This window comes from Paenibacillus sp. N3/727 (genome assembly GCF_022637315.1).
In the GTDB taxonomy this organism is placed as follows: Bacteria; Bacillota; Bacilli; order Paenibacillales; family Paenibacillaceae; genus Paenibacillus_AQ; species Paenibacillus_AQ uliginis.
Window position 1 is genome coordinate 2,260,727 of the sequence record NZ_CP093336.1, and the last position, 57,671, is coordinate 2,318,397.

General features: G+C 45.7%; 51 protein-coding genes and 1 pseudogene (2 of these 52 running past the window's edge). 40 read left to right on the plus strand and 12 right to left on the minus strand.

The features are described 5' to 3' along the window. From MNQ98_RS09990 to MNQ98_RS10005, 4 genes are all read left to right on the plus strand, one after another. Positions 1-147, plus strand: the final stretch of a protein-coding gene (locus MNQ98_RS09990; protein ID WP_241933031.1) for a phosphoenolpyruvate synthase. The gene continues 2,517 nt to the left of window position 1, outside the view; only the last 147 of its 2,664 coding nucleotides appear in the window; its start codon lies beyond the left edge, outside the window; the stop codon is at positions 145-147. Between the two features lie 731 nt (positions 148-878). After that, a complete protein-coding gene (locus tag MNQ98_RS09995; RefSeq protein ID WP_241933032.1) occupies positions 879-2,549 on the plus strand; it encodes a hypothetical protein in 1,671 nt (556 codons plus the stop codon). A gap of 490 nt (positions 2,550-3,039) precedes the next feature. Continuing rightward, entirely contained in the window at positions 3,040-4,221 is a 1,182-nt protein-coding gene (locus MNQ98_RS10000; RefSeq protein WP_241933033.1) for a carboxylate--amine ligase, read from the plus strand. Between the two features lie 60 nt (positions 4,222-4,281). Continuing rightward, positions 4,282-4,827, plus strand: coding sequence for a GNAT family N-acetyltransferase (locus tag MNQ98_RS10005; protein WP_241933034.1), 546 nt, complete (start codon positions 4,282-4,284; stop codon positions 4,825-4,827). A 127-nt stretch (positions 4,828-4,954) separates the two neighbouring features. On the opposite strand, the gene MNQ98_RS10010 is transcribed toward MNQ98_RS10005, so the two are convergent. Further along, positions 4,955-5,503: a GNAT family N-acetyltransferase gene (locus tag MNQ98_RS10010; RefSeq protein WP_241933035.1), complete on the minus strand. Its 549-nt coding sequence runs from the start codon at positions 5,501-5,503 to the stop codon at positions 4,955-4,957. A gap of 36 nt (positions 5,504-5,539) precedes the next feature. Further along, on the minus strand, positions 5,540-5,755 hold the full coding sequence (locus tag MNQ98_RS10015; RefSeq protein WP_241933036.1) for a hypothetical protein: 216 nt from the start codon (positions 5,753-5,755) through the stop codon (positions 5,540-5,542). A 197-nt stretch (positions 5,756-5,952) separates the two neighbouring features. Between MNQ98_RS10015 and MNQ98_RS10020 the strand changes: the two genes are divergently transcribed. The 4 genes from MNQ98_RS10020 to MNQ98_RS10035 all read left to right on the plus strand — a co-directional run bounded on the left by MNQ98_RS10020 (position 5,953) and on the right by MNQ98_RS10035 (position 10,162). Further along, positions 5,953-6,957 carry a Gfo/Idh/MocA family protein gene (locus tag MNQ98_RS10020; protein WP_241933037.1) on the plus strand — a complete coding sequence of 335 codons (1,005 nt, stop codon included), beginning with the start codon at positions 5,953-5,955 and terminating at the stop codon, positions 6,955-6,957. Positions 6,958-7,003: 46 nt separating this feature from the next. After that, entirely contained in the window at positions 7,004-7,915 is a 912-nt protein-coding gene (locus MNQ98_RS10025) for an AraC family transcriptional regulator (protein WP_241933038.1), read from the plus strand. Position 7,916: 1 nt separating this feature from the next. Next, positions 7,917-9,008 (plus strand): Gfo/Idh/MocA family protein, encoded by a 1,092-nt coding sequence (locus MNQ98_RS10030; protein WP_241933039.1) that lies wholly within the window; start codon positions 7,917-7,919, stop codon positions 9,006-9,008. 83 nt (positions 9,009-9,091) lie between these two features. Next, complete coding sequence (locus tag MNQ98_RS10035) at positions 9,092-10,162, plus strand: Gfo/Idh/MocA family protein (RefSeq protein ID WP_241933040.1); 1,071 nt, start codon at positions 9,092-9,094, stop codon at positions 10,160-10,162. A 123-nt stretch (positions 10,163-10,285) separates the two neighbouring features. Here the strand turns inward: MNQ98_RS10035 and MNQ98_RS10040 are convergent, their stop codons facing one another. Together MNQ98_RS10040 and MNQ98_RS10045 are read right to left on the minus strand one after the other, a co-directional pair. Further along, positions 10,286-11,224, minus strand: a complete 939-nt coding sequence (locus MNQ98_RS10040; protein ID WP_241933041.1) for an aldo/keto reductase — start codon at positions 11,222-11,224, stop codon at positions 10,286-10,288. Positions 11,225-11,249: 25 nt separating this feature from the next. Further along, positions 11,250-12,245, minus strand: coding sequence for a Gfo/Idh/MocA family protein (locus tag MNQ98_RS10045; protein WP_241933042.1), 996 nt, complete (start codon positions 12,243-12,245; stop codon positions 11,250-11,252). Between the two features lie 119 nt (positions 12,246-12,364). Here MNQ98_RS10045 and MNQ98_RS10050 point away from each other — a divergent pair, with 119 nt between their 5' ends. Beyond that, positions 12,365-13,201 (plus strand): AraC family transcriptional regulator, encoded by an 837-nt coding sequence (locus MNQ98_RS10050; RefSeq protein WP_241933043.1) that lies wholly within the window; start codon positions 12,365-12,367, stop codon positions 13,199-13,201. A gap of 26 nt (positions 13,202-13,227) precedes the next feature. On the opposite strand, the gene MNQ98_RS10055 is transcribed toward MNQ98_RS10050, so the two are convergent. Further along, a complete protein-coding gene (locus MNQ98_RS10055; RefSeq protein ID WP_241933044.1) occupies positions 13,228-14,079 on the minus strand; it encodes an AraC family transcriptional regulator in 852 nt (283 codons plus the stop codon). A 200-nt stretch (positions 14,080-14,279) separates the two neighbouring features. Here MNQ98_RS10055 and MNQ98_RS10060 point away from each other — a divergent pair, with 200 nt between their 5' ends. The 8 genes and pseudogenes from MNQ98_RS10060 to MNQ98_RS10095 all read left to right on the plus strand — a co-directional run bounded on the left by MNQ98_RS10060 (position 14,280) and on the right by MNQ98_RS10095 (position 26,309). Beyond that, entirely contained in the window at positions 14,280-16,049 is a 1,770-nt protein-coding gene (locus MNQ98_RS10060) for a glycoside hydrolase family 35 protein (RefSeq protein WP_241933045.1), read from the plus strand. Positions 16,050-16,171: 122 nt separating this feature from the next. After that, positions 16,172-17,403, plus strand: a pseudogene (locus MNQ98_RS10065) (alpha-L-fucosidase). Between the two features lie 811 nt (positions 17,404-18,214). Next, complete coding sequence (locus tag MNQ98_RS10070) at positions 18,215-20,470, plus strand: hypothetical protein (protein WP_241933046.1); 2,256 nt, start codon at positions 18,215-18,217, stop codon at positions 20,468-20,470. 29 nt (positions 20,471-20,499) lie between these two features. Further along, positions 20,500-21,693, plus strand: a complete 1,194-nt coding sequence (locus MNQ98_RS10075; RefSeq protein WP_241933047.1) for a HEAT repeat domain-containing protein — start codon at positions 20,500-20,502, stop codon at positions 21,691-21,693. Between the two features lie 43 nt (positions 21,694-21,736). Further along, a complete protein-coding gene (locus MNQ98_RS10080; protein WP_241933048.1) occupies positions 21,737-23,104 on the plus strand; it encodes a glycosyltransferase family 2 protein in 1,368 nt (455 codons plus the stop codon). Positions 23,105-23,159: 55 nt separating this feature from the next. Then, positions 23,160-23,960, plus strand: a complete 801-nt coding sequence (locus MNQ98_RS10085; protein WP_241933049.1) for a response regulator transcription factor — start codon at positions 23,160-23,162, stop codon at positions 23,958-23,960. 62 nt (positions 23,961-24,022) lie between these two features. Then, positions 24,023-25,384 carry a nucleotide sugar dehydrogenase gene (locus MNQ98_RS10090; protein WP_241933050.1) on the plus strand — a complete coding sequence of 454 codons (1,362 nt, stop codon included), beginning with the start codon at positions 24,023-24,025 and terminating at the stop codon, positions 25,382-25,384. 19 nt (positions 25,385-25,403) lie between these two features. Further along, complete coding sequence (locus MNQ98_RS10095; RefSeq protein ID WP_241933051.1) at positions 25,404-26,309, plus strand: hypothetical protein; 906 nt, start codon at positions 25,404-25,406, stop codon at positions 26,307-26,309. Between the two features lie 129 nt (positions 26,310-26,438). Here MNQ98_RS10095 and MNQ98_RS10100 read toward each other — a convergent pair whose 3' ends face one another. Both MNQ98_RS10100 and MNQ98_RS10105 read right to left on the minus strand, forming a co-directional pair. Then, positions 26,439-28,580 carry a YhgE/Pip domain-containing protein gene (locus MNQ98_RS10100; RefSeq protein WP_481856744.1) on the minus strand — a complete coding sequence of 714 codons (2,142 nt, stop codon included), beginning with the start codon at positions 28,578-28,580 and terminating at the stop codon, positions 26,439-26,441. Positions 28,581-28,620: 40 nt separating this feature from the next. Beyond that, positions 28,621-29,004 (minus strand): YhjD family protein, encoded by a 384-nt coding sequence (locus MNQ98_RS10105; protein WP_241933052.1) that lies wholly within the window; start codon positions 29,002-29,004, stop codon positions 28,621-28,623. A gap of 191 nt (positions 29,005-29,195) precedes the next feature. Here MNQ98_RS10105 and MNQ98_RS10110 point away from each other — a divergent pair, with 191 nt between their 5' ends. Both MNQ98_RS10110 and MNQ98_RS10115 read left to right on the plus strand, forming a co-directional pair. Further along, a complete protein-coding gene (locus tag MNQ98_RS10110; RefSeq protein WP_241933053.1) occupies positions 29,196-29,696 on the plus strand; it encodes a Crp/Fnr family transcriptional regulator in 501 nt (166 codons plus the stop codon). Positions 29,697-29,718: 22 nt separating this feature from the next. Beyond that, entirely contained in the window at positions 29,719-30,111 is a 393-nt protein-coding gene (locus MNQ98_RS10115) for a VOC family protein (RefSeq protein ID WP_241933054.1), read from the plus strand. A 6-nt stretch (positions 30,112-30,117) separates the two neighbouring features. Here the strand turns inward: MNQ98_RS10115 and hmpA are convergent, their stop codons facing one another. Then, positions 30,118-31,323 (minus strand): NO-inducible flavohemoprotein, encoded by a 1,206-nt coding sequence (hmpA, locus tag MNQ98_RS10120; protein ID WP_241933055.1) that lies wholly within the window; start codon positions 31,321-31,323, stop codon positions 30,118-30,120. Positions 31,324-31,866: 543 nt separating this feature from the next. Between hmpA and MNQ98_RS10125 the strand changes: the two genes are divergently transcribed. Further along, positions 31,867-32,547 carry a YitT family protein gene (locus MNQ98_RS10125; RefSeq protein WP_241933056.1) on the plus strand — a complete coding sequence of 227 codons (681 nt, stop codon included), beginning with the start codon at positions 31,867-31,869 and terminating at the stop codon, positions 32,545-32,547. Between the two features lie 73 nt (positions 32,548-32,620). On the opposite strand, the gene msrA is transcribed toward MNQ98_RS10125, so the two are convergent. Beyond that, positions 32,621-33,589: a peptide-methionine (S)-S-oxide reductase MsrA gene (msrA, locus tag MNQ98_RS10130; RefSeq protein WP_241933057.1), complete on the minus strand. Its 969-nt coding sequence runs from the start codon at positions 33,587-33,589 to the stop codon at positions 32,621-32,623. Between the two features lie 76 nt (positions 33,590-33,665). Next, entirely contained in the window at positions 33,666-34,280 is a 615-nt protein-coding gene (locus MNQ98_RS10135; RefSeq protein ID WP_241933058.1) for a TVP38/TMEM64 family protein, read from the minus strand. 453 nt (positions 34,281-34,733) lie between these two features. On the opposite strand from MNQ98_RS10135, the gene MNQ98_RS10140 reads away from it, so the two are divergent. Together MNQ98_RS10140 and MNQ98_RS10145 are read left to right on the plus strand one after the other, a co-directional pair. Beyond that, positions 34,734-35,432: a TerC family protein gene (locus MNQ98_RS10140; protein WP_241933059.1), complete on the plus strand. Its 699-nt coding sequence runs from the start codon at positions 34,734-34,736 to the stop codon at positions 35,430-35,432. Between the two features lie 106 nt (positions 35,433-35,538). Further along, positions 35,539-35,865, plus strand: coding sequence for a hypothetical protein (locus tag MNQ98_RS10145; protein WP_241933060.1), 327 nt, complete (start codon positions 35,539-35,541; stop codon positions 35,863-35,865). Positions 35,866-35,965: 100 nt separating this feature from the next. On the opposite strand, the gene MNQ98_RS10150 is transcribed toward MNQ98_RS10145, so the two are convergent. Beyond that, on the minus strand, positions 35,966-36,778 hold the full coding sequence (locus tag MNQ98_RS10150) for an AraC family transcriptional regulator (RefSeq protein ID WP_241933061.1): 813 nt from the start codon (positions 36,776-36,778) through the stop codon (positions 35,966-35,968). A gap of 142 nt (positions 36,779-36,920) precedes the next feature. Here MNQ98_RS10150 and MNQ98_RS10155 point away from each other — a divergent pair, with 142 nt between their 5' ends. The 10 genes from MNQ98_RS10155 (at position 36,921) to MNQ98_RS10200 (ending at position 47,285) form a co-directional block, all read left to right on the plus strand. Continuing rightward, entirely contained in the window at positions 36,921-38,030 is a 1,110-nt protein-coding gene (locus MNQ98_RS10155) for a Gfo/Idh/MocA family protein (RefSeq protein ID WP_241933062.1), read from the plus strand. A gap of 39 nt (positions 38,031-38,069) precedes the next feature. Next, positions 38,070-38,840: a sugar phosphate isomerase/epimerase family protein gene (locus MNQ98_RS10160; protein WP_241933063.1), complete on the plus strand. Its 771-nt coding sequence runs from the start codon at positions 38,070-38,072 to the stop codon at positions 38,838-38,840. Continuing rightward, positions 38,833-39,918, plus strand: coding sequence for a Gfo/Idh/MocA family protein (locus MNQ98_RS10165; protein ID WP_241933064.1), 1,086 nt, complete (start codon positions 38,833-38,835; stop codon positions 39,916-39,918). Before MNQ98_RS10160 ends, MNQ98_RS10165 begins: the two co-directional genes overlap by 8 nt. 61 nt (positions 39,919-39,979) lie before the next feature. Beyond that, entirely contained in the window at positions 39,980-40,948 is a 969-nt protein-coding gene (locus MNQ98_RS10170) for a sugar phosphate isomerase/epimerase family protein (RefSeq protein WP_241933065.1), read from the plus strand. A gap of 49 nt (positions 40,949-40,997) precedes the next feature. Further along, positions 40,998-41,726 carry a ThuA domain-containing protein gene (locus MNQ98_RS10175; protein WP_208914680.1) on the plus strand — a complete coding sequence of 243 codons (729 nt, stop codon included), beginning with the start codon at positions 40,998-41,000 and terminating at the stop codon, positions 41,724-41,726. A gap of 438 nt (positions 41,727-42,164) precedes the next feature. Beyond that, positions 42,165-42,485, plus strand: coding sequence for a winged helix-turn-helix transcriptional regulator (locus MNQ98_RS10180; RefSeq protein ID WP_241933066.1), 321 nt, complete (start codon positions 42,165-42,167; stop codon positions 42,483-42,485). A 151-nt stretch (positions 42,486-42,636) separates the two neighbouring features. Beyond that, the gene (locus MNQ98_RS10185) at positions 42,637-43,380 is read left to right on the plus strand and encodes a hypothetical protein (protein WP_241933067.1); all 744 of its coding nucleotides are present in this window, start codon (positions 42,637-42,639) and stop codon (positions 43,378-43,380) included. Positions 43,381-43,622: 242 nt separating this feature from the next. Next, positions 43,623-46,061 carry a nitrite reductase large subunit NirB gene (gene nirB / locus MNQ98_RS10190; RefSeq protein ID WP_241933068.1) on the plus strand — a complete coding sequence of 813 codons (2,439 nt, stop codon included), beginning with the start codon at positions 43,623-43,625 and terminating at the stop codon, positions 46,059-46,061. Positions 46,062-46,083: 22 nt separating this feature from the next. Continuing rightward, positions 46,084-46,404, plus strand: a complete 321-nt coding sequence (gene nirD, locus MNQ98_RS10195; protein ID WP_241933069.1) for a nitrite reductase small subunit NirD — start codon at positions 46,084-46,086, stop codon at positions 46,402-46,404. 59 nt (positions 46,405-46,463) lie between these two features. Beyond that, positions 46,464-47,285: a formate/nitrite transporter family protein gene (locus MNQ98_RS10200; protein ID WP_241933070.1), complete on the plus strand. Its 822-nt coding sequence runs from the start codon at positions 46,464-46,466 to the stop codon at positions 47,283-47,285. 286 nt (positions 47,286-47,571) lie between these two features. Here MNQ98_RS10200 and MNQ98_RS10205 read toward each other — a convergent pair whose 3' ends face one another. Continuing rightward, positions 47,572-48,291 carry a Crp/Fnr family transcriptional regulator gene (locus tag MNQ98_RS10205; RefSeq protein WP_241933071.1) on the minus strand — a complete coding sequence of 240 codons (720 nt, stop codon included), beginning with the start codon at positions 48,289-48,291 and terminating at the stop codon, positions 47,572-47,574. Positions 48,292-48,607: 316 nt separating this feature from the next. Here MNQ98_RS10205 and adhE point away from each other — a divergent pair, with 316 nt between their 5' ends. The 8 genes from adhE to MNQ98_RS10245 all read left to right on the plus strand — a co-directional run. Next, a complete protein-coding gene (adhE, locus tag MNQ98_RS10210; protein ID WP_241933072.1) occupies positions 48,608-51,223 on the plus strand; it encodes a bifunctional acetaldehyde-CoA/alcohol dehydrogenase in 2,616 nt (871 codons plus the stop codon). A 269-nt stretch (positions 51,224-51,492) separates the two neighbouring features. Further along, positions 51,493-53,754, plus strand: coding sequence for a formate C-acetyltransferase (gene pflB, locus MNQ98_RS10215; RefSeq protein ID WP_241933073.1), 2,262 nt, complete (start codon positions 51,493-51,495; stop codon positions 53,752-53,754). Positions 53,755-53,828: 74 nt separating this feature from the next. Beyond that, the gene (gene pflA, locus MNQ98_RS10220; protein ID WP_241933074.1) at positions 53,829-54,566 is read left to right on the plus strand and encodes a pyruvate formate-lyase-activating protein; all 738 of its coding nucleotides are present in this window, start codon (positions 53,829-53,831) and stop codon (positions 54,564-54,566) included. Positions 54,567-54,956: 390 nt separating this feature from the next. Then, on the plus strand, positions 54,957-55,724 hold the full coding sequence (locus MNQ98_RS10225; protein ID WP_241933075.1) for a LytR/AlgR family response regulator transcription factor: 768 nt from the start codon (positions 54,957-54,959) through the stop codon (positions 55,722-55,724). 160 nt (positions 55,725-55,884) lie between these two features. Further along, positions 55,885-56,058 (plus strand): hypothetical protein, encoded by a 174-nt coding sequence (locus MNQ98_RS10230; protein ID WP_241933076.1) that lies wholly within the window; start codon positions 55,885-55,887, stop codon positions 56,056-56,058. A 5-nt stretch (positions 56,059-56,063) separates the two neighbouring features. Then, the gene (locus MNQ98_RS10235) at positions 56,064-56,594 is read left to right on the plus strand and encodes a MauE/DoxX family redox-associated membrane protein (RefSeq protein ID WP_241933077.1); all 531 of its coding nucleotides are present in this window, start codon (positions 56,064-56,066) and stop codon (positions 56,592-56,594) included. 259 nt (positions 56,595-56,853) lie between these two features. After that, positions 56,854-57,252 carry a hypothetical protein gene (locus tag MNQ98_RS10240; RefSeq protein ID WP_241933078.1) on the plus strand — a complete coding sequence of 133 codons (399 nt, stop codon included), beginning with the start codon at positions 56,854-56,856 and terminating at the stop codon, positions 57,250-57,252. 219 nt (positions 57,253-57,471) lie between these two features. Further along, on the plus strand, positions 57,472-57,671 hold the 5' portion of the coding sequence (locus MNQ98_RS10245; protein WP_241933079.1) for an ABC transporter ATP-binding protein. Its footprint extends 1,582 nt past the window's final position; only the first 200 of its 1,782 coding nucleotides appear in the window; the start codon lies at positions 57,472-57,474; the stop codon falls past the right edge of the window.

Sequence of the window (57,671 nt, forward strand, 5' to 3'; positions counted from 1 at the left end):
ACGCATGGTGCTGTTATAGCCAGAGAATACGGTATTCCCGCCGTGGTAGGCATCGATAACGCAACTGAATTAGTGAAGGATGGGGATTGGATTAGAGTTAACGGGACCGAAGGCTATATTGAGATCCTTAAAAGGAATGGAGAATAAGTAGAAGTATTGCGATCTAGGCAGGCCACTCAAGGATTTATCCTGGGGGGCCTGCTTATTTTTGTGGTTCACGGGCCGCTTTCTCCCTCAGCGGCTTGTCCTTTGGTTGTTATATTTAGCTTCTGGTTAGGTTAGACAAAGTGCATTCATTGCTTCGGTGGTGTGAGCGGGCTTACATAAATTAGTTGAGTTTGTACCTACAGAGCGATAGCTTGTCGCTTAATCGGTCTACGTCCATTATTTCGTTAACGATGACAAGGTTTTTCGATATTTTTCTTTTTGATCCACGGTATTTTGAAACTATATCTTCGTAAATTGCTTCCTAAAATTGTGACGTAACTTTAACAGTTCTACTGGTTTATGGAGGAGATATGCACAAAGTAGCGGAGAGGACGAAGCGATTCCGGAAAAACGAAGTGGTAAAAGCTTTCCAAAGGAAAGCTACTTCGGAAGCATACGCGCCTTTGTCCCCGAAATTCTTCCGTTAAGGAATAATTAAAGAAATTCGGGGGCAAGAGCGATTGTAGGAACGATTCGTACTCGTAGCGTCTCATAACAGAATAATTTCATTAACGATGAATATCGAGAGGTTCTATTTAGTTTATTTGGGTTTAATAAAACGCAAAAATAGTTTATTTAAGTTCAAAATATGGTTTATTTGATTGCCAAATGAACGAAAAACCTGCAAAATAGAAGCTAGGTATAGTATTTAAAAGAAGGGACGTGGAGACATGATACATACACAAGGCTTGAAAAGTCCTTATCAAAAGCGGCAGGCTGAAATCATCAGTCTAATCGCCCATAACGCGGAAAGCAGAACACTTCTGGAGGGCAGCTTGTGGTTTCACAACGATGTCAGAAATAACTTTTATTATGCTTCCTATTTATTTGCAGCCGCTATAGATCCGGATCTTCCTGTGGAGTTTGATAGAGAGCGGGCCAAGGGAACAGCAGAGCGAGTGTTGCTCGAAGTACTTTCTCTGCAAAATCAGCAGCTTGGAACGAAGTTGTACGGTCACTGGCCGCTCGGGCTTCATCCCGTTCCGCAAGACGCGCCTCTGAATGAACTCCCTGTTGAAATTATGGGTTCATTGATGGCTTATTTTTGCAAGGAATATGGTGCTCATTTCAGCGTACAGCTGAAAACGGCCTTCGACCACACACTAGAGCATGTTTATAACAGTGGTTTCTTCCGAAAGCCTGTGGTTTATTACAACCACCACGAAGCAAAATATACGGCGGCGAAGCTTATTTTCGGGACGTTGTTTGATGATCAGGATTTAAGAGAAGACGGCCTGAACAGCTTGAAGACAACCCTTCAATATATAAAAAGCAACGGCATGCCTGAATATGGAGCTCTCCCTTGGTTCTGGCATTGGGTGCAAGCATTCACCTGCGCACTTGAAATAACGGGCGACAGTGACGTAGAGTTGAAGGATTTGTTATGTGAAATGCTGGATTATCTGTGGAATGAGCGCGCATCGTTTTATTTGAAAGGAGCTTGGTTTGGTGCGCATTCCCGTGGTTGGCCGCATGATATTCCGGGAGATGGCAACGTACTGCATGATTATATCCAGTTCGGGGATTTTGTGCTGCCAAAGGAAATGCCGCGTACGGAATATGCCGGTTTTTTGTTCTACGAGGCTCCAGAAAGTGCACGAGCTAGTGCATTGAACAGACGAGAACCGATTGAGGTGAAAAAGCTAACGCATAAGATAGTCCCCGGCGCTTCGGATTTCCCTAAACTCCACAGCTACGCCTATGTGACAGCGGATTATGCTGCAGGAGGTATATGGGAGCGGGTAGATGAATTTGATAATGAGCAGTTAAGATGGAGCTTCTCACTTCCGGTGTCGGGAGAAGATGAGGCCAACCAATTGTTCTTTTTCCATCCGGGTGACTACTATTATGAGGGTGATCCGAGACATCAAAGTGGGCATATGGAAGTGCTATATCATCGGAATGTGATTATGGCGCTTTTTCCAGTTTCGAGTGAAGATCAAGATAACCTTGTTGGCGTGCTTCCGAAGGGAAAATGGATTATGCATGATCGGTCCTTGTTCGGACAAGCGAGTGGAGTTTATTTTGCCATATATCTTTCTGTTCCTTATGAGCTTATACAGAGAAATAAATATATCGAAGTGGCAGCTAAGGGCTTGCCGGGCGGAGTTGTAGTAGAAGCAATCCGATCTGCTGAAGCAGAGGAACAAGGGATTCTGGGGCTGGAGCAGTTTGCAGATGTGATGAAGGAACGAAGCCCTGAGTTTAATAGTTCTTCGACGGTGAAGGCTACCTATACAAGCTGGGTCGGAAATCATAAGCTCATATGTACTGCGGAAAGTGAAACAACGAGTGCAGAGGTTGACGGGGAAGCTGTTTCTTTTGAGAATTACACTGTGTAGAGTGTATATGACTAAGCAAATCTGGGTTTGATCATATCGACTTCGTGAAAAAAATCGAGATGGGATCTATTCCGTCTCGATTTTTTATATTAAGGTGCGTAAAAGCGCTCATATACCAAAGCCATGAGATTTCTTAAACTGCTCCGGGGTCATACCCTCAAATCTTTTGAATACGATGCTGCTTCGGAAGCATACGCCTTTGTCCCCGAATTTCTTCTGCCAAGGAATAATTCAAGAAATTCGGGGGCAAGAGAGATTGGAGGAACGATTCGTACACGTAGCGTCTTACAAGGTGACACTCCCGTTCTTTTGTCCCCAAGAAATCCATGTTAGCAAAAAATCATTATTATGCTATATTATTGCTTAAGACTAGAATATTCCAAATTCTCACTGAAATTGGATGTGAGACAAGTATATCTCGGTTATACATGCAGGTAACAACGAATTAATAAGTTTTGATCATTGCAAAGTGAAAGAGAGGATTCTTAGAATGAATCATAAAGCGGTTGTCCTCGGTTCGAACTTTTATATAGGACTAAGCGTCATCCGATGTCTTGGAGCTCATGGTGTGTACACGGTTGCTATGGACTATTCCAAAGAAAATACATATGGTGCAAAATCCAAATATCTGAGTGAGCAAATTATTGTTCCCCACTATAAAGAGCAGGAAGCGGAATTGGTACAATTCCTTATCGATTATTCCAAGCAGCAGGAAGGCAAGCCGGTTTTGTTTGCGACGGTTGATCCGTATGTGGAATTTGTTGACGCCCATTTGGATGAGCTGAAACCGTATTATCTCATAAACATGACGGAGCAGGGATTTTGGAGCAGCATAATGGATAAGGCATTTTTACATACTCTTGCTTCTAAGCATGGGGTGCGGCTGCCTGAGACGGTTCACCCTCTTGAAGAAGGTTTTGAAGACAAGGTAACAGCCGAGATTGGTTTTCCATGCATCGTGAAGCCGACGGACTCCCCATTGTTTGTATCCACTTTCCGGGCGAAGATTTTTATATGCAAAACTATAGATGAAGTAAGAGCAGCTGTCAAAAAAGCCAATGATGCCAATCTTGAGGTTGTTGTGCAGCGGATTATACCGGGTTTTGATGACCATGTGTATACATTTGATGCCTATCTGGATCAAAACTCCAAGGTTACCCATTGGATGACTTGCCAGAAGCAGAGGCAATTTCCGATACATTTTGGAGCCTCCACGTATACAAAGCAGAAGTATGTAGAGGAGCTGTATACGATCGGAGCACCTTTTTTGGAAGCGATAGGATATAAGGGGTTTGCCGAGATCGAGTTTAAAAAAGACGCGAAAACAGGTGAGTTTTATCTTCTGGAGATTAATGCTAGAACGACAACGTTGAACTCGCTGCTTTACAAATGCGGTATTAATTTCCCACTGTTGGCTTATAACGAGCTAACAGGAAAAGAGATTGGAAGCAAGGCGCTTCGGGAAGATACGGGGATAGCGTTTTGTTTTCTGACAGAGGATTTGATATCATCCAGGCAATACGTTAGAAACAAAGAGCTGACCAGAACCGAAATCTTGAAGTCTTATTTTAGAAAAAAAGCACCTGCAGTATGGAGCTTTAAAGATCCGGCCCCTGCTTTTTCATTCACCTATATGATGCTGAAAAAAGTGAAGAAGAAGCTTGTAGGGTAAAGTTTGGACGGAGGCTGAGCTCAGAGGCTACGGGATAATCAACAGATGTGGGGGAAAAATATGTTCTTAAAAACAGATAGAATAATCATTCGCGATTTAGAAAGAAAGGACAAGGAAAATTTATATAAAATTGTCCATCAAAAAAATTTAGTTCGTTTTATGCGAGATTGGTCAGAAGATAATTCATCACCTGAAAGTTTTAATGATTATATTGACTGGCATCAAAGTCAAAAAGAGTCAAACGATGTATATGAAAATAAAAGATATGCAGTAGTCTTAGCCGATACCGATGAACTAATTGGAATGGTAGGTATGGGAATTGAAGATACGTTAAATGAAGTAGAAATGGCATATTTTATAGATGAACATTACCAAGGTAAAGGATATGCTACAGAGGCTTTATCTACTTTAATGAAATGGTGCTTTGATGTGTCAGATATTTCATATTTGATATTAACAATAGACTGTGCAAATGAGGCGTCATGCAAAGTGGCTGAAAAGGCAGGGTTTGAATTATTTGAAAAAAGAACCCCTATTAGTCATAAGCAACCTAACATGGAAAGCGAAAGTTATTATTATTATCGTAAATACAGGGAAAAATCATAGTTACATAGGTTGAGGTTTATTATAAATTATTGTTCTATCCAGATGAGGAACCTGGAAAATGCAGGACAGAGGCTGAATCAGCTTCTGTCCTTGATTTTTTTAATTCATCCTAGGCTACTTGAGTAAGTTATGGGGAGGGGAGAATCGCACTTTGATGGATGTGATACAGTACATGCTTGTTTAGTGGACTGTCTTTCTCAACCTTCGGGTGACTGAACGTTTTAATAAATCGCATACCGATTTTAGTCATAACGTTTTTGGAAGGCTCATTAATATCGGCTGTAAAGCTATAAATATCGCGAAGCCCCAATTCGTTAAATCCGTATTGCAAGCAGGCTGCAGCACCCTCCGTTGCATATCCTTTTCCCCAAGCTTCTTTTTTCAGCCGCCACCCGATTTCTACACACGGTGTAAAATCGGCCTCAAATGTTGCCCTATGAAATCCTATACACCCAATAAATTCTTTATTATCCTTCACTTCAACGGCATATAACCCAAATCCGCATTCTTTAAGCTCGGAAACAATGGATTGATAGAATATTTGGGTTTCCTCCGTTGATAAGGATTTGGGGAAATATGTCATAACCTCTTTATCTGCATTGAGTTTACTAAATGGCTCCAAGTCTGCTTGTTCCCAGTCACGAAATATCAATCTCGCGGTTTCCAGATAGATCATGGTTCATCCTCCAAACGAAGTATATTATACGCTTTATCATACTACCAACGGCATGATCAAGAACAGAAATAACGCAAGATTTATGATGGAGCTTATCGCAATTTCATAGCTGAAGGAAAAATAATAAACGTCTGCGCTTTGGTCATTCATTGGCACATAATTGTATATTCCCGTAAATGGTGAGATAGAGAGAGTTGAAACGACAGCAGACAACAATTTCATGAAAGGTCTGTTATACAACGGTCTCCCCACGTATCTAACCTCCATTTATTGAGAATAAAGCATAATAAATCTAATTATAGTATGTCATTTATGAAACCGCTCACTATATTTTGATGTGTCGTAATTTTATATAATATTTGTCGTATAGTTCTACTAATAAAATGATTCAAGATGTGTTATTTTTATAAGTGGATGTCAGGATATTATATATTGGGAGGTATGACCAATTGAGCATTAAAATCGGCAAGATCAGCTACTGGCATGTTCACGCCTGGGATTATACGAAACAGGCTCAGGAGCATGACGATACGGAGATAGCAGCAGTCTGGGATGAGGATCCGGTACGCGGAAAAAAAGCCGCCGATCAGCTTCAAGTTCCATTTTATGAAAATCTAGATGACATGCTTGCTCAAAAGGATCTCGATGCGGTCATTGTGGATGCCCCTACGAATATGCACCGCGATGTTATGCTTGCAGTTGCCAAGGCGGGAAAACACATCTTTACCGAAAAGGTGATTGCTCCGACATTAACGGAAGTGAATGAAATTGTGTCCGAGGTTGAGAAGCAAGGCGTGAAATTGACTGTTTCTTTACCTCGTTTAAATGATGGATATACGCTGGCTGTTCAGGACATTTTGAACCAGGATCTGCTTGGAAAGATTACTTACGTCAGAGTCCGTTTGTCCCATAACGGGGCTTTAGCTGGCTGGCTTCCTGAGCATTTTTATAGTCTGGAGCAATGCTTCGGTGGTGCGCTGATTGATCTTGGCTGTCATCCGATGTATTTGACCCGGTTGTTTTTGGGAGAAGAGGTAACTGGAGTGAGCGCTAATTTCGGTTATGTGACAGGCAAAGAGGTAGAGGATAATGCAGCTGCAACACTGCATACGGCATCTGGTGCAATCGGTGTGGTGGAAGCGGGCTTTGTGAACAGCCATTCGCCATTTACAATCGAGGTTCACGGTACCGAAGGGACTTTGCTGTACGGAACACCAGAAGAGAAGCTCCTGCTGAAAACGAACCGCTCCGGAGAAGGCAACCCGGTCTGGACAGAAGTGCCTGTGCGCGATAATCGTGAAAGCGCGTTCCATCAGTGGGTTGGTCACATTCAGAATGGTACAACAGCTGATGAAAATATTAACATGGCTATAGAACTTACCCGTTTAATGGAAGCCGCTAACCTTTCCAATAAAGAAGGGCGTGTTGTCCGGCTGGAAGAGTTAAAATCTTAAGTTTATGGACGATTTAAAGCGTGGGACCACTTTTCCTTACGGAGTGATGTTTGAGAAGCAGGATATGCTCGAAAGGCTGGACATTCGGATCGCGTGGGGTCATTACGAGATTCATGTTTTGAGATTTCATCTGACCACGTTTTCCCCGGGAAAAGTGATTGATTTTCATAATCATGCTGAATTTGAGTTTCATTTTATCCCGAGAGGTAAGGGGCGGGTGATTCTCGAGGAGCAGGCTTACTCTTTATCGGAGGGGATGTTCTATTTAACGGGCCCTGGCGTCATGCATTATCAGGAGGCGGATATCCATGAAGCTATGGATGAGCTTTGTCTGCATGTCGATATTACGGAGAAACTAAGGATAGATGTGGACCCCTGGGAGGCTGCTGAGGCTGAGGAGTGTATCGAGAAGTTGAGAAAGCTACCGCTCATACCAGCCTATGATTCCCATAAAGCGATGAATTGTTTTCTCGAAGCCTATCATGTGTGTGACGGTAAGTTTGCAGGATATTACACCTCGATTAAACAATTGGTCATTAGTATTTTAATGAAGGCCGCAAGAGCTTACGATTCAGATGGAATTCGAGCAGAGGCGCCGGTTCGGGATATGCTTTCTTATCGGTATCAATATGCGATTCATTATATGGAGGCAAATTATCCAGCAAGCCTTACGCTGGAAAATGTGGCTGAGAAACTGAATATCAGCCCAAGGCAGCTGCAAAGGGTTTTTAAGCAAATGAACCCAAAAAGCTCCTTTAGTAAGGCGCTGGAAGATATCCGATTGGAAGCGGTATGCCGCAGGCTGAAAGAAAGCTCGATGCCGATTGAACAAATTGCCCAGTCTGAAGGCTTTGCGAATGCTACCTATTTACATGCGGTGTTCCGCAAGCGTTTGGGCATGACGCCAGGAGCATACCGCAAGGCAAAAACAAAAATAATGAAAAGTGATGGTGATTAGGATGAGTAAAGTATATCGTGTAGGTATTATCGGATGTGGCGGAATTGCGAACGGCAAGCATTTGCCGAGTTTAAGCAAGCTGAACAGTGTTGAGCTTGTAGCGTTTTGTGATATCGTTCAAAGCCGTGCAGAAGAAGCAGCTTCAAAATATGGTATCGACGAGGCAAAGATTTACACGGATTATCAAGAACTGTTACAGGACGGCTCGATTGATATTATTCATGTTCTTACTCCAAACGAATCCCATGCGGAAATTTCTATTGCTTCCCTTGAAGCAGGCAAACATGTTATGTGTGAAAAGCCGATGGCAAAGACCGCGGCAGAAGCACGTAGCATGGTTGAAGCAGCAAAGAGAAGTGGTAAGAAGCTGACGATCGGTTACAACAACCGCTTCAGAGAAGACAGCTTGTATCTGAAACAGCTGTGTGAAGATGGAGAGCTTGGTCATGTTTATTTTGCAAAAGCGCATGCGATCCGCAGAAGAGCGGTACCAACTTGGGGTGTATTCCTGGATGAAGAAAAGCAAGGCGGAGGCCCGTTGATCGATATCGGTACCCACGCGCTGGATCTTACCTTGTGGATGATGGACAACTACAAGCCGAAAGTAGTTCTGGGAACGAAGTATCACGAGCTTGCCAAAAAAGAGAATGCTGCGAATGCTTGGGGACCGTGGGATCCGGAGAAGTTCACGGTAGAGGATTCAGCCTTTGGTATGATCGTTATGGAGAATGGAGCTACGGTCATGCTGGAATCGAGCTGGGCACTGAACTCTCTTGAAGTGGATGAGGCGAAGTGCAGCTTGAGTGGTACAGAGGCAGGAGCGGATATGAAAGAGGGCCTTCGTATTAACGGTGAGAAATTCAGCCGCTTATACACCAACAATATTGATTTAGGGTCTGGCGGGGTCGCTTTTTATGAAGGTCGTGAGGAAAGTGCGCCGGATATTGAGATGAGAAGATGGATTGAGGCGATTGACAAGGATCTGGAGCCGGTTGTAACTCCTGAACAGGCATGTGTCGTTTCTGAAATTTTGGAAGCCTTATATGAATCGGCCCGTACCGGAAAAGCCGTTTATATGAATGAAAACAAATAATAAAGATAACGTTTATCTGCACAATATATTATAATTTATGAAGACACACGTTAATTGCTGAAGATCAAAGGAGCTGTGAATTCATGACTACTACTAAACACGCTATCGTCATCGTAGGGTATGGAGGTATGGGAAGTTACCATGCCAAGCTGATCAAGGATAACAATTATCTTGAAGTTACAGGAACGTACGACATCTTGGAAAATCGTCGGACAGCGTCTATTGAAGCAGGTTACCCTGCTTATGAAAGCTACGAAGAGGTACTGGGCGACTCTGCCGTTGATGTTGTTCTCATCGCAACACCTAATGATGTGCACAAAGAATTGGCACTACAAGCATTTAAAGCCGGCAAACATGTCATCTGCGAGAAGCCGGTTACCCTTTCTGTTCAAGACTTTAAGGAGATGGTTGCTGCCGCTGATGAAGCAGGCCGAGTGCTGATGGTTCACCAAAACCGCCGTTGGGATGAAGATTTCCTGACGATCAAGCAAATGTACAACGAGAAAACGATTGGAGACCTGTTCCGTATTGAATCAAGAGTTCACGGGGCTAACGGTATTCCAGGAGACTGGCGCCATCTCGAGCAACATGGCGGCGGCATGCTCCTCGACTGGGGCGTTCATCTGCTGGATCAAATCCTCTTTATGGTGGACAGCCGAATTACCAGCCTGAGCAGCCGTTTGAGCTTTATTCTGGGCGATGAAGTTGATGACGGCTTTGAAGCTAATCTGCAATTCGAAAACGGAGTATCTGCCGTTATCGAGGTCGGAACGACCAATTTCATTACGTTGCCACGCTGGTATGTCAAAGGAACCGAAGGAACAGGTGTTATTGAGGACTGGTCGTTAAATGGCAGAGTGGTTTCAAGAAATCAGGATGCCGTTAAAGTGGAACCTACTCCGATTCAAGCTGGGGTGGGCCTGACCAAAACGATGGCCCCTCCTTCGGAAGAAGCTACCATCACAGGTACGCTTCCTGAACCGTTCCGTAATTCCAGTAGCTTTTTCGACAACTTTGCGGCTGTAATTGAAGGAAAGAGTGAGCCGATTGTGAAGAACGAGGAAGTGCTGCGTGTACTGAACCTGATTGATGCTGTATTCGAGTCAGGCAGAACGGGAGAAACCTTGAAGGATTTTGATATTTACCCTGCGTAAGGAAACATAGCAGCAGAAGTAATTAAAAGAAATGAATCGTTGTAAATTCAATACTCAACTCAAAAAGGACCACCTGCCACTAAGATTTGCTTATGGGGCAGGTGGTCCTCTTTATGGTGCTGGTTACAGCTGATCTGACGTCAAATCAAGCCAGTTCATTTCTTCACGCGACAGATTTAGGAGCGCCCCCTCTTGACAGGAAGTAAGCTCTTCGGTACTTTGTGCACCGATTAGGGCGCAGGTCGGGAATGGCTGATTCAGCACGTAGGCGAGTGCAATCTGTATCGCCGTTACATTTTTGGAGGCTGCGAGCTGTTTCGCACGCTCCAGTCGCTCCCAGTTGTCATCACTGTAGAACACCCGGACCAGGTCTGCATTGTCACGGATTTCTGGGGAGAAACGTCCAGTGAAGAACCCTCTAGCCTGGGAAGACCATGACAGCAGTGGAAGCTGCTCAGCTTCATGCCAGACACAGGTCTCGGCATCCGCGGAGACGCACCCTGTCCAGAACGGTTCATTAGGCTTCGCAAGGCTTAAGTTCGGACTGCTGAAGGAGAACCCGGTCAAGCCGTTCGCTGCGGCATACTCGTTCGCTGCCTGAATCCGCTGCCAGGTCCAGTTGGAAACTCCGATGGCTCCGACGGTTCCAGCTACTACATATTCATTCAGGGCTTCTACAACTTCTCCAACTGGCACCGCAGGATCATCACGGTGCAAAGCGTACAAGTCGATAAAATCGGTCTGCAATTTTTCCAGACTCATCGTAATGTCGTTTCGGATGTCCTGTTTGTTCACACGGGGGCCGTTATGATCATGATGAGCACCTTTTGTTAAAATAACCCACTGCTCTCGATTGCCCCTCTCCTGCATATACCGCCCGATGACTTCCTCGCTTTGACCCCCGCAATATATATGGGCCGTGTCAATGGAATTGCCGCCGATGGAAAAATAAGCATCCAGATTGGCAGCGGCTTTCTCATAATTGTCGTGATAGAAGTAATCAGATCCCTTCATCAGGACAGATACAGGTTTGTTTAATCCTTTAATGGAGATGGTTTTCATAACTGCTTAACCTCCTTCAATCCAGTTAAAGTGTAACTCTTATCCGTTCGCGGGCAGACAGCAAGCAAGCATCAATTACTTTCATATTGCTGATCGCGTCTTCTGTGCCGAAACGCAGCGGTACGTTATTCAAAATAACATCAGCCAGATGGTCCCCTTGCTCACTGTAAGCGTTTGCTTTAGTGACTGTAATTTGCTGACGTTCACCGTTTTTGTTCAGGTAAAAATGGTCACCGCCTGAGGGTATGGTGTAGGCGTGAGGAACTTCGATGCTTCCTTCCGTTCCGAGGACTTCAAGTGGGTTTCGGAACGCTGCCCACATGCCGCAATCAAACGTAAGTGACACAGCATTGCCAAATTCGATCAGTCCGGAGGCCATCATATCGACATCATCATGCTCTGAAGAGAAGAACGCTTGGACGGTAACAGCTTCAGGTTCCTGATCTAACAAAAGACGGGCAGCGTGAATAGGGTAACAGCCAACATCGTAGATTGAACCGCCTCCCCAATCTTTTCGATAGCGAACATTTTGAGCATCCGCTGCATTGTTGAATGTAAATGAACTGTGTATGGCGCGAATCTGGCCAATGGATCCTGAATTTAGCAGATCCTTGATCATGTCATAGCGTGGATGATACCGATACATAAAAGCTTCGGACAGGATAACGCCAGCTTTTGCCGCCGCTTCCGCCATTTCAGCTGCTTCACTCGCCGTTAAAGCAAGCGGCTTCTCGCATAGAATATGCTTACCTGCTTCCGCCGCCCGAATGCTCCATTCTTTATGCAGATGGTTCGGAAGCGGTATGTAGACAGCATCGATATCAGGATCCTCCAGCAGAGCTTCGTAGCTGCCGTATGCTTTTGAAATATTGAATTCTTCTGCTGTAGATTTGGATTTGTCTATATCGCGGCTGGCGATGGCAGATACTTCATTGAACTTGGATTGCTGGAGACCTGGAATGACCGCCCGTTTCGCGATGCTGGCGCAGCCCAGTATACCCCATTTAAGTTTGCGGCTCATATGAATGATCAGCTCCTAAATATAATTAATATTATATTGTGATTATATGAGACCGCTTCTAAAATTAATATAGTATTATTTTGTGAGCATGTATAACAATATTGTCATGGAGATGCTGTATGAAAAGACAAATTCACCTGCTTACCCTTCCACAAATGCCGTTTTTCTGTTTCCCGGAATCAGTTGGTATCTACCGGGATGAGCCAGATCACTATGTTTTTCGAAAAGCCGGGGCATTGAACAATTTCAATATTCACTATGTCGCTTCTGGCAAAGGGTACGTTGAGATCGATAACCAAGTGTATGAGCTTGGACCGGGAGAAGCGGTATTATATTTACCGATGCAAATTCAGCATTACTACAGCAGTGAAGATGATCCTTGGGACGTTCGCTGGATGCATTTTTATGGAAGCGGTCTGCAAAATTATTTCATTGAGCGAAACTTTCACAAAAGCCAATTGTGGAGTATTCGCCAGCAAGCCGCTTTTGAACTCGCCCATGAAGCACTGCTTCGCGAGGCTGAAACAAACCGTATGTTGGATTTGACGCATCTGTCGACACTTACCTATGCTTTACTTGCCGTATTCGTTCAGCAGGCCTCACCGTTATCACGGAGTAAACTGCATACGTCTGGCAAGCGTATTTTGGAGCTGCTGCCCATGATGCAACAAGAGGCGGCTCAGCCATTCGTTTTGGAGGAATGGGCGGAACGGCTCGGTGTCAGTACGTACTATTTCTGTAAGTTGTTCCGGAATGTGATGGAGATGACGCCGATGGATTTCATCACTCGCTGCCGGCTTCAAATGGCGAAGCAGTGGCTGCTGGAACGAAAGGATATTACGATCGGTCAGATTGCTGTAGATGCCGGTTATCCAAGCGTGAGTTATTTTAACAAAAGGTTTATGGAGCATGAGGGAATGACGCCATCGGAGTATAGACGCCTGTTTAAGGTGTAATCAACGTCTATCCCCTATTTATGAGTTTATTGCTTGGGCTTATAATCGGTCGGAGACTGACCGGTCCAGCGGCGGAACTGTCTGGAGAAATGGCTGGCTGAACGAAAACCAAGCTTCTCGGCAATGTCTGTCATCGGCAGATTGGTCGTGACGAGAAGCTCTTTGGCAGAGTTGAGCTTTTGGCGGCTTATATACTGTCTTGGGGACAGACCATAAACTTTGGAAAAGAGTTTGCTGCATTGGCTGCGGCTTAAATTCAACTCCTTCGCTACACTGGCTACGGACGTATCCTCGTTTATGCCTTGGGACAATTTTTCTTCAATAGCATGGGCAACATCCGTTGCTGGCAGAGATCCCTCCCGAGCTGTCGGAATGTGTGGTGCAGGAAGCTCGCGCAGCAAGGTCAGGATGTCATGAATGATAAGAAGGGTATAGGATTGCAGCAGCAGCTTGTCTTCAAACCGGAAAGCTTCTGTCGTTCCAAAGCCTTCTGGAGACCGGTTGCGTTGAATGATTCTTTCAAGTTCGGCGACGTAGGAGCTTAGTTTCGTCCGCTCTGCTTCTTGATGAGGGATATGCCGATACGGGGCGGTGGCCAGCATACTGCGGATTTCGGGAACATCCAGATCAAAATGCACATTAAAATATCCGTACTGCGAGGCGGAAGTATTCATCGTCTGATGTCTCACACCAGCCTTGATCAGAATCCAATCTCCCGGGTGTAAAATAATGTTGTCACGGTTGACCTCCTGAACGACTTCGCCTTCAAGGCAGCATAACAGCTCGAATAAATGATGGTGATGTCTCGGATAACACCATCCGGGAGGCTGGACGTCGAAATGGCAGCCTACAACCTGCAAAGTATTGATCAAATCCATAGGCGCTCCTTGTATATGTAATAGCTTTTCTACTGATCTGTTGCCGTATAACCATCATAACATGAGTGTAATGAGAGTAAGTGTAAATATGGCACAAAAGGTATAGAAAATGCTCCATTTGGAGATTGAGGAAAGTGCCCCTTTCATGGATGATACAAGTATGGCAATGTTAATGTTCATTAAATTATGGAGGGGTAGCTGTGACTCAATTACAAGTGGTAAACCAACAATTTCAATGGGATGGGAAGCCGTTTCAAATCCTGTCCGGCGCAGTGCACTATTTTCGTGTAGTTCCGGAATATTGGGAAGATCGTCTCTTAAAACTGAAAGCATGCGGATTCAATACGGTGGAAACGTATCTTCCCTGGAATTTGCATGAACCGCAGGAAGGACAATTTTGTTTTGAAGGTTTAGCAGATGTGGAAGGGTTTGTCCGGATTGCCGAGAGACTGGGCCTGCATGTGATTTTGAGACCTAGTCCATATATATGTGCGGAATGGGAATTCGGAGGATTGCCGGCATGGCTTCTCCGTTACCCGAATATCAAGCTGCGGTGTATGGATGAGGTGTATCTAGAGAAGGTCGACAGATATTACGATACACTGATCCCTCGACTTGTTCCGCTGCTGAGCACGAACGGTGGTCCTGTTATTGCCGTGCAGATCGAGAATGAATACGGCAGTTACGGTAATGACCAATCCTATTTGAATTACTTGAAAGAAGGCCTGATCCGCCGAGGGGTGAACGTACTGCTGTTTACGTCCGACGGCCCGGACAACGGAATGCTGCAAGGCGGAAGTATGCCAGGTGTGCTTGCAACGGTTAACTTCGGATCAAGACCGGAAGAGGCTTTTGCAAAGTTAAGAGAATACCGCCCGGATGATCCGCTGATGTGCATGGAGTACTGGAATGGTTGGTTCGATCATTGGTTGAAGCCGCATCATACGCGTGATGCTCAAGATGTAGCCGGTGTGTTTGACAATATGCTGCAAGCGGGCGCTTCCGTTAATTTTTATATGTTCCATGGAGGAACGAATTTTGGTTTTTATAATGGAGCCAATTATCATGACAAGTATGAAGCGACCATTACGAGCTACGACTACAATTCTCCCTTATCTGAATGTGGGGATGTAACGGATAAATTTGAGGCTGTGCGCAGCGTCATCGAAGGTTATCGGGAAAAGGGTGCTCTGAATCTGCCCGATTTGGCGGAACTGCCATCACCTATACCGAAAAAGAGTTACGGTACTATCACAATGACACAAAAAGCTGACATGTTTGATCAATTGCCTCATCTGTCAGAGCCTGTGAAGAGCACAACCCCCGTTCCTATGGAAATGCTTGGACAAAGTTATGGCTTCATCGTATATTCAACGCATATTTCAGGGCCCCGTATTGGAGAGTCTTTGCACCTTCAAGAGGTGCACGACCGGGCTCAGATTTTTCTGGACGGCGTTTATCAAGGATCGACAGAGCGGTGGAACCCGCAAAGTTTCCCACTCCATATTCCTGAAAGCGGCGCCAAACTGGATATTGTTGTTGAGAACATGGGCCGCGTGAACTACGGTCCCAAGCTCAAGGACCATAAAGGAATTACCGAAGGGGTAAGGATGAACAATCAGTTTCTGTTTGACTGGACGATTTATCCGCTGCCATTGGAAGACACATCCTCCGTTCTGTTCACGGATATGACGGCGATCGAGGAAAGAACCGACCGACCGGGGTTCTATAAGAGCGAGTTTGATGTCGAAGATATCGCCGACACTTTCGTTCGCTTAGATGGCTGGTGCAAGGGAGTTGTTTGGATCAACGGCTTTAATCTTGGGCGTTACTGGAAGGAGGGACCACAACGGACACTGTACCTTCCCGGCCCGCTCCTTCGAAAAGGCCCTAATGAAATCGTAATTCTTGAATTGCATCATACGGATACGGCTCAGATTGAGCTGGTGGATAAACCGGATTTGGGTTAGCCAGAGCAGGACCGACGGCCACTTGAACATTAGGGGAATATCATGCCTTCGGACAACGCTTACTGTAATTATTAAATGCGATCAAGCGATGCGGGCTTGAGGTAATAAAGGGAGACGATCCAATGGAAACAGAAATCTTAGCAAGACCTACAAAACAGCAGCTGCAATGGCAGGATATGGAGATGGGCATGTTCTGCCACTTTGGAATGAATACGTTTTGCGATCAGGAATGGGGGGAGGGCAAAGATTCACCTGACTTGTTTAACCCATCCCGCTTAGATGCAAGGCAGTGGGTTCGAACGGCAAAAGAAGCGGGATTCAAATATTTTATTTTAACCACCAAGCACCATGATGGTTTCTGTCTATGGCCGACTCGTACAACGGATTACTCGGTGAAGTCCAGCCCGTGGAGACAAGGGCAAGGGGATGTAGTTCGGGAATGTGCGGATGCTTGCATGGAGGAAGGTATCGGCTTTGGAGTTTACTTGTCTCCTTGGGACCGGCATGAGTCGTGTTATGAAAACAAAGATGCGTATGACGATTTTTATGCCGAGCAGCTGACAGAGCTTCTTACACAATATGGACCGCTCGTGGAAATATGGTTTGACGGGGCGGGGTCTGAAGGACGAGAGTACGATTGGCCCCGGATTATGGGACTCATAGAGCAGTATCAGCCGGATGCGTTGATCTTCAATATGGGGGCGCCGACGATTCGCTGGGTGGGGAACGAGGACGGGGTGGCTCCTTATCCTTGCTGGAATACTGCGGAGAGTGCCAGAATCAGCATGTTCACTGAGGAGTCGCTAACATGGTTACCAGAGACACCTCGATGGGTACCTGCTGAATGCGACGTTCCTATTCGCAAGGAGCACTGGTTCTGGCACCCCGATGATGAGCACAGTCTGCACACCCTGGATCACTTACTGGATGTGTATTACCGATCCGTTGGACATGGATGTAATCTGCTTCTTAATCTCGCACCTGATCATACGGGATTGCTGCCGGAGACGGATGTAAACGTGTACTGGAGTTCGGTAATGAGCTAAGAAAGAGGTTTTCTGCCCCGCTGGCTGAAACATCAAGCACTGGAAGCATTGTGGAACTGGCGATGGAAACGGAAGAATCTATAAATCATATAGTACTGGTGGAGGAAATTTCTCAGGGAGAGCGAATCCGTGCTTATGTATTGGAGGCCTGGCAGCAGGATACCTGGACAGAATTGGTTCGCGGAAGCGCGATCGGCCATAAGAAAATTGACTCTTTCGACACCATTCGGACAGACCGGATCCGGTTAAGGGTGCTGGAAAGTGCGGGAGAACCGCTTATCCGTTCTCTTAAGACATTTAATATCTAAAGAACAAGAAACTTATACTATCGAATTAACTTATAAGAGGTAGTTCAAAAAGTCCGCTTTTGATCACGAAGTGAATCAGGAAGTGAGCTCGGCATCGAATCTTGAATTCAGCCGGTCCTTCCGGTGCTCACGTACCCAAAATGTACGCTCCGCTCCTCAGTCCCTAGCTTCTTCCAACCTTCTCGGTGCTGAAAACCGACCTTTTTGAACACGCACTATAAATAGGTTTTTATAACTATGCTTACTTATTTGGAAAATATCGATCAAAGAAGAGGGTCCCAGTGTGGGACTCTCTTCTTATTTTGTATAACAACCTAACATTTAACAATCCCGTAGTGGTGCACTTTTCAACTACTTTCATGTCATACTATGGTATCAATTTTGTAATAACTATGGATAATGATGTAAAAATAGCCGTAACTTTAGCAATTTTTCAGCGTCTAATTAAACGATTAGAGAAAATTTTCTGAAAATAGCTGTTTTCTCTCTCGTGGTTTACAGTGAAATTCTTATCGTCTTTATGCGTGGCATGTGGGAGACCGGCCATTGAATTGATGATATGAGAACGAGGAGAAAGTGATGCTGTTTATTCCTCTTCCGCTGCCTGAGAGAGGGACTTGGTTTGGCAGAGACAAGCCTGTTACCCTGTTACATCTTTATGCCCATTATACTGATTTGAAAAGTTGGTAAATCAGGTGCATAGCGCTCAGGGCTCTACCAGACTTAGAATGGCCTGTATAGCTACTGCCGAAAAGCACGGCAAACTAGACCGAGCATATTAAGAACAAGAAGAAGGTGAGTTGATAAGGCAATGAGCAAAACAAAACGATGGGTACTGTTAGGAGTATTGATCGTCGTACTGCTTTGTGGTGCCGCCGCCATTTTTGGATTTTTTCGGCCGTCATTAAAAACCTTCGCGGATACAGATGGGACAAAATTGAAATTCAAAACAGAGGGTACAGGCTTTCTTCTATACGGTGAAAATGAAAAATGGAACGAAATGTTTGTAAAAGGCGTCAATCTGGGAGCAACGGTTCCGGGTCACTTTCCAGGCGAGCTGCCCGCAACCGAGGAGGATTATCTTCGCTGGTTTAAACAGATTGATGAGATGGGGGCGAATGTAATACGGCTTTATACCGTACACAACCCGGTTTTTTACTCAGCAATCGTGAAATATAACCGGAATAAAGGTGAGGATCCGCTTTACTTCATGCAGGGCATATGGTCCCCCGAAGAGCAGCTTATCGAACAGCAAGATGCATATGCGGACAATATTCATCAGATGTTCAAGGAGGAGATCACCAAAGCGGTTGCTGCTGTGTACGGGGATGTGACGGTGGATGCAAAGCATGGTGCTTCAAGCGGTAAATACACAACAAATGCCGGGAAATATTTGATGGCGTGGCATGTGGGTACGGAGTGGGACCCTTCCATGGTCAAAAATACAAACGACAAACATAAGGATGCCTCACGTCTTGAAGGGACCTATTTCTCTGCTACTGCAGAAGCAAGTCCGTTTGAGAATTGGCTTGCGGGCTTGCTAGACTACACGGCTGCAGAAGAGCAGAGATATGGATGGCAGCATCCGATTACGTTTACGAACTGGGTTACGACGGATGTGCTTGAGCATCCGGGAGAGCCGCTGTTCGAAGAAGACATGGTGTCTGTAGATGCACGGCATATCAAGCCGGTGGATTGGGACGCAGGTTATTTTGCTTCCTATCACGTTTATCCGTATTATCCCGATTTTTTCCGGACCGACAAAAGTTTGCGGACCATTTCCGACGGAAAGGGCGGTTATAACACCTATAAAGCCTATTTGCGGAAATTAAAGGCGGAATATACGGATATGCCGATTATGATCACTGAATACGGTGTACCGTCTTCCATGGGTATTTCCCATCACGGTCCAGGCGGCCGGGATCAGGGCGGCCATGATGAACAGGAACAGGGACAGATCAATGTTTCTTTGACCCAAGATATTTATGACGAAGGGTATTCAGGAGCCATCCTGTTTATGTGGCAGGACGAATGGTTCAAGAAGACTTGGAATACGATGCCGTTTGAAATCCCTGCAGATAGGCGGGCTTACTGGCTGAATGTGCTGACAAACGAAAAGATGTTTGGTGTTCTTGCTATGCTGCCCGGTAAGGAGGAGCTTCTGAACATTGATGGAAATCTGTCAGATTGGGACAAGTTGCCGGAAGGAGAGGTGAAGCGCTGGGAAGGTAAGGCTTCAGGCGTGAAAGCAATGCAGCTGATTCATGATGAAGCTTATCTGTACATTGGTATGGAACTTGATCAGGAATTTGATCCGAAGAAATCTAAACTTTACATCGGTGCGGATACGATAGAAGGCGGCGAGCAGCCGTTGAAAGAATTGGCAGGCCGAACATTGGAAGGCGGTGGTCTGGAGACGCTTATTGAGCTGGGAAAAGACAGTGAATCACAGGTTAAGATCGCCCCTTCTTATGACTTCCACAAACGCCTCTATGGCAAGGACGGATACTGGATGCTTCCTGAGGACGAAGAGAAGGGAGACCAAGCAGCTAATCAGGATGGAAATCCTGCTCCGTTTAACTCCTGGAAGCTGGGTATTAGCCTCATGATGAACCCGCCGGATACGCGCTTTGCGCATCCGTTTGTGGATGAGACGGTCGGATTTCTAAAGCGCGGCTCCACGAATCCCGAAGCGCAGGATTTCAGTTCGCTTGCCGCTTGGCAGTATAAAGGCAACGTCGTTGAAATGCGAATTCCATGGATGCTACTCGGCTTCGCGGATCCAAGTTCTCTACAGGTCATTGACTATAGCGCGATAGAGGATCGAAGAACATTCAAGACGGCGACAGCCGGAGGTATATGTCTGGTACCGTGGATTGTAGATCGAACGGAGGTTGGAAATGTGGACAATAACAGTACAGTAGGTGAAGTAATTAGCCTGCAGAGCACCACTTCGTATACATGGGAACCGTGGGAAACGGTCAAGTACAGCGAACGTTTGAAGAAGAGCTATTATGCGATGAAGGAGTTTTTTACCGGAGTGCCTGATATCCGGGACAGCAAATAGTTAACAAAAAAAAGGAGGAACCATCGGATATGTTTTCAAATTTAGCCTTGGCTTATATGTTCATTTATGTTTGTCTGGGCCTGATCGCACTCGGCATAATCCTGTTGTTCCAAATGAAAATAAAGCATAATGCCGAACAAAAGCAGTCAGAGTTATACCAAGAGAAACACCGTGATTATTTCATGTACGTGCAGGCTCATCTGCATGATGATGTTTCGCTTGAGCTTCCGCCAGGGAACCTCAAAGCGCTGGAACGCCGGGTTATACAAGATAAATTTATGGAATGGATCGAGCAGTTCAAGGGAGAAGCCCAGACGAAACTGATCGGGTTGTGCAAAGAGGCCGGTTTCGTTGAATTTGAAATCCGTGCTCTTGGAAGCTTCCGTTACAGTCGACGAATTGAGGCGGCTTACCGTCTGGGTGTCATGAGGGCTGAGGAGGCGGTTCCAGCGCTCGAAGTGCTGCTGGACCGAACCAAGTATGGTCCCTCGACCATTATTATTTCCCGGGCTATTGCCAAAAGTGCAGACCGGCCGGATCAAATCCGCGCTATGCTGTCGAAGCTTTTATCTTATGAGAAGGCGATTCACCATATGGCAGCCGATATTTTGCTCGAAACCCGTTTGGATTCAGCTGGTCTGATGCGCAAGCTGCTGGATGATCCGAATCCAGGTCTGGTTAAAGTAGCTCTGGTTGCTATGTGGGGACAGGCGGTGCCTGCGGTCGTTCCCGCACTCGACCGACTGGTCGGCTCCGAGCGGAAGGATGTTCGTGCTGAGGCGGTTAAACTGTATCTCAGCTCAAATCCGGTGTTGAAGGACGAGACGATCGCACAGCTTATGAATGACGGTGAGTGGGAGGTGCGCGCGGCAGCCGCTAAAGCACTCGGTCCGCTTCATGCGGCAGGTAGCATACCGCTGTTGTCCGCTGCGCTTCAGGATGAGAACTGGCATGTCCGGAATAATAGTGCGGAAAGTTTGTCGTTATTAGGAGAGCAAGGCTTTGATGTACTTTGCCAAGCTGCATTAACCAGGACCGGTGCGGCGCGGGAAACGGCACTCAACCGGATTGAACGGATTATGGCGAAAGAAAGTGATCACGAGGCGGTCGACCAAATGGTTGCATTTAACAAAAAAAAGCTGCTTTACGAAAGTTATTTCGGTGTTCAGCCGAACAAGCGGACCGTACAAGTGGCAAGAGTAGGAGGGGATTACACTGCTTAGAGACATCCTGCTCACATACGGTATGGTAGCTATTTATTATGTCATGATCGTCAATGTGCTCTATTTTGCAATATTATTGTTTTCTTTCATGAATATCGGAAGTATTTTTAGGCGGGCATCGTTTTCCAAATACAATACGCTGTCGGGCTCGGAGCTGGTTCCATCGGTATCCTTGCTCGTTCCGTCCTACAATGAGGAACTGACCATTATTGAGAACGTCCGCTGTCTTATGACACTTAACTATCCGACGTATGAGGTCATTGTGATTAACGACGGGTCTTCCGACGAAACACTGGATGTGCTCATCAAGGAATATGGCCTTCAACGTGTCTCGAATCCTGAGTTTCGAGGGACGATTAATACGAAAAAGGTCCGAGGCGTTTACTATAACGAGCAGTATCCACATCTGTTCGTTATCGATAAGGAAAATGGGGGTAAAGCGGATTCGCTGAATGCGGGCATTAACATGTCCCGTTATCCTCTTATTTCCTCCATTGATGCTGACTCTTTGCTGGAGAAGGATGCGCTAATCCGCATGGCACGGATGTACATGGAAAATCCGGAGGAAACTGTCGCTGTTGGCGGGGATGTACGCATTGCCAATGGTTGTGTCATCGAGAATGGAGCGGTTAAGAACGTTTCGCTGCCGCGCCGGATGTGGCCGATGTTCCAATCTATTGAGTATTTGAAGGCGTTCCTTGGCGGGAGGATTGGATGGAGTCATATTAACGGACTTATTATTGTTTCCGGAGCTTTCGGTCTGTTCCGTAAGGATTATGTCATTGCCGTTGGCGGATACCGTGGTGGATATCCCGGAGAGGATATGAACATTATTATCAAACTGCACCGCTATATGCTGGAGAACAAAATCCGTTACCGGATCGCGTTTTGCCCCGAGGCGGTCTGTTGGACGCAGGCACCGGACAGCTATCATATTTTGTCCAACCAACGAAAGCGCTGGGGCAGGGGTAATCTGAAGAACATGATCGAAAACCGGGACATGGTATTCAACCCCAAGTACAAGACGATGGGCATGATGACTATGCCTTACAACGTTATTTTCGAAGCATTAAACCCTTACATTAGAATCACGGGCCTGCTGGCTCTGATAGGATATGTTTTGCTGGATATGACCAATTGGCAGATTCTTGTGGTGTTCGGATTGGTGAACCTTTTGAGTGGATACCTGCTTAGTGTGGGGGCGCTCATATTGGAGGAGATGGCCTTCCGCCGATACAACAAGCTGTCTGATCTTGTGAAAATGCTCCTCTTCTCGGCGCTCAAGTTTGTCGGATATCACCAACTTGGCGTGTTGTGGAGAGTGCAAGGACATATTCAATACCTTCAGAACAACAACTCCTGGGGAACGATGACCCGGCAGAGCTGGAAAGATGAGAAAGAGGCCGCCTGACTTCCAGGCCCGATTGATTTTATCATAATTCAAACTGAGAAAGGTGGATTTGATCATGTCTCAAACGGCAACATTGCAAAGAGAGCAAGGTACGGATCTGTACAGTATTTTGGAACAAGAAGTACGGAAAGACCCAAGCGGGACGTGCGCTCTCCTATTCTTATACTGCGCTGGTGAATCACCTGGTCTTGAAGGGCAGGTGAAAGGTTTCTTTAATCCGTTGTCCGGCTTACATGGCGAGGTCCGGAAGGATCCTGTCACGAAGACGTTGGCAGTCATCCTGCCGGGTATGACGCTGGATGCAGCTCATTACCAGGCGCTGCTGCTCAAGCAGCTTTTGCTCGAGATGAACGAGAATTATGATCCCCGGATAACACTCGCTGCTATGTCCGATGCCCCTTCGCCGCAAGTGCTGAAGCAGATGGCGGAGTCCGCTCGTCTCAGCACCTCTCCAGATATTCATATCTTTACCGAAGATGAGACGGGTGCGGATACGAACCGGATTCTTATTGTGGATAATGACACGACGGTGCGTGAATTTTTGCAAATCCGTCTGGCTATGCAAGGCTACGAGACCCTGGAAGCGGTCGATGGTCTGGAGGCACTGGAGCTTATCCCGAAATGGGAGCCTGACTTGGTACTGACGGAGCTAAATCTGTATGGCATTGATGGTCTTCCGTTCATTTATCACATTCAGCAGCTTGATGTGAAGTCACCGCCGAAAATTGTCGTGCTAACCGAGAGGCGTGTGGAGCAGACGATCAGCCAATGCTTCCAGAACGGGGTGGATGATTATGTGACCAAGCCGTTCTCACCGGTAGAACTGGATGCACGTATCCGCCGCTGCCTTCACTAAACAATTGAAATAAAACGTTTTTGGAGCTTCTTAAGACAATACACCGATGGAGGTAGATGCTCGTGAATGAGGAATACGAAACTTTGTTAAACGCGATTGAAAGCAAGAAAGCTGTCCTGGGGGTAGTGGGACTCGGTTATGTGGGACTTCCCCTGGCCGTGGAAATGGTTAAGCAGGGCTTTACGGTAGTAGGTATCGATCTTGACTCTGACAAAATTGACCGGATCTATCGGGGAGATTCCTATATTTCTGATATTTCGTCCGAAGAACTGGCTGCTTGCATGCAGACAGGGCGATTCAAACCTACAACGGATTACAGCATGATTGCTGTCATTGATGCGATCAGCATCTGTGTGCCGACTCCTCTGAGCGAGAATCAGGACCCGGATACTTCATACATTACCATGGTAGTAGAACAACTCAAGCGTTTCATGAAGCCGCGGCTGCTAATAACGCTGGAGAGCACAACGTATCCGGGTACAACGGAGGAATTGATACAGTCGGAGATTGAAGCCCTTGGCTACACGGCCGGTAAAGATTTTTTCCTCTGTTTCTCCCCGGAGCGTGTCGATCCGTCGAACAGTCGCTTTAACACCCGGAACACGCCTAAGGTGATTGGTGGAACAACGGAAGCGTGTCTGAAGCTGGGAGCAGCCCTGTACAAAGAATACGTGGATACGGTTGTACCTGTCAGCTCGCCGAAGGTTGCCGAAATGTCCAAGTTACTGGAAAATACATTCCGGAGCGTCAACATCGCTTTTGTTAACGAAATGGCGATGATGTGCGACCGAATGGGTATCGATGTTTGGGAAGTCATTGATGCTGCAGCCACGAAGCCGTTTGGCTTTATGCCGTTCTATCCTGGACCCGGCATTGGGGGGCACTGCATCCCGCTGGACCCGATGTACTTGTCCTGGAAGGCGAAGGGATTCCGCTTCTACAGTAAGTTTATCGAGCTGGCCCAGTCGACCAATGACAATATGCCTTACTATGTAATTAACAAGACCGCTACCATTCTGAATGAATATGCCAAATCTATTAAGCGCTCGAATATTCTGCTGCTCGGTATGGCGTACAAGCCGGATATTAGCGATCTGCGGGAATCACCTGGGCTTGAGGTTTACGAGCAGTTTAAAGAGAACGGGGCTAACGTTGACTATTACGATCCGCATGCTCGCAGCTTCGAGGACAAGAGCGGAGAAACGGTCAACAGCGTCGATTATGATATAAAAAAGTTCCGCAAGTATGACTGCATGGTGTTAATTACGAATCACAACAGTTTCGATTACAGTCTTATCGCTTCTATGGGTGTGCCTATTCTTGACACCCGCAACGCGTTTAATACGTATGCCCAGCCACATATATATAAAATCGGCCACTCGGTTCAGCATGTTCCGGAGCCGGGCGAAGCGATGCTAATTTGAACTGGAATGGAGGAGAGGAATGAGGTTTTTATCGGCAAAAGCCAATTTTTGCATCACCGCCGTGATCATCTGTCTTTTGCTGCTCCTCTTTCTTCTTCCATCAGCACCTGTGAAGCAAGATAAAGCGACATGGTTGTGGGACACTGCTATCATTCGGAGCGAATCGGAAGAGATTCTGGATTTTAGCGGAAGAGAAGGAGTCACTACCATTTTTCTGCAAATTCAAGAGAGTGTGCCTGCGGAAGATTACCGCCGATTTATCCGTTCTGCACATGAGGTGAATATTGCCATTCATGCCTTGGGCGGGGAACCTGACTGGGCGTATGCTGATCAGCGCGAAGAAGGGGGGAAATTAATGTCCTGGCTTGAAGAATATAATATGGAGTCGAAGCCGGAGGAACGCTTTCAAGGTGTTCAGCTGGATGTTGAGCCCTATGTCTTAAGACGCTGGGAACGTGAACAAGAGCAGGTCGTCAAGGAATGGAGCAGGAATATGGAGTCATGGGTGCAGGAAGCAAGACGCCAGGGGCTGGAGATTAGCGCTGCGGTTCCTTTTTGGTTGGATTCGATACCAGGGCCTGAAGGTTCAGGCAATTTCAGCCGCTGGATGCTGGAACAGAGTGATGCTGTTGCGGTCATGTCTTACCGGGACGATGGGGAGAAGATGTATGAATTGTCCCGCGAAGAGCTGGAGCAGGCCGACGAGCTGGGCAAATCCGTTTGGATCGGTATGGAACTGACAGATACGAAAGAAGGAGATCATCTAACTTTCCACGGTAAAAGTGCAAAGGTGATGAAGAACGAAGCGCGCCGCGCGGCTGCATTAGGGACGGAACATCCGTCTTTTGCCGGCCTTGCTGTTCATCATTATCAGGCATGGCACCGCAAAACAACTGCTATGACGAACGAGAACGACAGTCGATAATGGATGAACAGGATTCAGAGTAAAAAGGAGACACTTCATGGTAAACAGCCGTTTCCCGCTACAGATAGGGAACGGCTGTTATTTTTCTGAGTAGCGCTTAGATGAGGTAATGGTTCTCAGAGAAATCAATCAATGAATCAGCCTTGATTCTCTGACTTTCCGCACCAGACGGTCCCCCGCGCGGTTTATAGGTTTCTTCAGTCCGATACCGATGGCGAGTGCCGCGACCGCAAAGACGAGTAGGATGAGTAGGTCGCGATATACAATGTCCCACAAAATGCCCCCGACTGCTTCGCGCATCATGCTGATCGCATAGGTAAAGGGAAGGAAGGGATGAAGAGCCTGAAAGAAGGCGGGAGTCATCTGAATGGGGAACGTTCCTCCCGCGCCTGCCAGCTGAAGCACAAGCAATACGATCGCCATTGCCTTGCCTACATTGCCGAAGACGGATACGAGCGTGTATACGATCAGCATGAATACCGAGCTGATTACAACAGCAAATAACACAAACCAAGTGGGATTTACGACATAGGTTCCCAGAAGAAACAGGTCACCGAGCGTGACGAACAGCGCCTGACAGACTGCGATGGACAAGAAGGTGAGAAAGCGGCCAAAATATACTGCTGTGCTTCCGAACACAGCCTCTTCATGATGCACCTCTACGCTTAGCAGTGAAACGAGTAGCAGTGCCCCGACCCACAGTGATAAGGTCGTGAAAAAGGGGGACATGGCTGAGCCGTAGTTCGGAATCGGGTACAACCGGTTTTCTTTAAGCACCACCGGCTCCGCAAAGAATTGGCTTTCCTGCTCGAAATTGTTCTTGAGCAAACTGATAATCTCCCTGAGATCCCCTTCTTGCTCCAGCTTGCGGAACCCGTCTGCAAGTTTGGAAATTTGCTGCTCGGCTTCTGGAAGACGGTTCTGTACGGCAATAGCTTCTTTTCCACCTGCGGCAAGGCCGGTTTCTGCATGTTGGAGAATTTGGTTTACATCAGGAAGTGCCTTTAAAGCCTGGTTTAGCTCGGTTTGGACAGTCTGAGCTGTCTTCCCCGCCCGTTCCAGACCTGCAGAAATCCGGGGGCCGATCTCGCTATCATAGCGACTTAGCAGCCCACCTGACAATTTGGCTGCATCATCTGCCAGCTGCCTTAATTTAGTGAGCTGACTCGCTCCAGCTTCGCCATCTTGTCCTATGGCCGTAATGGCGGCCTGAATTCCTTCTTGAAGCGAAGCCCACCGCTCGCTGATACGTTTTAGATCGGCGACCGCTGCGGCCGCGCCGGTGCCCGGTATAGCTGAATCCAGATGCTGGAACAATTCGGACAGCCGATTTGCCACTATTGCGGCTTCTCCGGCGCGTGTCCCAACCTCTCTCAAGCGAGCCTGAGCTTCCTCAGGAGAAATCCCGGACTGCTCTGCGAGGGCTATTGCCTGCTGAACGGAGGTTGCAGCTTCATTCAGCACAGCAAGGTCCTGCTTTACACGCGGCTCGAGCGACACGGACGCTTCGGATGTCTGTTTGGCAAATCCGGCAAGAGCCCCTGCCGCCTCCTGACCGCTGCGGCCCATCTCCTCCAGCACGGGCAGTGTCTTTTTTGATTGGGCGACCAGTTTGCTGGCGGTTTGCATATCCGTTATGGCGATTTCCATGGCCCTGTTTAGCTCTGGAAAATGATTCTCGATGCGAAACACTAAACTCTCAACCTTTTTAATCGTTGGAAGTTCATTTTCCAACTCGATCCCAAGTGCATTGAACATTTGGAAGATAGTCCCGTCAGCTGTTTTAATAAAATTTTTGCTGACCTCTTCAACGATGCTGGACGCTCCTTTAGCTGTGACCTTTGGAGCGACTGCATTTATTTTTTCGTTCGTATAATATAGAATTTCCGCTTTTACCGGTTCGTCAGTAAGTACGGTGCCGATCCGTGCCGAGAAATCCTTAGGAATAACAATGGCGGCATAATCATCACCGTGTTGTACACCTTTTATAGCCGATTCTTGATCTGTAAACCGCCACCCCAGACTGTGGTTGTTCTGGAGTGAACGTATGATTTCTTGTCCTGCGTTGATAGGTGTGCCGTGAAGCGTCGTACCAGCGTCCAGATTGGCTACCGAGATGGATAAACCGGAGGTTTGGCTGTATGGATCCCATGAGGATGCAATATTAAACCAGGCATAGAGCGAAGGCAGCACGGCGAGACCTATAATCAGTACGGCAGCAGCCCAATTTGTCGTTATGTTTTTGAGGTCGGTGAGGTAGATACGGATCATATTCCGGATGACACATCCCTCTCTTTCAAGTCCGTTTAGGCTAGTATGCCGCCAAATTTGAACCTGAATACCGATAAAGCCTGTTCATGGCTTCTTTCTGGATAAGTTCCCATGATAACCATAGAGTCCGGTTATAGCCACGGCACATAAACACGGCTTCAATTCCGCCAGATTTACGAGTTTCTTCCGAGATCCGGATACCGTGAACGCGAAGCTTTTGGCGGACAGACCAGAGATTTCTGGAGGTTTCCTTTTCAATGAGGCCGAGGCTGCGGATATAAAGTGTGGGCATTTTCAGGGAAAGTGTATGAAGGGTATCGATGTCCCGTCTCAGCATTTTCAGCATAATGCCGTGTACCACATAGGATCTGACAAGCAGATCGTCTTCTTCTGTCGGAGCCGGAGGGAGGAGGGGCTCTCTCATTATGTCACTTCCTTACAATATAGAAACGTGTGTTCTTATGTTATTCATGTTAAACGACGATTATAACTCTGGCAAGTCGTAAATTTTTTGGAGCCGGAACTCGTCATCTTTATCTTTTTGTTATAATGACAAATATGTGTCCGCCTGCAGCATGCAGAGGGATTTGATTCAGATAGCAGGGAGTGATGTTGGTGATTTTGCACAAAGGGGAAGTTTTGTTCCATCAAGGGGATAGCGGTGAATTTTTATATCACATCAAAAGCGGATTGTTTAAGGTAACAAGGCTGCATGAGAATGGGAATATCGTGCTGTTCAACATCTTGTATCCGGGTGAGACAGTTCCGCATCATTCACTCATCAGCCAAAAGGAAACACATGGTACAGCCACAGCGGTCATCCGCAGCGAAATCGAGATCATCTCGGCAAAAGAATGGTACCGCGAGTTGAAGGAGAACCCAGACAGGCCGCTGGAAGTAGCAAGACTTTTACAGGAGAAGGTTCGGTTCATGCAGCAGCGCCTGGACCACCTGACGGTAGGCACTCCCGCTGAGCGGCTGGAGCTGTTGATCAAATGGCTCGATGATTATTCACAAGGATTGCATCTGACCGAGCTGCTTACACAGGAAGAGATCGGTCAGTTGATCGGGGTGCGGCGCGAGACCGTAAATCGGCTGCTAAGAGGACAACATTAAGAAAAGCCGGGAGGAATGCTTCTTGCTGCATCATGTGGAGATAAATACAAGTGATTTGAATCGGAGTCGGGAGTTTTGGGGGTGGCTGCTTACAGAACTGGGCTATCGTCCATATCAGGAATGGGACAACGGAATTAGCTGGAAACAAGGAGCTACCTATCTTGTATTTGTGCAGACGGAGGAACGTTTTCTTTCCCATTCTTACCATCGGCGCACAACGGGACTGAATCATCTGGCATTTCATGCAACATCCCGTCAGCAGGTGGATGATATGGCGTCAGAATTAAAAAGAAAAGGGATACCTGTCCTGTATGAGGACAAGTATCCCTATGCTGGCGGTCCGAGCCATTATGCCGTGTTTTTCGAAGATCCTGATCGGATCAAGGTTGAACTTGTGGCACCGGACCACGAATAGGCCAGTTTAAGCTTCCAAAGATGCTGCAGGGCCGAAAAATTCATAATGAATCCGTTCGTCCGGGAGCCCGAGAGCCTTGAGGTCACGCTGAACTGAGGACATAAACGGCAGAGGTCCGCAGAAGTAGCAATCGGACATCGGATCGACCGTGTCGCGAAGGAAGGAAAGATCGATGTATCCCGTTTTATGGCAGGATTCTCCCTCCAGTGGACGTTCGTAGATGACGTAGGAGTTCAACTGTTTATGGGTGGAGGCGAGTTTTTCGATATGTTCTTTCATGGCATGATGGCTGCCGTCAATAGCGGAATGAATATAGGTTACAGGGCGTTGTGGCTGAGTAGAAAGGGCTGCTTCAAGCATACTTACCATTGGAGTTAGACCAACGCCTCCGCTGATGAGCACAAGGGGATGTTCATCGGTCTGATCCAGCGTAAAGGACCCGGCAGGTGCGCTAAGCTCCACTACTGTGCCTGGCTCAGCATGGCTGTGAAGCCAGCTCGATACGATTCCGGCAGGTTTGTCATCTGCGGCGTCTTCTCGCTTGACACTGATTTTATAATAAGGCTGTCCCGGGGCTGCAGAAAGGGTATAGTGCCGGATATGCGTATATTGCTCGCCTTCAGGCTTCACCCGCAATGTAATATACTGTCCCGGTTCATACTGGGAAATTGCTTGCCCATCTTCGGGTTTTAAGTAGAAGGAAGTGATGACACGGCTTTCTTCCACTTTACGGTCGATGATGAAGTTCCGGTAGCCTCTCCACCCGCCTGGCGCAGCTTCAGCAGTGTTGTACATATCTGCTTCCACACTAATAAACACGTCGGCTATAATCTGGTAAGCCTTAGCCCATGCATCCATAATCTCGGGTGTGGCAGCATCACCAAGTACGTCTTTGATGGCGGCGAGTAGTGTTTCGCCAACGATTGGATAATGCTCTGGCAGGATGTTCAGGGCGCGGTGTTTTTCTCCGATTTGCTTGACGACAGGCAGTATATTTTCCAGACGGTCGATATTGGCGGCGGCAGCATAGACAGCACCCGCAAGGGCGGTTGGTTGTTTGCCTTGACGCTGATTTGCATGGTTAAAAATATTTAAGAGCTCAGGATGATGTCGGAATAATTTTTGGTAAAATACGGTGGTAATTGCCTTCCCATGGACTTCCAGAACGGGAACCGTGGATTTGATGATTTCAATGGTATGTGGGTCTAACATGTCAAAATCCCTCTCTTCCAAAAGTATTGTGTGACTTTTCTCATATAAGTATAGGCAGGGTGGGGGAGGGAGAATGGTGATTTTGATCACAGGGCATATTTCAGAATCGTGAACATATACATGAATCTAATAAGTTGGCAATGAATAAATTCACAATAAGCTGGATAAATGCCAATTTATTCAAGTAAGCTGTTTAGTTAATATCGTAAATGTGTTATAATATATTTAGCACGGATTGAACGGAAGGAGATTTCACCGGTGAGTTTCTTCTCTAGTTCAGTCTATCTATAACAAATTAACTAAACAAGAAAGGATCAGGATACCATGTGTCCCCGAAGGACGAATCCCCAAAGGACGATTTGGAAACGTTATGATCTCTCATACACATAGCTTCCTTCGTAGAGCGAAGTCGGACGTCTAAAGACAAGGACAGTCTCTGCGAAAGGAAGGAAGCATTGATGCGAAGGATGAACTCCTCAAGGTTACCTTTCCGTAGAGGTTGGACTATGTCTGACCAATCTACTACGACTAGAGGGAGCCTGTATGAGGACAAGAAAAGACATCATTATGATGATGCACACGATGTTAGCTATGTTGTTTGGAACGTTTTTACTCGCATTTACCTATTATCACATTAATTTTCAGAACCATTTATCGGAAGGCGGATTTGTGGGGCTGGCGCTGCTGGGCAAGTATATTTTGGATATACCACCAGCGCTTAGTATGATCCTTTTGGATATACCAGTGCTGATTGTTGCCTGGTTCTTAAAAGGTCACAAATTTATTATCAACACAATGATTGCCGCCGGCATGTTTTCATTCTTTTATGCAATTATGGAACGTTATTCTACTGTTGTTATTGACCTTAACCATAATTTGTTGGCGGCCGCTGTGATTTCTGGTCTGCTTACCGGATTTGGAGCCGGGATCGTTCTTCGCTACGGCGGAGCAACGGGTGGGGATGATGCCATATCCGTATTGATTAGTGAATGGAGTGGACTGAAGGTAGGGACGGTATTTTTCCTGATGGACGCTGTCGTGCTTCTGCTCTCACTATTCTATCTGCCATTGGTTGAAACGCTGTATACCATTCTTGCCGTGTCCATTGCTGGACAGATGATTACTATAACGGCAACGTATGGCGTGGAGAAGAAACCGAAAACGGCACGAGTTACACGCAATCAGGTTGCTCCAACTGCGCAGCATTCTGTTGGAGGCCGTTAATTTTTAATACGAAAAGCTCGCCTGGATCAGGGCGAGCTTTTTTATTTGCAGTGACTCTAGGATGATGCTTTTTTTATTGGAACAGCTGCAAATATTCGCCGTATCCTTCGCTTGCCATATCTTCTTTAGGTACAAAGCGCAGAGCGGCTGAGTTGATGCAGTAACGGAGGCCGTTCGGACCAGGGCCGTCCTCAAAGACGTGTCCCAGGTGGGAATCGCCCTGCTTGCTGCGGACCTCGGTACGCACCATCATATGGGTTAGATCTGTCTTTTCTTTAACATTGTACTCCCGTATCGGACGGGTAAAACTTGGCCAGCCGCAACCGGAATCGTATTTGTCCAGGGAACTGAAGAGTGGCTCGCCAGATACGATGTCCACATAAATCCCTTCGCCATGATGATCCCAGAAATCATTTTGGAAAGGAGGTTCAGTTGCGTTGTTCTGTGTTACCTCATATTGAAGAGGTGTCAGGCGGTTCTTCAGTTGATGTTTGTCTTTAACTGATGACCAGTGCGTTTCGATAAAATCCTCACGACCCGATCCTTTGCGGTATCGTTTGTAATGAGACGGATTTTTCTTATGATAGCCCTGATGGTACTCTTCTGCCTCATAAAATTCACTTGCCGGAATGATTGCCGTCACTATAGGTCTATCAAACCGACCGCTTGCCTGCAGAGTCTGCTTGGATGCTTCAGCCTGACGCTGCTGCTCCTCTGTGTGATAGAAGATGGCTGTACGGTATGAAGTGCCCCGGTCGTGAAACTGTCCGCCAGCGTCGGTCGGATCGATCTGTTGCCAGAAGAGCTCCAGCAGTTTCTCATAGGGGAAAATTTGAGGGTTAAATGTTATTTGTATGGCTTCATAATGACCCGTTGTATCTGAGCAAACCTCTTCGTAAGTCGGATTTTTCGTATGGCCGCCGGTGTAGCCGGAGACGACCTTGAGAATGCCGGGCATTTCTTCAAAAGGAGAGACCATGCACCAGAAACATCCTCCTGCAAACGTGGCCAGCTCTGTTGTGTTTGATTGTGTATTATTCATGATATCCCTCCGTAGTCAGGGTGAAGTCATTGCAAATCTCATTATAAATCATTTTACCCTTGTATCCAAAAAAACATCAGATGCTGTTTTTGTGGTGTTTCATTCGATATGCCACGAAACCGATAACGGATACAGCCATCATAATTGCTGCGATGATGGCAAACTGTAGCGGATTATTAGCAAGGCTGTTTCCAAGATAGGCGTAGATCAGAATAGCGGGTATTTTTCCGAGTCCTGAGGCAGCCGTGTAAATCCAGAAAGGGATGGATGCGACGCCGGCATATACGTTTACTGCCATCTGTGGAACAATCGGCATAAGACGTGCAATAACGATAGCTTTAAAAGGATGCCTCTCCACGGCGGAAGTAAACGATTCAATGTAGCGGAATTTAGCCAGGAACCTTCTTCCTGGTTCGCGGTAAACGGAAGCGGCTGCTGCATAAATGATCACGGCGGCGGCAGTCGTTCCCAGCCAGGCTATTGAAGCCCCCGATAAAGTCCCACAGGTATATCCCAATACGCCGATTACCGCTTTGTAGGGGAGGATGGGGAACAGGGCGAGGAGGGTGGTCAGAACAAAGAGAAGAGGCATGGAATCGTTGGTCTTTAGCCAGTCAAAAATTTCGTCTCTATAGGTAAACGCGAGATAAAGTGCGAGGATATATACAACTGGAGTAATCCATTTTTTCATAATAAGTCCTTTCTGCATTTACGGGATATTGTCCAGGTCCATCATATCAAAAATAGAGTCGGTCTGCTTAATCATGAAGAACTTTTGGGCCTGGTTTCGAAAAAAAGTGGATACGCGGTTGATACGTGAAGGCAATAGTTTAAATCAAAAATAATAGTTAGCCAAGCGGGATAACCTTATGATACAATAGTATCTAACCGAATATTTCCCAAAGGGGAGTAGCTTCAACAGTAAAGTCGTCATTACGGGATCGTTAATAACTCCCCGGCTTTATTGGCAACGAATACAGTTGTTAGCGAGACCTTTGCCTATTCTTAAATAAGGTAAAGGTCTTTTTATGTGCCCAAAAAGTGCCGTTTGCCTTGTTTAAGGAGACGGCGCTTTTTTCATGGGATGGAGTGCATCGGTAAGAGGAAACATATTAGATATACAAAGAAAGGTGGAAGAAGAAACATGGATCTTATGTCAATGGAATTCTGGATGGCACTCTTGTCAATTATCGTCATTGACTTGGTGCTTGCAGGAGACAATGCGATCGTGATTGGTCTTGCAGCGCGTAATGTTCAGAAAGAAGACCAGAAAAAAGTAATCCTGTGGGGTACCGTTGGCGCCATTATAATCCGCATTATTGCCACGCTTCTGGTCGTTCAGCTCCTGTTAATACCGGGCTTAAGACTGGTCGGAGGTCTGGCATTGCTGTGGATTGCTTACAAGCTTCTGGTGGATGAGAAAAAACACGAAATATCAGCAGGCAGCCAAATGTGGGCTGCTATCCGTACAATCATTATCGCCGACGCGATGATGGGTCTGGATAATGTGCTGGCGGTTGCTGGTGCAGCGGAAGGGGATTTCATGCTCGTCATTATCGGTCTTGCGATCTCGGTTCCGATTATGGTTTGGGGTAGCACACTCATTCTGAAGCTGACAGATAAATATCCGATTGTTATTACGATTGGTGCGGCTGTACTAGCATGGACGGCATCGAAAATGCTTGTGGAAGAGCCGCTTATCCACGACTGGTTCACGAATTCAGTTGTGAAATATGGCTTTGAATTAATCGTTGTTGCGGCAATCATTAGCCTAGGCACATGGGCTAAGAAAAAGAAAGAAGAAGAAGCCAAGCGCAATCCTGCCCATGTGAAGATGGGTTGATTAGGAATTATTTTTAATTTATTCATTAAAGCAAAGCGGGTATAATGGCTTCATGGAACGTGGGGGCATGATCTATGCCTTCCCCGACATGAGGAGGAGACAGCGTATGGAATCTGCGGACAAAACCGTGGAAGAGCGGATTGTGGAAAGTTACAGGCAGGATGAGGATATGATGATTCTCGTTTTTGCACAGTGGTGTGTTAATCACGGACTGGATCCCGCCGAATTATACCGGAAGGCCTACCCCGATCAGTTGGTCAATGAGCGTCTGGCGAGAGTGCTGGAGCTAACGGTATCAAAAGAGGAGGCCGGAGATATCCCGGATCAAACCCTTCTTGGCGTACTTTCTTTATTTGGGAATGACGATCTGGCCATTGCGGTGGTCGATGCGATTACTGAGCGTGATCAGGTCAAACGTCATCCTGGAGAATAAAATCTTCCATGATTTATAATTAATGCACAAAGCCCCCTGATGTTCAGGGGGCTTTGTGTTGTTATTACACGTAAATAAAGCGATGGAACAAGGATTAGTTTTAGGTTCTATTGGCAATTCGAAATTGTTTTGGCGAAACTCCGAATCGTGAACGGAAAACCCGGTGAAAATACGTATAGTTCGCAAAGCCCGATGTTTCCGCTACATCCTCTAGCGACATGGGGCTGAAAATGATCCTCTCCCGAGCCATATCGAGACGAACTTCCAGCGTATACTGCATGATGGTCGTTCCAAATGCTTCTTTGAACAAATGTACCGCACGTGACACGCTGATATCGACATGAGCAGCGACATCCTCAAGCTTGAAAATAGAGGAGGCATTCTCTTCTATATAATGCTTCATGCGATGCGCAAGGTACGATTTAGGCGTTGTGGTGGGTTGCTCAGAAAGTAGTCGGTCCACTTCGAGGCAAAGTATCCGCATCGTGTAGTCCGAGATCTCGGGAAAGGGATTGGACAAGCGGCGCTGTTCCAGTACGAGCTGACGGAAGAGACCGAGGTGGCGTTCATCTAATGGAATACGGATCCGTGTAGGGCGTTTTTGTGATTTCCACCAGGAATCTATCCAAGGACCTTTGAAAAAAATATGGTAGTCACCGCTCTCAACGGTTAATTCTCCTTGAGGGTTAACTTCGTCGTCGATTTTAAGCTCATAAGGTTGACCCGGACTGAATATCAGAAGGTCACCGGGTTCAATGAGCGATAGCTTGCTGTCGATTCGGGCACGACAGCGGCCATCGGTTTGAAGCCGCATCAAATATGTGTCAAAACCGTTCAACTTGGTCATTTCAAACGGTTTTCGGTGAAATGAGAAATTGGCTGCCATGACGTGGGTGGAAATATCTTCATGCATTGGTGAGTCCCCTTCTAACAATAAAAAAATAATGACCAGATTGTTCATGTTTTGATCATATAATTCATTTTAAATGAAAACGTTTCGGAATACCATGGTACTTAGATTGCCCGAGCATATCCACACTCAAGGAGTGACACCGATGAACAAGATGAAGGCAGGCATAATCGGATGTGGGAATATCAGTGGCATCTACTTTAAAAATTTAAAAGAAAGTCCTTTGGTTGAAGTGGTTGCCTGTGCTGACCTAGTTCCCGAGCGTGCTCAGGAGCGTGCTGATGAATTCAACATCGCAAACGTATACAGCGTAGAGGAAATGCTCGTTCAACCAGAGATCGAATTGATTGTCAATTTAACCATCCCGGCCAGCCACGCCAATGTGGATATTGCCGCATTGGAATCCGGCAAACATGTATATAGCGAGAAACCTCTTGCTATTACACTTGAGGAAGGACGCCGAGTGCTGAATCTGGCAGACAAAAAGGGACTACGGGCGGGATGCGCACCGGATACGTTTCTTGGATCAACCGTCCAGACGGCAAAAGCGGCAATCGATTCAGGTCTGATTGGAAGACCCATTGCAGCGACCGCCTTTAACATGGGTCTTGGACCCGAAGCTTGGCATCTTAACCCTGAGTTCTTTTACGCTCCGGGCGGCGGACCAATGATGGACATGGGTCCGTACTACCTGGCGGCCATGGTTGAACTCTTGGGCCCCGCACGCCGGGTCAGCGCGTCAGCCGGAATTCAAATTCCGGATCGTACCGTAGGATCAGGACCGAACAGCGGGAAGCCGATTACCGTTCAAACGCCTACACATCTGGCCGGTACGGTGGATTTCGAGAACGGCTCAATTTTGACCATGATAACCAGCTTTGACATCTTTGGCGGCTCCGGGTTGCCATGGATGGAGATTTACGGAACACATGGGACGCTCAATCTCACGGATCCGAATTATTTTAATGGTGATGTTAAATTGAGCCGTATGGGATCAGAGGAGTGGGAATTGCTTAAGCCTGTGTTCGAATGCGGCAAGAACGAGCGAGGTCTTGGCATAAATGACATGGTTGAGGCGATTGCGGACAACCGGGATCACCGGGCGAATGCGCGAATGGCTTATCACATTCTGGAAATCATGCAATCGTTCCAGCAGTCCTCCTTGGAAGGAAGGCATGTCGTTCTGCAGAGTACTTACCGTTTCGGCAAGCTGCCGGCTTCGCTGCAGACGGAGATGATCAACAACAGTATTTAACAACAACGTAACACCGATTATGGGAGAGGTGGAAACCGGATGTTAAATGTGGGATTGCAGCTTTATACGCTGAGAGATCAGCTGGAGAATGATTTTGAAGGAACGATTAGAGAGGTAGCACGCCTGGGTTATCAAGGTGTCGAGTTCCATCATTTTTATGGACGCACGGCAGAACAGGTGAAAGCGCTTTTGGATGAAACGGGTCTGGAAGTAATCGGGACTCATGTGCCGTACATACGGCTTCAGGAAGCACTTGAGGAAGAACTCGCCTTCCATCAGGCTATCGGAAACCAATATATTATCGTGCCTTGGCTTGCTGACGAAGATCGGGGAAACTTGGAAAGCCTTGTAAACCATATTCGTATATTTAGTGAAGCTGCACAAAATAAAGGCATTTCCATTGCTTACCACAATCATGACTTCGAATTTGATAAGATGGAAGATGGACGACCTTTTCTGTACGCTCTGTATGATGAAGTGCCAGCGTCCTTGCTCCAAGTGGAGCTTGATACCTGCTGGGTACATTATGCCGGGTACGTTCCATCCGAAGTTATTGCGAAATATGCAGGCAGAACTCCACTCGTTCACCTGAAAGACCTTCGCAGACAGGAAGACGGATCCCCGATGACTGTGGAGCTGGGTGAAGGAGAAGTGGATTTGGCCGCTGTTGTGAAGGCATCCGATGAAGCAGGAGTACAGTGGGTTATTGTGGAACAGGACTTCTGTCAGAACCCGCCGATGGACAGCATCGCCACAAGTATGGAATGGTTAAAAAAACATGCCCTTGAAGGAGGAAATGTACGTGTCTAAGACGTTAAAGATCGGAATCATCGGATGCGGCGGCATTGCCAACGGCAAACATATGCCGAGCCTCAAGAAGCAAAAACAAGTCGAAATGGTAGCTTTCTGCGACATTATTCCAGAACGTGCGGAAAAAGCGGCTGAGGAGTTTGGTGCAGAGGGCACGAAAGTATATACCGATTTCCGGGAACTGCTTAAAGACGGAAGTCTGGATGTAATCCATGTATGTACGCCAAATGATTCCCATGCTGAGATTACGGTTGCTTCACTTGATGCCGGGAAGCATGTTATGTGTGAAAAGCCGATGGCTAAAACAACTGCCCAAGCAAAAGAAATGCTGGAAGCTGCGAAGCGTACAGGGAAAAAGCTGACAATCGGTTACCAGAACCGTTTCCGTAACGACAGCCTGTACTTAAAAGAAATGTGTGATAATGGCGAGCTGGGAGACATTTATTACGGTAAAGCACTGGCTATCCGCCGCCGTGCTGTTCCGACTTGGGGTGTATTCCTTGACGAGGAGAAGCAGGGTGGAGGACCGTTGATCGATATCGGTACTCACGCGCTTGATTTGACCCTGTGGCTGATGGATAATTACAAACCGAAAAGTGTTATGGGAACTACGTTCCACAAGCTGGGTCAGCGTGAGAATGCAGCGAATGCATTCGGACCATGGGATCCCAAAGAGTTCAAAGTGGAAGATTCCGCATTCGGTTTCATTACCATGGACAATGGGGCAACCATTGTACTGGAATCTAGCTGGGCTCTTAACGTGATCGAAACAGGTGAAGCGAAAACCGTATTGGCTGGCACCGAAGGTGGAGCTGATATGAAGGAAGGCCTGCGGATTAACGGAGAGAAAATGAGCAGACTGTATGAAACGAACATTGACCTTGGTTCAGGTGGCGTTGCATTTTATAGTGGATCTGCCGAATCCGACTCAGACCGCGAAGCCAGATTGTGGGTTGAAGCGGTTCTGGAAGATAAAGAGCCGGTGGTAAAGCCGGAGCAAGCTTATGTCGTAACTCAAATCCTTGAAGCTATCTATGAGTCTGCTAAAAGTGGAAAAGCAGTTTATTTTGAAGATTAAGTCTTTGAAGATATAATACAAATCAAGCAATGTACTAAACATTGAATCAGGAGGGGTACCAATGAAACTGGGAGTATTTATGGTGCTGTTGAGTGGTCGTAAATTGGAGGATGCACTCGATTATGTCGTTTCAAAAGGTCTAAAAGCGGTGGAAATCGGTACAGGAGGTTTCCCTGGGAACGCACACTGTAATCCGGCAGAACTGTTGGAAAACGAAGCGGCTTTAAAGAATTTCAAAAATGCGGTTGAATCCCGAGGTCTTATTATCAGTGCTTTGAGCTGTCACGGTAACCCGCTGCATCCGCAAAAACAGATCGCGAAGGAATATCATGACGTTTATGTAAAAACGGTTGAACTGGCTGAAAAGCTTGAAGTTCCGGTTGTCAACACCTTCTCGGGCTGCCCGGGAGACCATGAGGATGCGAAATATCCAAACTGGCCTGTAGCACCTTGGCCAAATGATTTCCAGGAAATTTTGAATTGGCAATGGGAGAATAAAGTCATTCCGTATTGGAGTGAATGGGGGAAATACGCATCCGATCGCGGTGTGAAGATCGGTCTGGAGCTTCATGGCGGATTTTCAGTTCATACACCTGCAACACTTCTTCGTCTGCGCGAAGCTGCAGGAGAAGTCATCGGTGCGAACCTAGACCCAAGCCATATGTGGTGGCAGGGCATTGATCCGGTGCAAGCTATAAAAATTTTGGGACGTGAAGGCGCGATTCACCATTTCCATGCAAAGGATACGGTAATCGATCCGGTAAACGTGAATAAATACGGTCTGACAGATATGCAGTCATACGCCAATATGATGGATCGTGCATGGCAGTTCCGTAGCGTAGGCTATGGTCATGATCTGAAAGATTGGGCCGATATGATGAGTGCTCTGCGTCTTGTTGGTTATGATTATGTAGTAAGTATTGAGCATGAAGATGGTCTGATGTCTGTTGAGGAAGGCTTCTCCAAAGCCGTTCAAAACCTGCAGCAAGTACTGATCGAAGAACCGCTTGGTGAGATGTGGTGGGTGTAAACCGCGTAAAATATGCGGATTTTTTAATCAACTAGGGGGAAACAGCAACATGTTAAACGTAACCATTTGGAACGAGTTCGTTCACGAGAATATTCATGATGAGGTTAAACGGGTGTATCCGGAAGGCATCCATATGGCTTTGGCTGAAGGTCTTAACAGTCCGGAGTTTACCATTAGGACAGCAACGCTGGATCAGCCGGAGCATGGTTTAACCGATGAAGTCTTGAACTCGACTGATGTGCTGCTGTGGTGGGGTCACATGGCTCATGACCGTGTGGATGACGAGATTGTAAGTAAGGTCGTAAAACGGGTGCAGGAAGGTATGGGGTTTGTTGTGCTTCATTCCGGGCACTTTTCCAAACCGTTTAAAGCGCTGATGGGAACGAGCTGCGATTTGAAATGGCGTGAGGTGGGAGAACAAGAGATTTTATGGTCTGTCAATCCTTCACATCCAATTGCAGCAGGAGTGAATAGCCACATCATTCTTGAACAAGAAGAGATGTACGGTGAATTTTTCGATATCCCTACACCGGATGAGCTGATTTTTATCAGCAACTTTGCGGGCGGGGAAGTATTCCGGAGCGGTTGTACTTTTAAGCGCGGACAAGGAAACATTTTTTACTTCCGGCCAGGTCATGAGACATATCCGACATACTACAATCCCGAAATTTTAAAAGTCATTTCCAACGGAATCAGATGGGCAGCAGCTAATTCTTATGCAGTTAAACCTGTATTCGGAAACAGCCAGCCTGTTCGTCCGCTTGGCGCTCTTGTGTAATAAGCATTTCGAAAATGGCTGCCGACTATCGGCAGCCGTTTTTATTTAGAGATAAGAAAGAATAAACATCGGAGTAAAGTGCATCTTTATCTCGAAAGTAAAGCTACTGCTAAGATGGAATTTTCAAGTTGAGGAATAAGTTGAGATATAAAACGACAAAATTAGGGTATTCATGTTTATAGGACCGTTTCACCAATGTGGACATATTCCCTCTGTCCCATTCGGCAGATGTACTGTATAATAGAAAATTGTCCCAAGTTATTGATTTAATCTCGAGATATTGGCTCAAATGACCAGGCAATAAATCACCATTTTAAAGTTAAAACAGGTAAGTGGTTTTCAGTTCCATAAAAATATGCTAAAATTTAAATGTACTAACTTATTGTAAGTTTTATGTTTCACAGCAACTATTGTGACTCTGTAAAGAGGTGAAATGATATGGAAGTTACAAATCCTTGTTTATGCCCCCGTTTCGAGTCCGCTTTCGCCTTCCTTGGAAAGCGTTGGAACGGACTAATTATCCAGACACTGATGAGTGGTCCGAAACGGTTTAAGGATATCTCAAATTACATTCCGTCTATGAGCGACAAAATGCTGTCCGAGCGAATGAAGGATTTGGAAAGCGAAGGCATATTAATCAGACATGTATACCCCGAAACGCCGGTTCGTATTGAGTACGAGCTGACTGAAAAGGGAAAAGCCTTGCAGCCTGTTATGGAACAGATTTCGAACTGGGCAGAACAATGGGCAGAGAAGTAAAATGAAATAACCTCAGCGTTAGCCCTGGTGCAAGGCAGACTTGCTTTGACTAGGGTTTTTTGCTGTCGATTGAAGTGGACTTGCACTAGAGCCAGTCAAATATAGTATAATTGGAAAAATAGCCCTAAAGCACTTAAGGAGGCGAGCCTTTATGAAAAATTCGGTTAAACTGCCGTACGTTCATTATGGACAAGAGGAAGCCGCCGAGCTTGAGAGGGCTTCGATAAGAGTGCAGCATATTTATGACAAGACCCAGGATCTTTTGGACCGCTATATGCCGGATTCCATGTGGACCGCAATGACTGGAATGAGCCGGAACCTGAAGGAACCCGAGCTTTGGGAGGGGGATCTGGAAAGTGGAATATTTCAAAAATGGGTCAAGAGCCCGAAGGGCTGGAAATGTATTGGATGTGAAAGATACAGTCACCCTTCGGTAATTTCGGAAACACCGACACAAGCGGAGGGAGAGTCATCTTTTGAAGCAGGAGATGGGGCTGGCCGCACATTTCACGACAAAGGTCTTCCAGGCAGATTGCTGCAGATGGTGATCTGGTCACAATTTGAGGAAATTCGACTGTTCCAGCCGTTTCTTGGTGATGAGCCGTTTTTTACCGAGGAAGAGATGGAGGTCATTTCAGATTATTTTGTCCCTACTTATATAAGTCCTGTCCCCTTGAAAGAAAGGGGGAAAGACTTCAAGACAATTCAAACAGGAATTCCTCTTTATCAGGAGCGAATATCTGCACCCTCTCTCGTGATGCAGTCAGAAGGCGCCAGCGTCTCCGGAAATTGGATGACGGGGGTTGATCTGAGCTCTAGAGGTTTTTCTGGCCTCCGTCCCTATTTGAAAATTCCTAAGGGTGGCCGTACTTACATGAAAGCTTTGATCGTATAGTCAAAAATAGAGGAGACAGCCTATGCTGTCTTTTTTTGTGTGCAATTGTTAAAAATGGTGTGAAAAAATTCACAATTAGAGTGAAGATAATCACAATAACAATTAAATTTTAAATGTATAATGACCGTAAAAGATCAATGAAATGGAAATGAGTTCAATAAAACGATCGAATTTAAACACGAGACGGCTAGATTAAAGTGAAATCAAGAGGGTTGGATAGACCTTTTAAGGAGGAAAAGATCATGACTGGCAAGAACAAACAAAAGCTAGTGGTCATAGGTAACGGCATGGCGGGTATTAGCACGGTAGAGCAAATCATAAAATTAGGTGGCGCTTATGATATTACCGTATTCGGCAGTGAGCCGCATCCCAACTATAACCGGATCATGCTGTCTTACGTTCTGGAAGGCAGTAAAACGCTAGATGATATTGTACTGAATGATTGGAATTGGTACAAAGATAATGATATCACACTGCACACGGGAACTACGGTCACCAAGATTGACGAGGAGAACAAGGTGGTTGTAGCCGAGAATGGTCTTGCAGTTCCATATGATCGCGTTATTATTGCCACAGGTTCAAATCCGTTTATATTGCCTGTGCCTGGAAGCGATAAAGAGGGTGTTGTAGGCTTCCGTGATATCGCGGATTGCAATCAGATGCTTGCGGCTGCTAAGAAGTACAAGAAAGCTGCGGTGATCGGCGGAGGTCTTCTCGGCCTTGAAGCCGCTAAGGGACTTGTTAATCTAGGTATGGATGTCACGGTTGTTCACTTGATGAATGACCTCATGGAACGCCAGCTTGATCACAATGCATCGGCTATGTTGCAAGCTGAGCTGGAGCGTCAAGGTATCAAGTTTGCCATGGGTAAGCAGACCGTAGCGTTACTGGGCGGAGATCGGGTAACTGGACTGCGATTTAATGACGGAACAGAACTGGAAGCCGGTTTTGTTGTCATGGCTGTCGGTATTAAACCGAATGTAGCCGTAGCTAAGGCGAGTGGGATTGAAGTTAATCGCGGCATTGTAGTCAATGACAATCTGCAGACTTCCATGGAGAATGTATATGCCGTTGGGGAATGTGATGAGCATCGGGGTGTATGCTATGGTCTTGTGGCTCCGTTGTTTGAGCAGGGTATGGTGCTTGCGAAGCATTTATGTGGAGTGGACACGTTGCCGTATGAAGGCTCCGTTGTATCGACCAAGCTGAAAATCAGCGGTGTGGATGTATTCTCTGCTGGTGAATTTATTGAAGGTCCGGAACATACCGTTATTGCTGCTAAAGATGAATGGAAAAAGACCTATAAGAAAATTTTGTTGAAGAACAATGTGATCGTCGGTGCGGTTTTATTCGGAGATGTAACCGAGTCGGCGGCTCTGCAAAAGCTGATCAAGCAAGAGGCTCAGATGACAGATGAGATCTATGCTACAGTTATGGGAACGGGCTGCTGCGGCGCAGGCGCCAAAAAAGGAACCTCGGTTGAAAGTATGGCAGATGAAGAAATTGTTTGCGGATGCAACGGGGTGACGAAGAAGACCATTGTGGATGCAGTAATGGTTCAGGGACTGACCACGGTGGATGAGATCAAGGCATGCACTGGAGCAACCCGCTCTTGCGGCGGATGTAAGCCAGTCGTTGAACAAATCTTGCAATATGTGCTCGGTGACGGTTTCAAAAGTGCAAGTAAACAAGGAATTTGTGGATGTACAACACACAGTCGTGACGAGATCGTAGCTGAAATCCGTGCCAAGGGACTAAGAACAATCGGTGAAGTCATGAATGTGCTGGAGTGGAGCCAGCCTGAAGGCTGCTCGAAATGTCGCCCTGCTATCAACTATTATCTTGGTATGATTTACCCGGAAACCTATGAGGATGAGAAGGAATCACGTTTCGTCAATGAGCGGATGAATGCCAATATCCAGAAAGACGGCACATATACTGTAGTTCCGCGGATGTATGGCGGAGTGACAACAGTGGAAGATTTGAAGAGAATTGCGGACGTTTCGCTTAAGTATGATGTCAAGGTCGTGAAGGTGACCGGTGGACAGCGTCTGGCTCTTATCGGAGTGAAGAAGGAGGATGTGCCGAAGGTTTGGGAAGAACTCGATATGCCTTCGGGTTATGCCTACGCCAAATCGCTTCGTACGGTTAAGACATGTGTAGGTTCGACATTTTGCCGCTTTGGTACGCAGGATTCGATGGGTATAGGAGCATTGATAGAGAAAAAATTCGAGAGACTCGATCTTCCTGCAAAATTTAAAATAGCCGTGAATGGCTGTCCACGTAACTGCGCCGAATCGTGCACGAAGGATATTGGCATCGTCGGGAATGACGGAGGCTGGGAGATATTCATTGGCGGTAACGGCGGAATCAAGGCACGTATCGCAGACGCATTTTGCAAGGTTAAAACCGACGAGGAGTTATTTGAAATATGTGGTGCGGTCATCCAATATTATCGAGAAACAGGTAAGTATTTGGAAAGAACCTCGGAATGGGTGGAACGCGTAGGTCTGGACAACATCAAGAAAACCATTCTTGAAGACCACGATCAGCGCAAGGCTTTGGTAGAAAGAATCGAGGTAGCCTTGCAGCAGGTCGAGGAACCTTGGAAGAAAGTGCTGAACGATAAACAGGTGCTAAGAGCGATGTTCCATAGCACAAGTCCCGCAGCGGCGGAGTAAATAGAGTAAAGGAGACCAAAACATGACGATGACAGGCGAGTATATTGATGTTGGAAAAAAAGATGAGTTTATGATGCGTATTGGAAAAGTTGTGGTAATCAAGAATGAAGAGATTGCCGTTTTTCACACATCGGATGGTCGTTTGTTTGCTCTGGAGAATAAAACCCCGCACCCGAAAGGCGGACCATTGGCTGAGGGGATTGTGTCTGGTCACTACCTGTATGATCCACTTTACGACTGGAGAATTGACTTGGAAAGCGGTGAGGTGCAAGCGCCCGATAGTGGCCAGGTCCGGACTTACCCGGTCCGGTTAGAGGGAGACGTTGTACAGATCGCCGTATAGGGAATACCAGCTGGTTGTGTAATACCAAGTAGAGAGAAACCATAACAGGAGGTACCCCTATGTTCACACAGGGAGTGGAAAGCATCATTGAGGCGGCTGTCAAAAAGAAAGAACATATGAACGCGAATATGATCCGTTACTTCGTCTCGGCTTTGCTGGCCGGCGCATATGTTGGTATTGGAATTGTTCTGATTTTTAAATTGGGTGCGCCATTTGCGGCTGCAGGCTCACCGTTTCAGACTTTGGTGATGGGAGCTTCTTTCGGAATTGCACTGACGCTGGTTGTTTTTGCCGGAGCAGAACTGTTTACCGGTAACAATATGTTTTTCACGATGAGCACTCTTGCTGGACGAACATCCGTGGGAGATACATTGAAAAACTGGGTGATCGTATTTCTCGGCAATCTGGGCGGAGCTGTACTGCTCAGTCTGCTGGTATGGGGTACCGGCTTGTTTAAGGCTCTTCCATCTGATCATGTGATCTTTACGGCGGCTGCCAATAAAATGAATGCGCCTTTTATGGAATTATTTTTCCGCGGTATTTTGTGTAACTGGCTTGTCTGTCTTGCCTTGTGGATGGGAACCCGTGCAAAAGAAGAAACAGCCAAACTCATTCTCATCTGGTGGTGTCTGTTTGCTTTCATTGCTACGGGTTATGAGCACAGTGTAGCGAATATGACGCTTTTGTCTCTCGCAACGATGCTGCCAGGACATCCGGAAACCGTTTCGATTGCTGGTTGGGTTAACAATATGGTTCCGGTCACACTGGGGAACATTATTGGTGGTGGGTTATTCGTAGGTATGTCTTACTGGTTTATCTCCCCGATTAAAGGTAAAAAGACACAAAAGTATGTGAACGATAAGGAACTTTCCCATAAATAAGTTCTAAATGCTATGTTAGAGAATGAGTTTGGCCAGACATTGAAAGATAAGAAATCGCTCCCTTTAGATGGCGGCTAGTTACTGCCACTCACAAGGGGGTGATTTTTTTTAAACCCAAGGATACCGGTTGCGGTAAGTATATACTTGCTGCAAAGCAGAGCGGCGCCGGAAGGAAAGACGTATATATTGTGGTCGGTTTTGCTGCTTTTATACTCAAAAACAATAAAGACGCCCGATCGCTATCGAGCGTCTTTTTAAGCTTCTAATGAGTTTTGCAGCAGGGAGATCATATACGACAGATCTCATGTGGGCATAGTTCACAGTGACAGATTTCCTGCAGGGCTCCTAAGTTTTTGATCACTATCATTCCACTTAAATACTCGACAACTTCTTTTTTACGGAGGTCGCTCAGCATGCGGTTCACGCTCTCGCGAGTAGCGCCAATCATGTTCGATAAATCTGTATGGGTAATTTTCTTGTTGATCAAGATCGAGTTGTCCGGCTGAATTTCCCCATAAGTATTGCCAAGTCGGATCAGTGTTGAGCTGAGTGCCCCGGGCTTTCCATACATCATCAGGTCTCTAAATTTGGTCTGTGTTATCCGGTGATGTATCCCCATCCATTTCATGAAGTCGATGGCAAAATCGCAGTGTTGGCAGATGAGAATTTCGAGATCCTTATGCTCAATAACGCCGACTTCACTTTCTTCCAACACTTCAGCCGAGAAGCTGTGTTTGGTGCTGAAGAAGGGATCGGCCTGGCCAACCATATCACCAGCTTGATACATATATAGGATAAGTTCTTTGCCTTCATCTGTCGATTTGGTTAATTTAATGCGTCCACGTTTGATATAGTAAAGTTTGTCGGAAAAATCGCCTTCCCAGAACAAATGGGATCCTTCCGGTATCACACGATCCTTCATGCTTACAAGCAGACGGTTGAGGTTTTGCTCCGAAAAACAGCTGGTATTCCCTTGGGTTTCCATGACCTTCTCCATTGTTCTCATGTCGCTATCCCCTAACTCCCTAATATTTTCTGTTAAATTTAAATTAATTATAACGTGAATACATTCACTTGTGGGGCAGAAAGCAGGGGCAAAAGTGGCGAATTTTCAAACGTTGTGATTATTTTCACTTGAAACAGAGATAATGTAGTGTAAGACAACACAGACAATTTGAAGAGATGGAAATGATTGCGTTTGAATTTATTTTCTGAAAAAAGTTTTAACTATGTGAAAAAATTCACTATCTTTCTGAGGAGGCCTGTGATATGATCAATGTGTAGAGAGATAATAAACATTTTTTTACAGGAGGATGAGGGAGATGGCCATTAAGAATGAAGCCGCTCAGGTGAAACAGCAGACAGCAGGTGAGTATATTCAAGGCTTAATCGACAAGGCAAACAAGGCTAGAGAACAGTTTGTTGACATGAATCAGGAACAAATCGACAAGATCGTGAATGCCATGGCGCTGGCAGGGATGGATAAGCATATGCATCTGGCTAAACTGGCTGTGCAGGAAACGGGCCGTGGAGTATACGAAGACAAAATCATCAAGAACATGTTTGCCACCGAATATATTCATAACAGCATTAAGTACAATAAGACGGTTGGCGTTATTGAAGATAACTCTTATGACAACTTCCAAAAGATTGCTGAGCCTGTAGGTATCATTATGGGGATTACCCCAGTAACGAATCCGACATCAACGACAATTTTTAAAGCACTTATTGCCATCAAGACGAAAAATCCGATCATCTTTGGTTTCCATCCATCCGCACAAGCCTGCAGCCGTGAAGCAGCGAAGATTTTGCTGGATGCCGCAGTAAAACTGGGCGCTCCGGAAGGCTGTATTCAATGGATTGACGAACCGTCTATGGAAAAGACCAATGTCCTGATGAACCATCCTGATGTAGCTTGCATTTTGGCTACAGGCGGATCGGCCATGGTAAAAGCAGCGTACAGCTGCGGGAAACCGGCACTCGGTGTAGGACCCGGGAACGTACCTTGCTTTATTGAAAAAACGGCCAATCTTGATCAAGCGGTCAATGACCTCATTCTCTCAAAAACGTTTGACAACGGCATGATCTGTGCATCGGAACAGGCTGTTATTATAGAAGAAGCTATTTTTGAACAAGTGAAGAAAAAAATGATCGCGAGCGGCTGCTACTTCGTGAACAAAGAAGAAGCGGCGAAGCTGACCGCAGGTGCAATAGTGGCAGAGAAGTGCGCAGTAAACCCTGCAATCGTCGGACAGCCTGCTGTGAAGATCGCTGAAGCATGTGGAATTGAAGTTCCGAAAGGAACAAAAATCCTGGTAGCTGAGATTGAAGGCGTGGGACCGAAGTTCCCGCTGTCAGCTGAAAAGCTGAGCCCGATCTTGGCCTGCTACAAAGTGAAGACAGCAGATCAGGGGATTGACCGTGCTGCTGAAATCGTTGCTTTTGGTGGTATGGGTCACTCGTCAGTTATTCACTCGAATAACGAAGAAATCATCAATAAGTTCTCGGACCGTATGCAAACTTGCCGGATACTCGTGAACCAGCCTTCGTCGCAGGGTGGTATTGGTGACATCTACAATACAAACTTGCCGTCGTTGACATTGGGCTGCGGATCGTATGGTCGTAACTCGACATCTTCGAACGTGACCGCCGTCAATCTCATCAACGTGAAAAGGGTGAACCGTCGTACCGTGAATATGCAGTGGTTCAAAGTACCGAACAAAATTTATTTTGAAAAAGGATCAACCCAGTACCTTGCCAAAATGCCGGATATCACACGTGTTGCCATTATTACTGACCCTATGATGGTGAAGCTTGGCTATGTAGAAAGAGTTGAGCATTATCTTCGTCAGCGTCAGGTTCCGGTTGCCATCGAAGTATTCTCTGAAGTAGAACCGGATCCATCAACAACAACGGTTCAGCGCGGTGCTGAAATGATGAAGAGATTCCAGCCGGACTGCATCATTGCTCTTGGCGGTGGATCTCCGATGGACGCAGCAAAAGGGATGTGGCTGTTCTATGAATATCCGGACACTGATTTCAACAATCTGAAGCAAAAATTCATGGACATTCGTAAACGGATTTACAAATTCCCAAGACTTGGTCAAAAAGCGAAGTTCGTAGCAATCCCAACAACATCGGGTACGGGTTCAGAAGTAACTTCATTTACGGTTATCACCGATAAAGAGCATGGGAATACGAAGTATCCTCTGGCAGACTATGAGCTGACGCCTGACGTGGCAATTATCGATCCAGAGTATGTCTACAGCTTGCCTAAAACAGCAGTCGCCGATACGGGTATGGACGTTCTGACACATGCAATTGAGGCTTATGTATCTGTAATGGCCAACGACTATACAGATGGTATTGCAATCAAAGCTATTCAGCTTGTATTCCAGTACCTTGAGAAGTCGGCAATGACTGGCGACAAACTGGCTCGTGAAAAAATGCATAACGCATCGACACTTGCTGGTATGGCTTTTGCCAACGCATTCCTGGGCATCAATCACAGCCTTGCTCATAAATGGGGCGGTCAATATCATACCGCACATGGACGGACCAATGCGATTCTGTTGCCTCACGTCATCCGTTACAATGCCATGAAACCGACGAAGTTTGCTGCATGGCCTAAATATACCCACTTCGTAGCAGATGAAAAGTATGCAGAGATTGCCCGCATTCTTGGATTGCCAGCTCGCACAACCGAAGAAGGTGTGAACAGCTTGATCAAAGCGATTCGCGACCTGAACAAAAAACTTGGCATTGAGGAATCGTTCCAGCAGCTCGGCTTTGATCCGGCAGACTTTGAAAGCCGGGTGGAATACTTGGCGGACCGTGCATTTGAAGACCAATGTACAACTGCGAATCCAAAACTGCCTCTCGTAACTGAGCTCGCAGATGTGTATCGCAACGCGTTCTACGGACGTTTTGACAGCTAATATAATAGATAAATTGTAAGTGAATCAGCGTGACAAATATCACCTCGTTTGTGATATTTGTCACAGCTGTTTTCAGTTAACGGGACTACAATTAAAGTGTAAAAACAATCTCAGATAATAATTCTTACAGTTTAGCGGCTCGGAATGTAGCCGGGGCTTCACACCCAACATTGTGAAATGTGTCACATTTTATTGATCTGGGATAGTGGACATGAGAAAGATATACTATAAACTCATGCCTCAACAACAGAACATGGAGGGATTTAAAAATGTCGGTGATTGAAAAAGAAATTAAAGACATGCAGTCCGGTTGGAGAGGGTTCAAAACAGGAAAATGGAACAGAGCAGTAGATGTTAACGAATTTATTGCGCTGAATATTGATCCTTATTACGGTGTTGATGATTTTCTGGCTGGTCCTACAGCGAATACCAAAGCATTATGGGACATCGTATCGGACCTGACAAAAAAAGAACGGGAAGCGGGCGGCGTGCTGGATGTGGACGTAAACACTCCTTCTACAATTGTTTCGCACCAGCCAGGTTACTTGGATAAAGGTAAAGAACAAATCGTCGGGGTACAAACCGATGAACCATTCAAACGTTCCATTCAGCCGTTCGGCGGCATTAAGATGATGATCGACGCATGTAATGCTTATGGATTTGAACTTCCGCAAGGCATTGTTGATATCTTCACAAACATTCGTAAAACCCATAACCAAGGGGTATTTGACGCCTATACTTCCGAGATGCGGGCTGCGCGTAGAGCCGGTATCATTACAGGACTTCCCGATGCATACGGACGTGGACGCATTATCGGCGACTATCGTCGGATTTCACTATACGGTATTGATTTCTTAATTAAAGATAAAATGAAAGAGCTGGACAGTCTTGAGGTTGATGTGATTGACGAGAATGTGATTCGTCTTCGTGAGGAACTGTCAGAGCAAATTCGTGCATTGAAAGAACTGAAACAAATGGCTGAACTGCACGGCTTTGATATTTCTAAACCGGCAGCAACAGCAAAAGAAGCATTCCAGTGGCTGTATTTCGGTTACTTGGCAGCAATTAAAGAACAGAATGGTGCAGCGATGTCCCTCGGACGTGTATCTTCATTCTTGGATGTTTACATCCAGCGTGATCTGGCTGAAGGCACATTGACCGAAGAAACAGCACAAGAACTGGTTGACCATTTTGTAATGAAGCTTCGTATCGTTAAGTTCCTGCGTACACCGGATTACAATGATCTGTTCAGCGGTGACCCAACTTGGGTAACAGAATCCATTGGCGGTATGTCAATGAACGGCGAAACTCGTGTAACGAAGAACAGCTTCCGCTTCCTGCACACGCTCTACAATCTAGGACCTGCACCTGAACCAAACCTGACTGTACTGTGGTCGGAGAAGCTGCCTGAAGGCTTTAAGAAATTCTGTGCAAAAGTATCCATCGAGACGAGCTCGATCCAATACGAAAACGATGATCTGATGCGTCCGATTTATGGCGAAGACTACGGTATTGCTTGCTGTGTATCCGCTATGCGTATCGGTAAGCAAATGCAGTTCTTCGGAGCACGTGCAAACTTGGCTAAAGCACTTTTGTATGCTATTAACGGCGGCCGTGATGAAAAATCCGGTGTTCAAGTTGGTCCTGAGTTCCCTGCTATTACTGCAGAGACCCTCGACTATGAAGAAGTTATGAAACGCTTCAAGCCGATGATGGAATGGCTCGCGAAGCTGTACATGAACACGCTGAACGTGATTCACTATATGCATGATAAATATTCCTATGAGCGTATTGAGATGGCGCTGCATGACCGTGATATTCTGCGCACGATGGCATGTGGTATCGCTGGATTGTCGGTAGCTGCTGACTCCTTGAGTGCCATTAAATATGCTAAAGTGAAGCCGGTTCGCAATGAGAATGGCATCGCTGTTGATTTTGAAATCGAGGGCGACTTCCCTTGCTACGGAAACAATGATGACCGAGTTGACAGTATCGCTGTTGAATTGGTTGAGACTTTCATGGGCATGATCCGCAAACATAAAGCTTACCGTGACGCACTGCCAACACAGTCCGTACTGACGATTACTTCGAACGTGGTATACGGTAAGAAGACGGGTACTACTCCAGATGGACGTAAAGCAGGAGAGCCATTTGCACCAGGTGCAAACCCAATGCATGGACGCGACAAAAAAGGTGCGCTTGCTTCCTTGAGTTCGGTAGCGAAACTGCCTTATGAAGACAGCCTGGACGGTATCTCGAACACCTTCTCAATCGTGCCAAAAGCACTCGGTAAAGAAGCTGCTATCCGTGAGACTAACTTGGTAGCAATGATGGATGGTTACTTTGGCAGCAAAGCGCATCATCTGAACGTTAACGTATTTGATCGTGAGCAATTGATGGACGCTATGGAGCATCCAGAAAATTATCCGCAATTGACGATCCGTGTATCGGGTTATGCTGTAAACTTCATTAAACTGACTCGTGAGCAGCAGCTGGATGTCATCAACCGTACTTTCCACGGTTCGATGTAATACGGCCGAAAAAAATATAATTAAATGACCAAACTTTGCTTATGACAAAGCGGATACAGAAAGGATGACATCATATGATTAAAGGCCATGTGCATTCCATAGAAACGTTCGGAACGGTGGACGGTCCGGGTATCCGCTTTGTGCTCTTCATGCAAGGATGCTTGTTAAAATGCCAATACTGTCATAACCCGGATACGTGGGGCTTGAATGAGGGGAAGGAGATGTCGGTGGATGAGGTGCTCTCTGAAATCGAACCCTACCTTCAGTACTATCGTTCTTCCGGTGGCGGACTCACCGTATCAGGCGGAGAGCCGACCCTACAGTTTCCATTCGTTACTCAGGTGTTTAAGGAGGCAAAGCGTCGCTGGAACCTTCACACGACACTGGATAGCAACGGATACAATGAACCGGAGAAGATTCGTGAACTGCTCGAAAATACCGATTTGGTACTGCTCGATCTCAAACACATCAACGATGAGAAGCATATCGAACTGACAGGGAAATCAAATGAGCGTACCTTGAAGATGGCGCGGTGGCTTTCTGATAATGGCCGTAAAATGTGGATCAGACACGTATACGTGCCCGGAATTCATGAGCAGGAAGAAGATTTGCTTGAACTCGGACGTTTCATTGGCACTTTAAACGGTGTAGAGAAATTTGAGATTCTTCCATACCACCAGATGGGTGTGTATAAATGGGAAGCTTTGGGTAAAGCTTATCCACTGGAAGGCGTACCATCTCCGACAGATGAGGAAGTAGCTCGCGCATATCGGTTGATTGAGGAAGGCAGAAGGCAGACACAGATGGTGTAATCAGCTATAAATATTATCATATATGACAAAAACCTTGCTATTTACGGCAAGGTTTTTGTATTTTATTAGAGGATTTTACCCCTCTTTAAGATAATTAACGATCTTACTTAAAATGAAATCGCTTTCTATAATGAAAATGTAAGGAAAACGCCTATTAAATTTATAAACACTTCGGCAGGTCAAAACAATGAGGAAAAAGGGTCATCTCCCAGATTCGTAAGAAGTAATCTAATAGAATCAACTCCGAATATCCATTAGTATTTTAATAAAGGATATTTTTTTGCGACGAATTATTTTAAACTAGATTTATATATCCTATAATAAGGATTTTAATACAATATATTACAATGGTGATTTTGATTAAATACAAATAGAAAATGAGGGTGAGCTATGTCTTCTGAATTGAAACGGGAATTATCTTGTATTATTGCTGATAATCATGCTCAATCACGCTCCAAAATAATTGAACAGGTCACAAACTTAGGTCTCTATGTTGTTGACACGCCCGTTTCTGGTGATGGATTAATTGAAAGCGTTGCCAAGTTTATGCCTGACCTGATCATAACTGGTATTTTATTAGATAGAACAGATGGGATAACCGCATGTGAATATATTAAAAGACAAGGATTTAACTCTCCCATTATTATTATTTCTCGATCTACGCTCTCCGCACATTATTCGGCTGCCTTTGAGTTAGATTGTATTGATTATATTAATCTTCCTTTACCTTATGAACGATTTGAAAGAGCGATAATGAAAGCAAAGAAAAAAATTGAACAACGAAAAACGATATCGCTTTTGGAAAAAAACAGCATCAAAAGAATCAAGGTGAAACATCGGTACCATTCGATGGACATTGATGAAAGCTGTATTATTTATGTGGAAAAGGTGGATAAAAGAAAATTTGAAATTTGTCTCACGGAAGGAAGAATAGTTGAAACAAGTTCCAATTTGGAGCAAATTCAAGCAGAGTGTTCAGCATCTATCATGAGGCCTCATCGCAGTTTTTTGGTTAATTTAGATCATATTAGAATGGTTATACCTGACCCCATAATCCAAGGAAATTACCTCATTGTGTATCCTACTTTTGCTAAGAATATCCCTTTAACTCGTCGAAATTACGAACAGTTTGTACATCTTACTCGCAATAAACTCTAAAGAGTGCTCATATATCAATATCGAGCCTATTAGTCCAGTTCAATTACCTAATAGGACAAATATATCGCCTTTTAGACCCATAACATTACCGTTTAATCCCTGACTATACACATAATGCTTCATTCCTTTTATAGTAAAATATGATAGGAGGGAAATTGGCATGAAGCTTCAACATCATCTTAATTTAATGACAGGTGACAATACAATTGAGAATTTAGATCAAACATTCTACTCTTCATCAAATATCCATTATATTCATAGCGGCGGCATTAGTATTCAGTCAATTGAACCAATCTTGCAAGTTTGCAAGCTATGGCATGATGGTCATAGGTGAATGTGATGGAGCTTACTTTATTTATAAACTTGTTTGTTGGTAATATTTTTTTGAGTACTGGATTCTCGAAATGCTTTAATTTAATTGTGTTTGAAGAAGCAATGACACAGTTTACTAATTTTCGTAATCCCAAATTCATCTGGTTCATATCGCGAGCGGTTGTTGTGATGGAAATCAGTTGTGGTGGCTTATTAATTTGTTCGATTTTTTACAAGGTAGCAGCGATCCTATTAATGGTCTTGTTAGCTATATTCTCAGTATTGATTGTATTCCATCTTAACAAAAAAACGAATCTTACATGTCACTGTGGCGGAGCTTTAGGAAATGAAGCAATTCATATTGGAATACCCGTAAGGAATCTAATTTTAATTATTGGCTTATTATTTGCTATAATCGCTCCTGAAATACCGTTTATCCTTCAACTATGGTTTGAAATAGAGCACTTGAAAATATGGTTGCTAACTGAATTGCTTGTGTTATGTTTACTGGTGACTTATTATTTTAGTTTAAAATTGAACGCGCTTACAAGGGGTTAGATTTAGTTGAACCAGAACACAAAAAGTGTGGTGTTGATACTTGGAATGGATAGTAGGGGTCAATTTAACAATTTCGTCGCTGTTATTGTTTTGTTTTATATATTTTACGTTAAGGTCAGTGCGATGGCTTAAAGCATCAATCCAAAGGATAGAGTCGAACATGTTGCTAAGTTCGTCTACGTCTATACCTAGTTTACCTACCCCCGCGCATTATGGTTTACGAGAAGATGCAATTTTTCCAGAGTTACAAGTGTTGGACATGGACACACAGCAGCCGATGACATTTGAGCTTAGTAATTCGAGGGAATCTGTTGTACTTATAACCTTACTTGGATGTCAATCATGTGAACAAACTTTAAAGCAGATGAAAATGTATAATTTTAACGCCTTTGAATTTGACATGATTGTTCTCACTTTCCTCTATCCTGGTGTGTATTATGCTGATGATAAAATTGCTAGACATGATGCATTCCTCAAGGAACTAACAGTTAGTAAAAAGTATATCGTGCTTGAAGAGACTATAAATCAATTGGAGATAACTTCTTTTCCGACGTTAATGCGAATAACTCCAGATGGTAAGGTTATTGGTACATATTTGGCCGATGCTCATCAAATTGCTCCCCATTTTCAATCATCTGACACTAATATAGCTTCATAAGGGAATGAACTCTATGAAAGGAGGTGAGATAAATGGCTTGTGTATATGATCAAACTTGCTGGGGAAACGGTGGTCCACCACTAAGAGATGATAAAACAGGAAAATGCTGCCCGAACTAATACGTGATCTTTATATCCTAAGTATTAAAATAAGAAATAGAACTCGATTTCCGATCTCGGGTTCTATTTTTATTTGAATTTATAATAGGAGAACATAGGCATGAAAAAAAACCTTCATAATTTGTTTTGCATGATTGTTATGCTAAAGCCCCTATTCTCCTGGAAAGTATATTTATTTGTAATTATTTCGGGGGGGCTTGCATTTTTACCTAACATACAATTAATTGTTACAGAACGTATAGGTAATGCATTACCGTCTTCTATTCAACAGGGGCAATTTGGTGAACTCATCGTTCTTTT

Excerpts from the sequence above, each read along its gene's own strand:
- MNQ98_RS10240 (WP_241933078.1), top strand. The coding sequence starts at position 56,854 with ATGGACACACAGCAGCCGATGACATTTGAGCTTAGTAATTCGAGGGAA.
- MNQ98_RS10200 (WP_241933070.1), top strand. The coding sequence starts at position 46,464 with ATGTTCACACAGGGAGTGGAAAGCATCATTGAGGCGGCTGTCAAAAAG.
- MNQ98_RS10045 (WP_241933042.1), bottom strand. The coding sequence starts at position 12,245 with ATGAGCCGCAAACTTAAATGGGGTATACTGGGCTGCGCCAGCATCGCG.
- MNQ98_RS10000 (WP_241933033.1), top strand. The coding sequence starts at position 3,040 with ATGAATCATAAAGCGGTTGTCCTCGGTTCGAACTTTTATATAGGACTA.
- MNQ98_RS10070 (WP_241933046.1), top strand. The coding sequence starts at position 18,215 with ATGAGCAAAACAAAACGATGGGTACTGTTAGGAGTATTGATCGTCGTA.
- nirD (WP_241933069.1), top strand. The coding sequence starts at position 46,084 with ATGACGATGACAGGCGAGTATATTGATGTTGGAAAAAAAGATGAGTTT.
- MNQ98_RS10125 (WP_241933056.1), top strand. The coding sequence starts at position 31,867 with ATGAGGACAAGAAAAGACATCATTATGATGATGCACACGATGTTAGCT.
- MNQ98_RS10185 (WP_241933067.1), top strand. The coding sequence starts at position 42,637 with ATGAAAAATTCGGTTAAACTGCCGTACGTTCATTATGGACAAGAGGAA.
- MNQ98_RS10050 (WP_241933043.1), top strand. The coding sequence starts at position 12,365 with ATGAAAAGACAAATTCACCTGCTTACCCTTCCACAAATGCCGTTTTTC.
- MNQ98_RS10160 (WP_241933063.1), top strand. The coding sequence starts at position 38,070 with ATGTTAAATGTGGGATTGCAGCTTTATACGCTGAGAGATCAGCTGGAG.
- MNQ98_RS10025 (WP_241933038.1), top strand. The coding sequence starts at position 7,004 with ATGTTTGAGAAGCAGGATATGCTCGAAAGGCTGGACATTCGGATCGCG.
- hmpA (WP_241933055.1), bottom strand. The coding sequence starts at position 31,323 with ATGTTAGACCCACATACCATTGAAATCATCAAATCCACGGTTCCCGTT.
- MNQ98_RS10085 (WP_241933049.1), top strand. The coding sequence starts at position 23,160 with ATGTCTCAAACGGCAACATTGCAAAGAGAGCAAGGTACGGATCTGTAC.
- MNQ98_RS10175 (WP_208914680.1), top strand. The coding sequence starts at position 40,998 with ATGTTAAACGTAACCATTTGGAACGAGTTCGTTCACGAGAATATTCAT.
- MNQ98_RS10010 (WP_241933035.1), bottom strand. The coding sequence starts at position 5,503 with ATGATCTATCTGGAAACCGCGAGATTGATATTTCGTGACTGGGAACAA.
- nirB (WP_241933068.1), top strand. The coding sequence starts at position 43,623 with ATGACTGGCAAGAACAAACAAAAGCTAGTGGTCATAGGTAACGGCATG.
- adhE (WP_241933072.1), top strand. The coding sequence starts at position 48,608 with ATGGCCATTAAGAATGAAGCCGCTCAGGTGAAACAGCAGACAGCAGGT.
- MNQ98_RS10005 (WP_241933034.1), top strand. The coding sequence starts at position 4,282 with ATGTTCTTAAAAACAGATAGAATAATCATTCGCGATTTAGAAAGAAAG.
- MNQ98_RS10140 (WP_241933059.1), top strand. The coding sequence starts at position 34,734 with ATGGATCTTATGTCAATGGAATTCTGGATGGCACTCTTGTCAATTATC.
- MNQ98_RS10235 (WP_241933077.1), top strand. The coding sequence starts at position 56,064 with ATGGAGCTTACTTTATTTATAAACTTGTTTGTTGGTAATATTTTTTTG.
- MNQ98_RS10150 (WP_241933061.1), bottom strand. The coding sequence starts at position 36,778 with ATGCATGAAGATATTTCCACCCACGTCATGGCAGCCAATTTCTCATTT.
- MNQ98_RS10180 (WP_241933066.1), top strand. The coding sequence starts at position 42,165 with ATGGAAGTTACAAATCCTTGTTTATGCCCCCGTTTCGAGTCCGCTTTC.
- MNQ98_RS10035 (WP_241933040.1), top strand. The coding sequence starts at position 9,092 with ATGACTACTACTAAACACGCTATCGTCATCGTAGGGTATGGAGGTATG.
- MNQ98_RS10155 (WP_241933062.1), top strand. The coding sequence starts at position 36,921 with ATGAACAAGATGAAGGCAGGCATAATCGGATGTGGGAATATCAGTGGC.
- MNQ98_RS10145 (WP_241933060.1), top strand. The coding sequence starts at position 35,539 with ATGGAATCTGCGGACAAAACCGTGGAAGAGCGGATTGTGGAAAGTTAC.
- pflB (WP_241933073.1), top strand. The coding sequence starts at position 51,493 with ATGTCGGTGATTGAAAAAGAAATTAAAGACATGCAGTCCGGTTGGAGA.
- MNQ98_RS10135 (WP_241933058.1), bottom strand. The coding sequence starts at position 34,280 with ATGAAAAAATGGATTACTCCAGTTGTATATATCCTCGCACTTTATCTC.
- MNQ98_RS10230 (WP_241933076.1), top strand. The coding sequence starts at position 55,885 with ATGAAGCTTCAACATCATCTTAATTTAATGACAGGTGACAATACAATT.
- MNQ98_RS10080 (WP_241933048.1), top strand. The coding sequence starts at position 21,737 with ATGATCGTCAATGTGCTCTATTTTGCAATATTATTGTTTTCTTTCATG.
- msrA (WP_241933057.1), bottom strand. The coding sequence starts at position 33,589 with ATGAATAATACACAATCAAACACAACAGAGCTGGCCACGTTTGCAGGA.
- MNQ98_RS09995 (WP_241933032.1), top strand. The coding sequence starts at position 879 with ATGATACATACACAAGGCTTGAAAAGTCCTTATCAAAAGCGGCAGGCT.
- MNQ98_RS10170 (WP_241933065.1), top strand. The coding sequence starts at position 39,980 with ATGAAACTGGGAGTATTTATGGTGCTGTTGAGTGGTCGTAAATTGGAG.
- MNQ98_RS10075 (WP_241933047.1), top strand. The coding sequence starts at position 20,500 with ATGTTTTCAAATTTAGCCTTGGCTTATATGTTCATTTATGTTTGTCTG.
- MNQ98_RS10105 (WP_241933052.1), bottom strand. The coding sequence starts at position 29,004 with ATGAGAGAGCCCCTCCTCCCTCCGGCTCCGACAGAAGAAGACGATCTG.
- MNQ98_RS10030 (WP_241933039.1), top strand. The coding sequence starts at position 7,917 with ATGAGTAAAGTATATCGTGTAGGTATTATCGGATGTGGCGGAATTGCG.
- pflA (WP_241933074.1), top strand. The coding sequence starts at position 53,829 with ATGATTAAAGGCCATGTGCATTCCATAGAAACGTTCGGAACGGTGGAC.
- MNQ98_RS10225 (WP_241933075.1), top strand. The coding sequence starts at position 54,957 with ATGTCTTCTGAATTGAAACGGGAATTATCTTGTATTATTGCTGATAAT.
- MNQ98_RS10095 (WP_241933051.1), top strand. The coding sequence starts at position 25,404 with ATGAGGTTTTTATCGGCAAAAGCCAATTTTTGCATCACCGCCGTGATC.
- MNQ98_RS10100 (WP_481856744.1), bottom strand. The coding sequence starts at position 28,580 with ATGATCCGTATCTACCTCACCGACCTCAAAAACATAACGACAAATTGG.
- MNQ98_RS10055 (WP_241933044.1), bottom strand. The coding sequence starts at position 14,079 with ATGGATTTGATCAATACTTTGCAGGTTGTAGGCTGCCATTTCGACGTC.
- MNQ98_RS10040 (WP_241933041.1), bottom strand. The coding sequence starts at position 11,224 with ATGAAAACCATCTCCATTAAAGGATTAAACAAACCTGTATCTGTCCTG.
- MNQ98_RS10205 (WP_241933071.1), bottom strand. The coding sequence starts at position 48,291 with ATGAGAACAATGGAGAAGGTCATGGAAACCCAAGGGAATACCAGCTGT.